The sequence below is a fragment of the Brevundimonas diminuta genome (assembly GCF_039673845.1).
GTDB classification, from domain to species: domain Bacteria; phylum Pseudomonadota; class Alphaproteobacteria; order Caulobacterales; family Caulobacteraceae; genus Brevundimonas; species Brevundimonas diminuta_E.
The window spans coordinates 171892-226969 of record NZ_JBDJMK010000006.1; the positions used below are offsets into that span (position 1 = coordinate 171892).

General features: G+C 67.7%; 58 protein-coding genes (2 of these 58 running past the window's edge). 17 read left to right on the forward strand and 41 right to left on the reverse strand.

Translation table 11 applies throughout. From position 1 onward, the window contains the following. The 18 genes from ABE454_RS08355 to ABE454_RS08440 all read right to left on the reverse strand — a co-directional run. Window positions 1-591, reverse strand: the 5' portion of a protein-coding gene (locus ABE454_RS08355; RefSeq protein ID WP_346530825.1) for a hypothetical protein. It extends 651 nt beyond the left edge of the window; 591 of the gene's 1242 nt are visible here — the first part of the coding sequence; its start codon is at window positions 589-591; the stop codon falls past the left edge of the window. A gap of 125 nt (window positions 592-716) precedes the next feature. Next, window positions 717-893: a CsbD family protein gene (locus ABE454_RS08360; protein ID WP_346530826.1), complete on the reverse strand. Its 177-nt coding sequence runs from the start codon at window positions 891-893 to the stop codon at window positions 717-719. A 62-nt stretch (window positions 894-955) separates the two neighbouring features. Continuing rightward, complete coding sequence (locus ABE454_RS08365) at window positions 956-1429, reverse strand: NUDIX domain-containing protein (protein WP_346530828.1); 474 nt, start codon at window positions 1427-1429, stop codon at window positions 956-958. A 49-nt stretch (window positions 1430-1478) separates the two neighbouring features. Further along, window positions 1479-2525: a histidine kinase dimerization/phosphoacceptor domain -containing protein gene (locus ABE454_RS08370; protein ID WP_346530829.1), complete on the reverse strand. Its 1047-nt coding sequence runs from the start codon at window positions 2523-2525 to the stop codon at window positions 1479-1481. Between the two features lies 1 nt (window position 2526). Continuing rightward, a complete protein-coding gene (locus ABE454_RS08375) occupies window positions 2527-2949 on the reverse strand; it encodes a response regulator (protein ID WP_346530830.1) in 423 nt (140 codons plus the stop codon). Continuing rightward, a complete protein-coding gene (locus ABE454_RS08380) occupies window positions 2946-4481 on the reverse strand; it encodes a sensor histidine kinase (protein WP_346530831.1) in 1536 nt (511 codons plus the stop codon). The genes ABE454_RS08375 and ABE454_RS08380 overlap by 4 nt, the downstream gene beginning before the upstream one ends. 54 nt (window positions 4482-4535) lie before the next feature. Beyond that, window positions 4536-6635, reverse strand: a complete 2100-nt coding sequence (flhA, locus tag ABE454_RS08385) for a flagellar biosynthesis protein FlhA (RefSeq protein WP_346530832.1) — start codon at window positions 6633-6635, stop codon at window positions 4536-4538. A 56-nt stretch (window positions 6636-6691) separates the two neighbouring features. Next, complete coding sequence (bla, locus tag ABE454_RS08390) at window positions 6692-7576, reverse strand: class A beta-lactamase (RefSeq protein ID WP_346530833.1); 885 nt, start codon at window positions 7574-7576, stop codon at window positions 6692-6694. A 4-nt stretch (window positions 7577-7580) separates the two neighbouring features. Next, window positions 7581-8990 carry a sigma-54-dependent transcriptional regulator FlbD gene (locus ABE454_RS08395; RefSeq protein WP_346530834.1) on the reverse strand — a complete coding sequence of 470 codons (1410 nt, stop codon included), beginning with the start codon at window positions 8988-8990 and terminating at the stop codon, window positions 7581-7583. Between the two features lie 41 nt (window positions 8991-9031). Continuing rightward, the gene (fliN, locus tag ABE454_RS08400; protein WP_346530835.1) at window positions 9032-9364 is read right to left on the reverse strand and encodes a flagellar motor switch protein FliN; all 333 of its coding nucleotides are present in this window, start codon (window positions 9362-9364) and stop codon (window positions 9032-9034) included. Then, entirely contained in the window at window positions 9364-10038 is a 675-nt protein-coding gene (locus tag ABE454_RS08405; protein ID WP_346530836.1) for a flagellar assembly protein FlbE, read from the reverse strand. Before ABE454_RS08405 ends, fliN begins: the two co-directional genes overlap by 1 nt. A 1-nt stretch (window position 10039) precedes the next feature. Next, the gene (gene fliG / locus ABE454_RS08410) at window positions 10040-11077 is read right to left on the reverse strand and encodes a flagellar motor switch protein FliG (RefSeq protein ID WP_346530837.1); all 1038 of its coding nucleotides are present in this window, start codon (window positions 11075-11077) and stop codon (window positions 10040-10042) included. Beyond that, the gene (gene fliF / locus ABE454_RS08415; RefSeq protein WP_346530838.1) at window positions 11077-12714 is read right to left on the reverse strand and encodes a flagellar basal-body MS-ring/collar protein FliF; all 1638 of its coding nucleotides are present in this window, start codon (window positions 12712-12714) and stop codon (window positions 11077-11079) included. The genes fliG and fliF overlap by 1 nt, the downstream gene beginning before the upstream one ends. 411 nt (window positions 12715-13125) lie before the next feature. Next, on the reverse strand, window positions 13126-14220 hold the full coding sequence (locus ABE454_RS08420; RefSeq protein ID WP_346530839.1) for a Glu/Leu/Phe/Val family dehydrogenase: 1095 nt from the start codon (window positions 14218-14220) through the stop codon (window positions 13126-13128). 148 nt (window positions 14221-14368) lie between these two features. Then, the gene (locus tag ABE454_RS08425) at window positions 14369-15487 is read right to left on the reverse strand and encodes an acyltransferase family protein (RefSeq protein ID WP_346530841.1); all 1119 of its coding nucleotides are present in this window, start codon (window positions 15485-15487) and stop codon (window positions 14369-14371) included. Window positions 15488-15546: 59 nt separating this feature from the next. Further along, window positions 15547-16554, reverse strand: coding sequence for an alpha/beta fold hydrolase (locus ABE454_RS08430; RefSeq protein WP_346530842.1), 1008 nt, complete (start codon window positions 16552-16554; stop codon window positions 15547-15549). 179 nt (window positions 16555-16733) lie between these two features. Beyond that, complete coding sequence (locus ABE454_RS08435; RefSeq protein ID WP_346530843.1) at window positions 16734-17339, reverse strand: uracil-DNA glycosylase family protein; 606 nt, start codon at window positions 17337-17339, stop codon at window positions 16734-16736. After that, entirely contained in the window at window positions 17323-17643 is a 321-nt protein-coding gene (locus ABE454_RS08440) for a DUF3253 domain-containing protein (protein WP_024354755.1), read from the reverse strand. The genes ABE454_RS08435 and ABE454_RS08440 overlap by 17 nt, the downstream gene beginning before the upstream one ends. A 47-nt stretch (window positions 17644-17690) precedes the next feature. Between ABE454_RS08440 and ABE454_RS08445 the strand changes: the two genes are divergently transcribed. Continuing rightward, the gene (locus ABE454_RS08445; RefSeq protein WP_346530845.1) at window positions 17691-18125 is read left to right on the forward strand and encodes a PaaI family thioesterase; all 435 of its coding nucleotides are present in this window, start codon (window positions 17691-17693) and stop codon (window positions 18123-18125) included. On the opposite strand, the gene ABE454_RS08450 is transcribed toward ABE454_RS08445, so the two are convergent. The 4 genes from ABE454_RS08450 to ABE454_RS08465 form a co-directional block, all read right to left on the reverse strand. Further along, entirely contained in the window at window positions 18109-18747 is a 639-nt protein-coding gene (locus ABE454_RS08450) for a YoaK family protein (RefSeq protein WP_346530846.1), read from the reverse strand. The genes ABE454_RS08445 and ABE454_RS08450 overlap by 17 nt on opposite strands. 7 nt (window positions 18748-18754) lie before the next feature. After that, window positions 18755-19372, reverse strand: a complete 618-nt coding sequence (locus ABE454_RS08455) for a glutathione S-transferase family protein (RefSeq protein ID WP_346530848.1) — start codon at window positions 19370-19372, stop codon at window positions 18755-18757. 34 nt (window positions 19373-19406) lie between these two features. Continuing rightward, window positions 19407-20678, reverse strand: coding sequence for a NupC/NupG family nucleoside CNT transporter (locus ABE454_RS08460; protein ID WP_346530850.1), 1272 nt, complete (start codon window positions 20676-20678; stop codon window positions 19407-19409). 340 nt (window positions 20679-21018) lie between these two features. Beyond that, the gene (locus tag ABE454_RS08465) at window positions 21019-21897 is read right to left on the reverse strand and encodes a branched-chain amino acid aminotransferase (RefSeq protein WP_346530852.1); all 879 of its coding nucleotides are present in this window, start codon (window positions 21895-21897) and stop codon (window positions 21019-21021) included. A gap of 88 nt (window positions 21898-21985) precedes the next feature. Between ABE454_RS08465 and ABE454_RS08470 the strand changes: the two genes are divergently transcribed. The 6 genes from ABE454_RS08470 (at window position 21986) to ABE454_RS08495 (ending at window position 27448) form a co-directional block, all read left to right on the forward strand. Next, entirely contained in the window at window positions 21986-22717 is a 732-nt protein-coding gene (locus ABE454_RS08470; RefSeq protein WP_346530913.1) for a response regulator transcription factor, read from the forward strand. A 189-nt stretch (window positions 22718-22906) separates the two neighbouring features. Beyond that, on the forward strand, window positions 22907-24265 hold the full coding sequence (locus tag ABE454_RS08475; protein WP_346530854.1) for an ATP-binding protein: 1359 nt from the start codon (window positions 22907-22909) through the stop codon (window positions 24263-24265). A gap of 62 nt (window positions 24266-24327) precedes the next feature. Next, window positions 24328-25107: an APH(3') family aminoglycoside O-phosphotransferase gene (locus tag ABE454_RS08480; RefSeq protein ID WP_346530855.1), complete on the forward strand. Its 780-nt coding sequence runs from the start codon at window positions 24328-24330 to the stop codon at window positions 25105-25107. A 106-nt stretch (window positions 25108-25213) separates the two neighbouring features. Further along, window positions 25214-26206 carry an OmpA family protein gene (locus tag ABE454_RS08485; protein WP_346530856.1) on the forward strand — a complete coding sequence of 331 codons (993 nt, stop codon included), beginning with the start codon at window positions 25214-25216 and terminating at the stop codon, window positions 26204-26206. Between the two features lie 104 nt (window positions 26207-26310). Then, window positions 26311-26901 (forward strand): GTP cyclohydrolase I FolE, encoded by a 591-nt coding sequence (gene folE, locus ABE454_RS08490; protein ID WP_346530857.1) that lies wholly within the window; start codon window positions 26311-26313, stop codon window positions 26899-26901. Between the two features lie 7 nt (window positions 26902-26908). Further along, a complete protein-coding gene (locus ABE454_RS08495; RefSeq protein ID WP_346530858.1) occupies window positions 26909-27448 on the forward strand; it encodes a GrpB family protein in 540 nt (179 codons plus the stop codon). Window positions 27449-27509: 61 nt separating this feature from the next. On the opposite strand, the gene ABE454_RS08500 is transcribed toward ABE454_RS08495, so the two are convergent. After that, window positions 27510-28400, reverse strand: coding sequence for a tetratricopeptide repeat protein (locus ABE454_RS08500; protein WP_346530859.1), 891 nt, complete (start codon window positions 28398-28400; stop codon window positions 27510-27512). Between the two features lie 126 nt (window positions 28401-28526). Here ABE454_RS08500 and ABE454_RS08505 point away from each other — a divergent pair, with 126 nt between their 5' ends. Further along, window positions 28527-29672 carry an acyltransferase family protein gene (locus ABE454_RS08505; protein WP_346530861.1) on the forward strand — a complete coding sequence of 382 codons (1146 nt, stop codon included), beginning with the start codon at window positions 28527-28529 and terminating at the stop codon, window positions 29670-29672. A gap of 86 nt (window positions 29673-29758) precedes the next feature. Here ABE454_RS08505 and ABE454_RS08510 read toward each other — a convergent pair whose 3' ends face one another. Both ABE454_RS08510 and ABE454_RS08515 read right to left on the reverse strand, forming a co-directional pair. Next, window positions 29759-29962: a cold-shock protein gene (locus ABE454_RS08510; RefSeq protein ID WP_087140970.1), complete on the reverse strand. Its 204-nt coding sequence runs from the start codon at window positions 29960-29962 to the stop codon at window positions 29759-29761. A gap of 406 nt (window positions 29963-30368) precedes the next feature. Continuing rightward, complete coding sequence (locus tag ABE454_RS08515) at window positions 30369-31520, reverse strand: serine hydrolase domain-containing protein (protein ID WP_346530862.1); 1152 nt, start codon at window positions 31518-31520, stop codon at window positions 30369-30371. A 95-nt stretch (window positions 31521-31615) separates the two neighbouring features. On the opposite strand from ABE454_RS08515, the gene ppk2 reads away from it, so the two are divergent. Further along, a complete protein-coding gene (gene ppk2 / locus ABE454_RS08520) occupies window positions 31616-32359 on the forward strand; it encodes a polyphosphate kinase 2 (RefSeq protein WP_346530863.1) in 744 nt (247 codons plus the stop codon). Here the strand turns inward: ppk2 and ABE454_RS08525 are convergent. After that, window positions 32332-33549 carry an acyltransferase family protein gene (locus ABE454_RS08525; protein ID WP_346530865.1) on the reverse strand — a complete coding sequence of 406 codons (1218 nt, stop codon included), beginning with the start codon at window positions 33547-33549 and terminating at the stop codon, window positions 32332-32334. The genes ppk2 and ABE454_RS08525 overlap by 28 nt on opposite strands. Window positions 33550-33723: 174 nt before the next feature. Between ABE454_RS08525 and ABE454_RS08530 the strand changes: the two genes are divergently transcribed. The 3 genes from ABE454_RS08530 to ABE454_RS08540 are packed head-to-tail and all read left to right on the forward strand — an operon-like array spanning window position 33724 to window position 36440. After that, window positions 33724-34545, forward strand: coding sequence for a LytTR family DNA-binding domain-containing protein (locus ABE454_RS08530; RefSeq protein WP_346530866.1), 822 nt, complete (start codon window positions 33724-33726; stop codon window positions 34543-34545). Beyond that, the gene (locus ABE454_RS08535) at window positions 34542-35561 is read left to right on the forward strand and encodes a UbiA family prenyltransferase (protein WP_346530867.1); all 1020 of its coding nucleotides are present in this window, start codon (window positions 34542-34544) and stop codon (window positions 35559-35561) included. Before ABE454_RS08530 ends, ABE454_RS08535 begins: the two co-directional genes overlap by 4 nt. Before the next feature lie 24 nt (window positions 35562-35585). Next, window positions 35586-36440 (forward strand): DUF3298 domain-containing protein, encoded by an 855-nt coding sequence (locus ABE454_RS08540; protein WP_346530868.1) that lies wholly within the window; start codon window positions 35586-35588, stop codon window positions 36438-36440. A 7-nt stretch (window positions 36441-36447) separates the two neighbouring features. On the opposite strand, the gene ABE454_RS08545 is transcribed toward ABE454_RS08540, so the two are convergent. The 3 genes from ABE454_RS08545 to ABE454_RS08555 form a co-directional block, all read right to left on the reverse strand. Continuing rightward, window positions 36448-37377, reverse strand: a complete 930-nt coding sequence (locus tag ABE454_RS08545; RefSeq protein ID WP_346530870.1) for an alpha/beta fold hydrolase — start codon at window positions 37375-37377, stop codon at window positions 36448-36450. A gap of 186 nt (window positions 37378-37563) precedes the next feature. Further along, window positions 37564-37761, reverse strand: a complete 198-nt coding sequence (locus tag ABE454_RS08550; protein ID WP_346530871.1) for a helix-turn-helix transcriptional regulator — start codon at window positions 37759-37761, stop codon at window positions 37564-37566. Continuing rightward, the gene (locus tag ABE454_RS08555) at window positions 37761-38168 is read right to left on the reverse strand and encodes a hypothetical protein (protein ID WP_346530872.1); all 408 of its coding nucleotides are present in this window, start codon (window positions 38166-38168) and stop codon (window positions 37761-37763) included. The genes ABE454_RS08550 and ABE454_RS08555 overlap by 1 nt, the downstream gene beginning before the upstream one ends. A 124-nt stretch (window positions 38169-38292) precedes the next feature. On the opposite strand from ABE454_RS08555, the gene ABE454_RS08560 reads away from it, so the two are divergent. Together ABE454_RS08560 and ABE454_RS08565 are read left to right on the forward strand one after the other, a co-directional pair. Beyond that, a complete protein-coding gene (locus ABE454_RS08560; protein WP_346530873.1) occupies window positions 38293-38871 on the forward strand; it encodes a hypothetical protein in 579 nt (192 codons plus the stop codon). Further along, on the forward strand, window positions 38858-39517 hold the full coding sequence (locus ABE454_RS08565) for a class I SAM-dependent methyltransferase (RefSeq protein WP_346530875.1): 660 nt from the start codon (window positions 38858-38860) through the stop codon (window positions 39515-39517). The genes ABE454_RS08560 and ABE454_RS08565 overlap by 14 nt, the downstream gene beginning before the upstream one ends. A gap of 59 nt (window positions 39518-39576) precedes the next feature. On the opposite strand, the gene ABE454_RS08570 is transcribed toward ABE454_RS08565, so the two are convergent. From ABE454_RS08570 to ABE454_RS08580, 3 genes are all read right to left on the reverse strand, one after another. Next, window positions 39577-40149, reverse strand: a complete 573-nt coding sequence (locus ABE454_RS08570) for an NADPH-dependent FMN reductase (RefSeq protein ID WP_346530876.1) — start codon at window positions 40147-40149, stop codon at window positions 39577-39579. Window positions 40150-40227: 78 nt separating this feature from the next. After that, window positions 40228-41538: a nicotinate phosphoribosyltransferase gene (locus tag ABE454_RS08575; RefSeq protein ID WP_346530877.1), complete on the reverse strand. Its 1311-nt coding sequence runs from the start codon at window positions 41536-41538 to the stop codon at window positions 40228-40230. Window positions 41539-41544: 6 nt separating this feature from the next. Beyond that, a complete protein-coding gene (locus ABE454_RS08580; protein ID WP_346530878.1) occupies window positions 41545-43410 on the reverse strand; it encodes a monovalent cation:proton antiporter-2 (CPA2) family protein in 1866 nt (621 codons plus the stop codon). Window positions 43411-43543: 133 nt separating this feature from the next. Here ABE454_RS08580 and ABE454_RS08585 point away from each other — a divergent pair, with 133 nt between their 5' ends. The 3 genes from ABE454_RS08585 (at window position 43544) to ABE454_RS08595 (ending at window position 47108) form a co-directional block, all read left to right on the forward strand. Continuing rightward, window positions 43544-43960: a CBS domain-containing protein gene (locus tag ABE454_RS08585; protein WP_346530880.1), complete on the forward strand. Its 417-nt coding sequence runs from the start codon at window positions 43544-43546 to the stop codon at window positions 43958-43960. Window positions 43961-44042: 82 nt separating this feature from the next. After that, window positions 44043-44612: a hypothetical protein gene (locus tag ABE454_RS08590; RefSeq protein ID WP_346530881.1), complete on the forward strand. Its 570-nt coding sequence runs from the start codon at window positions 44043-44045 to the stop codon at window positions 44610-44612. Window positions 44613-44705: 93 nt separating this feature from the next. Next, a complete protein-coding gene (locus tag ABE454_RS08595) occupies window positions 44706-47108 on the forward strand; it encodes a cache domain-containing sensor histidine kinase (RefSeq protein ID WP_346530883.1) in 2403 nt (800 codons plus the stop codon). Here ABE454_RS08595 and ABE454_RS08600 read toward each other — a convergent pair. The 9 genes from ABE454_RS08600 to ABE454_RS08640 all read right to left on the reverse strand — a co-directional run. Beyond that, a complete protein-coding gene (locus ABE454_RS08600; protein ID WP_346530884.1) occupies window positions 47090-47632 on the reverse strand; it encodes a periplasmic heavy metal sensor in 543 nt (180 codons plus the stop codon). The two genes, ABE454_RS08595 and ABE454_RS08600, sit on opposite strands and share 19 nt — an antisense overlap. Further along, window positions 47629-48057 carry a hypothetical protein gene (locus ABE454_RS08605; protein ID WP_346530886.1) on the reverse strand — a complete coding sequence of 143 codons (429 nt, stop codon included), beginning with the start codon at window positions 48055-48057 and terminating at the stop codon, window positions 47629-47631. The genes ABE454_RS08600 and ABE454_RS08605 overlap by 4 nt, the downstream gene beginning before the upstream one ends. Beyond that, window positions 48054-48677: an RNA polymerase sigma factor gene (locus ABE454_RS08610; RefSeq protein WP_346530888.1), complete on the reverse strand. Its 624-nt coding sequence runs from the start codon at window positions 48675-48677 to the stop codon at window positions 48054-48056. The genes ABE454_RS08605 and ABE454_RS08610 overlap by 4 nt, the downstream gene beginning before the upstream one ends. 62 nt (window positions 48678-48739) lie before the next feature. After that, complete coding sequence (locus tag ABE454_RS08615) at window positions 48740-49441, reverse strand: EF-hand domain-containing protein (RefSeq protein ID WP_346530889.1); 702 nt, start codon at window positions 49439-49441, stop codon at window positions 48740-48742. 67 nt (window positions 49442-49508) lie between these two features. Further along, a complete protein-coding gene (locus ABE454_RS08620; protein WP_346530891.1) occupies window positions 49509-52394 on the reverse strand; it encodes a bifunctional [glutamine synthetase] adenylyltransferase/[glutamine synthetase]-adenylyl-L-tyrosine phosphorylase in 2886 nt (961 codons plus the stop codon). Continuing rightward, entirely contained in the window at window positions 52391-53833 is a 1443-nt protein-coding gene (locus ABE454_RS08625) for a sensor histidine kinase (RefSeq protein WP_346530914.1), read from the reverse strand. Before ABE454_RS08625 ends, ABE454_RS08620 begins: the two co-directional genes overlap by 4 nt. Continuing rightward, window positions 53830-54222, reverse strand: a complete 393-nt coding sequence (locus ABE454_RS08630) for an endonuclease domain-containing protein (RefSeq protein WP_346530915.1) — start codon at window positions 54220-54222, stop codon at window positions 53830-53832. Before ABE454_RS08630 ends, ABE454_RS08625 begins: the two co-directional genes overlap by 4 nt. A 74-nt stretch (window positions 54223-54296) precedes the next feature. Continuing rightward, on the reverse strand, window positions 54297-54968 hold the full coding sequence (locus ABE454_RS08635) for a response regulator transcription factor (RefSeq protein ID WP_346530892.1): 672 nt from the start codon (window positions 54966-54968) through the stop codon (window positions 54297-54299). Between the two features lie 66 nt (window positions 54969-55034). Further along, window positions 55035-55078, reverse strand: partial view of a Do family serine endopeptidase gene (locus ABE454_RS08640; RefSeq protein WP_346530894.1) — the 3' portion only. The gene runs 1504 nt beyond the window's last position; 44 of the gene's 1548 nt are visible here — the last part of the coding sequence; its start codon lies beyond the right edge, outside the window — the gene reads right to left on this strand; the stop codon is at window positions 55035-55037.

The following is a 55078-nucleotide window of genomic DNA, read 5'->3' on the forward strand; positions in this document are numbered from 1 at the left end:
CTGATCAAAGCGCTCTTCATAGTCGGCAAAGCGGTAACCCAGACGGGCCGCTTCGCGCACCGTCTCGGCGAATACAGGATCGCGCGTATAGTAGCCGTATCCGGTCAGGAACGGCATGCCCTGACGGTAGCCGCTGATATTTATAAAAGGCACAGGCTGCGGCGGGATGAAGGCTTCGGCCGCGAACCACTCATAACCCAGCGGGCGTAACGCCCGGATAACCTGCGCCGCGAAAGCACGATGGGCCGATACATTGTGCGCCTCATTCAGAATAACGATGCGCGTCTTACCAGCCGCCTCGACAATGGCCTCAAGGGCGTCTTGCGCCTGGGCATGCTCCAGATCGGGACGGTTCAGTTCCACCCACGGAGGTCCCTCCTCCAACCCCACTGCCGTCGCCTCATCCCCTAGAAAGGCCGCGAACTGGCTTAACATCTGACGTGCTGCCGTATCGCCAGCCTCAGATCGAGCTTTCAAATCCAAATAGGCGGGAAGGTAGCGACCCTCGGTAAAAAACCTTTCTTCAGGAGAAAGCGTTTCCTGGGCATGCAACTCCGTTGCAGCAGAAAAGTAAGCGATGACGCCAGCCAACAACGATCGTAGCGCCACATTCCGCAACATCATACGACCAAGGCATCACATACGCCGTTATCTTGCAATATAGAAAAAGCCGCCGTTCCTGAAAAGAACGGCGGCCAGAAGCATCAGACAGATCCTTACTTGCCCTTCAGCGTATCCTTCAGGCCACCGAAGGCGTTCTGGGCCTTGCCTTCGACCTGATCGGCGCGGCCTTCGGCTTTCAGTTTTTCGTCGCCGGTCACCTTGCCGGCGGCTTCCTTGATCTTACCGCCGATGTTCTTGGCGGCGCCTTCGATGCGGTCATGATCAGCCATGAGGAGCTCCCTGTCTTGCGGGCCGCCGGGGCTGGCGGCCTCTCGGGGGAAACAACCCTTTTTTACGGACGAGGTTCCGAGGCTGCGGCGCTGCGTCCGCGCAGCCAGCGGGCCACCGCCCAGCTATGCGCCTCATGCCGCAGGCTGGCCAGGGCGCGCAGCGGCTCCAGCCAGACCAGTTCGTGATCGTCTTCCTGTTTGGTCGACAGATCCGATCCCGTGACGCTGACGATCCAGACGCCGCCGACGTTGTTCACCGGCGCGCCGTCGGACTTCTGGAAATACTGGCCCGCCTCGGTCAGGCGATCGACCGGCTGGACGATCAGACCCGTCTCCTCCCCGAACTCGCGGACCAGAGCCTGCTGTTCCGTCTCATCGGGATCAAGGGCGCCGCCGGGCAGATCGAAATAGGCCGCCCCGTCGCCGCGATCCACGCGCACGCAGGCGATGCGGCCCTCACGTTCGGCCAGACCGAAGACCGCGGGGCGATGCAGATAGTCGAGGCCGGGACGGGCCGTGCCGAACTGAAGCTTCATCCGCGAACATTAACCCTGCAGCGACGCCGGGCGAAAGCCAAAAGCGCGATCAGAGTTCAAACAACAGACAGGCGCGCACGCCCCGATGCGCCGGGTCCACCTCGATCGACGAACGCAGTCCGCCCGCCATCGCCGAGATGATCTTGGAACCCAGACCCGTGCCCTTGGGCGCGCCGTCGCCCATGCCGGGGCCATCATCCTCGACCGTCAGCTGGGCGCGGCGGCCGTCCTCGATCTGTTCGAGGATGACGCGGATCTCGCCCGCAGCGCCCGGCTCATAGGCGTATTTGACGGCGTTGGTGACCAGTTCCGTCACGATGACGCCCAGAGAGACGGCCTGATCGGTCGTCACCTCCAGCGGTTCGGCGCGCAGGTCCAGACGCGGGCCGCCGTCGTCAGGTCCGATCGACTTGCTGAGCTCCTCGACCAGACCGGCCAGGTATTCGTCCATCTGCACCCGCTCGACATTGGCCGAGGTGTAGAGACGCCGGTGAACATGGGCCACGGCCTCGATCCGCACCTGGGCCTCGCGCAGGGCGTCGCGCGCGCCCTCGTCGGCCAGTTGGCGCAGTTGCAGGGAGATGAAGCTGGACACCAGTTGCAGCGAGTTGCCGACGCGGTGGTTCACCTCGCGCAGCAGGGCTTCGGCCCGGTCGCGCGCCTGACGCACCTCTTCCAGCGCCTGTTCGTTCTCGCGCTCCAGCCGACGGCGCAGCAGGGCGTCCTCGGCGGCCGAGCGCAACAGGGCGGTGAAGTCCTCGGACACGTCCTTGATGACATAGTCGGCCGCCCCGGCGCGCAGGGCGGCGACGGCCACGCGGCCGTCCTGCGTGCCGGTGACATAGACCACCGGCGGCGGCGTCGGCAGGGCCAGGATGTCGGGCAGGACGTCCAGACCGTCGCGGCCGGGCATGTAGTGGTCCAGGGCGCAGACGTCGAACTGGCCCGTCTTCAGCGCCTCATAGCCGCTGTCGGCGTCAGGCGCGCAGGTGACCTCATAGCCGTGACGGCCGAGTTCTTTCTGGACCAGCCGGGACAGCCCCCGGTCGTCATCAATATAGAGCAGACGGATAGCGGCCCCCGATTGCGTCACCACGTCAGATCTCGGGCGCCTGCATCACGGATAAAAACAGACCCAGTTGGCGGATGGCGCCCGCGAACGCCTCATAATCCACGGGTTTGGTAATGTAGACGTTACACCCAAGGTCGTAACAGCGCTGAATTTCAACTTTATCGTCCGTCGTGGTCAAAACGACGACCGGGGCGCGGCGCAGGTTCTCGTCCGACTTGACCCGCTCCAGAATATCCGTGCCCGACATGTCCGGCAGATTGAGGTCCAGCAGGATCAGCAGCGGCCCGTCATGGCGCACCTCGTCGCTGAACAGATATTCCAGCGCCGGGTCACCGTGGTCGAAATGCACGATATCATTGGCGATATTCGCCCGCCGGATGTTCTTTTCAATGAGTTTGGCGTGGCCGTGATCGTCTTCGACCATGACGATCTTCACCGAGTGGCTCACAGGCGATCTCCTTGATAGTCACCCAGCATGGTCAGACGTTTCGGAAATTTCAAAACGAAAGTCGACCCCTCGCCAAGCTCCGATTCGACATCGATGGCCCCGCCAAGGCGCCGCACGATATTGCGCACAAAGGCCAGCCCCAGCCCCTCGCCCGGCTGGTCCTGTTTGCCTGAGCGGCGGAACAGTTCGAAAATCCGCTCATGGTCGCGGGGCGACACGCCGCGCCCGTTGTCGCTGATGCGGTATTCCAGCCAGCCGTCCGGCAGTTCCTGCCCCTGAATCTCGACGCGGATGGCGCGCCCCGCGTGCTGATATTTCACGGCGTTGTCGATCAGGTTGCCGAAAATCTGCTCAATGGCCAGACGGTCGCTTTCCAGCTGCGGCAGGTCGCCGATGATGATCTCGCCGTCTGTTTCTGCGACCTGATGGTGGACGGTGTCGGCGATGTTGCGGACCATGGCCGTGATGTTCAGCCATTCCGGCGCCAGCGCACGTCGCCCTTCGCGCGACAGGCGCAGGATGGCGTTGATCAGCCGGTCCATCTTGGCCGTGGAGGTGCGGATGAAGCCGACAGCCTCGGGCGCATCCTCGCGCACGGCGCGCATCGCCTCGGGGTCGACCAGACCGGGATGGGCCGCCTCGACCGCGACCAGCTGTTCATCCAGCTGACGGGCGACCTGCTCCAGCTCCGAGGTATAGCCCATGACGTTGACCAGCGGCGCGCGCAGGTCGTGGCTGACGATATAGGCGAAGCGCTGGATTTCCTCATTGGCGCGGGTCAGTTCGGCGGTGCGGTCGCGGACTTCGTTCTCCAGCCCGGCGTTGACGCGATCCAGCTCGAAGTGCGCCGCCTCGATCTCGGACACATAGCGCCGCACCAGCCAGACGCTGATCCCCGCCAGCACGAAAATCAGGATACCAGCCAGGGCGTTGACCGCCACCGTCACGGCCTGCGCCCACTCCGACTGACGGGTGCGTTCAGCCAGCCGCTTGGCCTCATTGGCGTCGATGGCCGCCAGTTCGACCCGCATGGCGTCCATCAGGGCCTTGCCCTTGCCGCTGCGGATCTGCGCCACCGCCTCGCCGATGCGGCCCGTCCGGGTCAGCTCGATGGTGTTGTCCATCAGCTTCAGCCGCTCATCGGCCATCGAGCGGACCTTGGCCACGCGGGCGCTGAAGCCGGGATCGTCGGCCGCCAGCTTCTCCAGACGTTCAATCACCACCGGCAGCCGGGCGACGGCGTTGTCGTGCACGCCCAGATATTCCGCCCGCGCCGTCAGCATGAAGCCGCGCTGGCCCGTCTCGGCGTCGGTCAGCAGCATCAGCATGTCCTTGGCCGCCAGACGGACCTGCTGACTGTGATCGACGGTGTCGTTGTAGTTTGAGGTCCGCTGGATCATCACCAGCGTCGCCGTATTGACCGCCAGCAGCAGCAGCAGCGCCAGCGCCAGCAGGGCGATGATCGAGCGACTGAGGGTCGGCGTGCGCAGGAAGGCGCCAAAGGTGCGCAGGGCCGGCCGGAAGCGTTTCATATCCCGAACCTTATTCGCCGCCGGAGCCGTGTCCAGCCTTTACCGCACGATGGCCTAGACGGAGCCGACGGTCCGCAGCCGCGCCTTGGGATGAATCTCATTCTGGCTCATCACCACCGTCTGACCCCGGAAGCGTTCGATGATGGAGCGCACATAGGGGCGCACCTGCGGCCCGGTCAGCAGGACAGGGTTCTCGCCCGTCATGGCCGCGCGCTCGAACACGTCGCGGACGGCGCGGATGAAGTCCTGAAGCTTGCTGGGCGCCATGGCCAGCTGCTTGTCCTCGCCCGGCCCGACCAGACTGTCGGCGAAGGCCTGCTCCCACTCGGGCGACAGGGTGACGATGGGCAGGGCGCCGTCGTCGGCCCGGTGCTGCCAGCACAGCTGACGCGCCAGACGGCTGCGGACGTGTTCGACCAGGGTGGAGACGCTGGTGGTGTGCGGCGCCGCCTCGGCCAGACCTTCGAGGATGGCGGGCAGGTCGCGGATCGACACCTTCTCGCGCAGCAGGGCCTGCAGGACGCGCTGAAGCGTCGTCACGGTGACGACCGAGGGGATCAGTTCCTCGACCAGCTTCTGCTCCTCGCCCTTCAACTCCTTCAACAGCTTCTGCACCTCAGCGTAGGAGAGCAGCTCGGCCATATTCTCCTTGAGGATTTCGGTCAGGTGCGTGGTCAGCACTGTCGAGGGGTCGACGATGGTGTAGCCGCGGAAGGTCGCCTCTTCGCGCAGGCTTTCATCGATCCAGGTCGCAGGCAGGCCGAAGGCGGGCTCGCGCGTATGCTCGCCGGGCAGTTCGACCTGACGCCCCGCCGGGTCCATCGCCATCAGGGAGCCGAGGCGCACCTCGCCCGCCCCGGCGTCCATCTCCTTGATGCGGATGGCGTAGCCTTGATTGGACAGGCGCATGTTGTCGAGAATGCGCACGCTGGGCATGACGAAGCCGTACTCCTGGGCCAGCGAGCGGCGCAGGGCGCGGATCTGGTCCGTCAGGCGGCGCCCTTCCAGATCATTGATCAGGGCCAGCAGGGCATAGCCCAGTTCGATCTTGACCTCATCGATGGTCAGGGCGGTGGAGATCGGCTCCTCGACATCCTCCTTGGGCTTGAGGTCGACCGGCTCGGCGGGCGGGGGCTTCAGCCGGTCGCGGCCCAGCTTCCACGCCATGAAGCCCGTTCCCAGCGCCAGCGCCGCAAAGGGCAGCAGCGGCATCCCCGGGATCAGGCCGATCAGCCCCGCCGTGCCGGACACCACGCCCAGCGACACCGGATTGCTGGCCAGCTGGGCGGCGAAGGCCTTGTCGGCCGAGCCCTCGACGCCCGCCTTGGTCACAAGGAAGCCCGCCGCCACCGAGACGATGATGGCCGGAATCTGCGTCACCAGACCGTCGCCGACCGTCAGCTGGATATAGGTGTTGGCCGCATCGCCGACCGGCATTCCATGCTGCAGCACCCCGATCAGCAGGCCGCCGATGACGTTGATGAAGGTGATGATCAGGCCCGCGACCGCATCGCCGCGCACGAATTTCGAGGCGCCGTCCATGGCGCCGAAGAAGGTCGATTCCTGCTCCAGCTCCTTGCGGCGCAGCTTGGCCTGATCCTCGTTGATCAGCCCGGCCGACAGGTCGGCGTCGATGGCCATCTGCTTGCCCGGCATGGAGTCCAGGGTGAAGCGGGCCGACACCTCGGCGATGCGGGTCGCGCCCTTGGTGATGACGACGAAGTTCACCACCAGCAGGATGGCGAAGATGATGACGCCGATGATGAAGTTGCCCCCCATCATCAGCTCGCCGAAGGCCTGAATGATCTTACCCGCGCTGTCGTGGCCTTCCTGACCATTGCTGAGGATCAGCCGCGTCGAGGCCAGGTTCAGCCCCAGCCGGTACAGGGTCGAGACCAGCAGCACCGTGGGGAAGATGGCGAAGTCCAGCGGCCGCTTCATCATCACGGCCGTCATCAGGATCAGCACGCTGGACACCAGCGAGATCGCCAGCAGCAGATCCAGAAGCATCTTCGGGATCGGCAGGATCAACAGCATGATGACGCCGATGACGCCGACCGCCATGCCGACCTCGCCGCGCATCAGCCAGCCGAGCGCGTCACGCCCCGTGGGGCGCGCCATGCCGTCCTTCATCAGGGTCGGCGCGTCAGCCATGACGACGTGCGAAGGTCATGTCGCCTGATGACAGGATTCGCCAGATCTCATCCATGTCAGCCATGCCCCAGCGCCCTAAGCGCCTGCCGGGTCGCATCGGCGATGACCGCCTCGCGCTGGGCGTCGGTCGAATCCTTCGTGGCGTGGAAATAGACCGCGATGACGATGGGCTCGCCGTCGGTCGGATACAGCACGCCGATGTCATTCACCGAACCGTCGCCGCCCGTGCCGGTCTTGTGCGCGACCGTCCAGCCGGAAGGAACGCCCGCCTTCAGGCGCGCCTGCCCCGTCGGCGACGCCACCATCCATTCCAGAAGCAACCGCTTGAAAGCCGACTCGAGCGGCGAGGCCTCCGACAGGATCAGCCGCTCGATATTGCGGGCCGACTGATCCGGGGTGATCGTATCCTTGTCGCCATCGGGGCGGTTCAGTTCCGGCTCCAGCCGGTCAACGCGGGTGCTGTCGTCGCCGATGCCGCGATAGAAGGCGCGCAAAGACTCCAGCCCCCCCATTTCGCGGATCAGGATGTTGGCGGCGGGGTTGTCGCTGACCTCAACCGCGCCCTTCATCAGTTGCTCGATGGTCAGGGTCGAACCCACAGCAGGCTGCGTCAACGGCGCATGGGCGATCATGTCGGCCTGCATCACCGGAATCGCCCGGTCCAGCCGCTCCTGCCCCGCCTGAACGCGCAACAGGGTGGCGGCGGCCAGATACATCTTGAAGGTCGAGCAATAGACGAACCGCTCGTCCCCGCGCCAGTCGGCGCGCTTGCCTTGCGTCAGGACCGAGACGCCCAGACGCCCGCCATGACGGGCCTCCAGCGCCGACAGATCGAGGTCCAGAACGACGGGTTCCGCCGCCGCAGGCTCAGTCCCACGCGCGCACGCGCCCAGCGCCAGCGCGCCCGCGCCGATCAGCAGGGTGCGACGGTCGGCGCGCATCGGATCAAACCGCCGCGCCGTAGGCGGCGGCCACGCCCGACTGGGGCGCCGGGATCGGCGTGCCTGCGTCGGCGTATTCGTTCAGCTTGTTGCGCAGGGTGCGGATGGAGATGCCCAGAATGGTCGCCGCATGGGTGCGGTTGCCCAGACAGTGGCTGAGCGTGTCCAGGATCAGGGTCTTCTCCATCTCGGCGACCGTCTGGCCGACGAAGCTACGGGTCACGGCGTCGGCGGCCTGCGCCGCCTGACCGGCCACGCCCGCGTCATAGGCCGGGGCGGCAGCCGTCGCGGCGCCGTCTCCACCCAGCAGAGGACGGCCGTCTGGCAGGCGGATGGCGTCGACGTCGATCTCGGTCCCCGCCGCCAGCAGGACGGCGCGGTGCATGGCGTTTTCCAGCTCGCGCACGTTGCCGGGCCAGCGGTGGGCGACCAGGGCGCGTCTGGCGTCGACGCCGATGGCGCGCGGCGGCACGCCGTTGGCGGCGGCGTATTTCTTGACGAAGTGATCGGCCAGCACGGCGATGTCGCCGGGGCGTTCGCGCAAGGAAGGCAGACGCAGGTTCACCACGTTCAGGCGATACAGCAGGTCTTCGCGGAACGTCCCCTCGGCCACGGCCTTGGCCAGATCGCGGTTCGAGGTGGCGATGATGCGGATGTTGACCGGCACAGGCTTGGCGCCGCCGACGCGGTCGATCACCCGTTCCTGAATGGCGCGCAGCAGCTTGGCCTGAAGCCGGGCGTCCATCTCGCTGATTTCGTCCAGCAGAAGGGTGCCGCCGTCGGCCTCCTCGAACTTGCCGATCCGACGCGCCACGGCGCCGGTGAAGGCGCCCTTCTCATGGCCGAACAGTTCGGATTCCAGAAGATTGTCGGGAATGGCGGCGCAGTTGACGCTGATGAAGGCCTTGTCCGCGCGGCGCGAGTGGGTGTGCAGATAGCGCGCCATCACCTCCTTACCCACGCCGCTTTCGCCGGTGATCAGGATGGAAGCTTCCGAACGCGCCACCTGATCGGCCAGCTGGATGACGTGCTTCATCGCCGGATCGGCCGAGATCATCGGCCGTTCGTCATCGGCCACGGCGGACAGGACGGCGGCGATCAGATCCGCCTCGGGCGGCAGGGGGATGAACTCCTTGGCCCCGGCGCGGATGGCGTCGGCCGCCTCGCGGGCGTCGGCGTCGACGCCGCAGGCCACGACCGGCACATGGATGCGCTCGGCGTCGTTGGCGGCGATCAGGGCGGCGATGTCGATGCGGTAATCGACCATCAGCAGGTCGGCGCCCTGCCCCCGGCGCAGTTGCTCGGTCGCCTGATCGGCGCGCTCGACGTGCTGGACCTTGGCGCCGTGCGCCATGGCCATCTTTACCGCCGTCGCCAGCTGGCCGCTTAGTCGGCCCACCACCAGAAGACGCATCGCCCTACTCCTTCAGATCCTGTCCGTGACGGGGCGGCCGATCAGGCGCCCGTGTCCTCGGTCTTGATGATTTCCGTCATGGTGACGCCCAGCCGATCCTCGACAACCACGACCTCGCCGCGCGCCACCAGCCGGTTGTTGACGAAGATGTCGATCGCCTCGCCGACCTTGCGGTCCAGTTCGAGCACCGAGCCCTTGTTCAGTTTCAGCAGCTGGGCGACCGACATATGCGCCTTGCCCAGCACGGCCGAGATGTTGACCGGCACGTCGAAGACCGGCGCCAGATCGACAGCGGACTTCTCGCCGCCGTCATCGGCCAGGTTCAGAGCCGTGGACTCGCCGAATTCCTCAAGCGATAGATCGTCGGTGGCCATCAGAAGCCCCTCCTGTCATGAGCGCCGCCTGCAGGGGGCGGCTCGGCATGGCCCGCTTCTGCGGCCAGTGCGGCGTCGAGGGCGGCGGCCACGCGGCCCTCCGCCTCGGCCGGATCGAATTCAGCCCGCCCGTCGGCCCATTCCAGCGCAAAGGCGGCGGCGGGCAGATGCGGCTCATCCCGGAACACCACCAGACCGGAAAAGCCGGACTGGGCGCACAGGGCCTCGATCTGGGCGCGGCCGTCCTCATCCAGGCCGGAGGCGCGGACCAGAAGGCGCGGCGTGGCGTCCATCTCCTGCGCCAGCGCCTCGATGGCGGCCTCCAGCGGGCGGCGCGGGAAACGCTCAAAGGCGGCCGAGCCGATCACCCTCCCGGCGGCCAGCGCCAGTTCAGCGGATTCGCGACGGTGCGCCTCGGCCACATCGCGCAGGGCGGTCGCCGCCTGCGACACCGTCTGCGCCACGATGGACAGGGCCTCGGCGCGCAGGGCCTCGACCTCGTTCAGCGCCTGCTGCCGGGCCTCCAGACGCGCCTGCGCGACCAGAGCCTCGACCTCGGCCGGTGCGAACGAGCGCTTGGTCGGCTGCCAGCTGGAGGCGCGCAGCACGGCGCCGTCGGCCCCGAACTCGGTGTCGAAGGCGAAGGGGACGGCGTTGGAGGTCTGTGCGGTCATGTCAGTAGATCAACTCGTCGTCGCCGCCCTGTCCGGCCAGCATGATGTCGCCGCGCGCCGCCAGATCCTTGGCCACCTGCACCATGGCCATCTGGGCGCTGTCGACGTCCTTGAGGCGGACAGGCCCCATGGAATCCATGTCTTCGCGCATGATCTTCGAAGCGCGCTCGGACATGTTGGAGAAGAACATCTCCCGCAGCGGATCGGACGCCCCCTTCAGCGCCAGCGCCAGCTGATCCTTCTCGACCGCGCGCAGCAGGGTCTGCACCCCGCCCGGGTCCAGACGCGACAGGTCCTCGAACACGAACATCAGGGCGCGGATGCGTTCGGCCGCATCGCGGTTGCGTTCCTCCAACGCGCCGATGAATCGGGCCTCGGTCTGGCGGTCGAAGCTGTTGAAGATGTCGGCCATCAGTTCGTGCGAGTCGCGCTTGGACGTGCGCGCCAGATTGGACATGAACTCGCTGCGCAGGGTCTGTTCGATCTTGTCGAGGATGTCGCGCTGGACCGGCTCCATCCGCAGCATCCGCTGGACGCATTCCAACGCGAAGTCTTCCGGCAGGGCCGTCAGCACGCGCGAGGCGTGGTCCGGCTTGATCTTCGACAGGACCACCGCGACCGTCTGCGGGTATTCGTTCTTCAGATAGTTGGCGAGGACGGCCTCATTCACATTGCCGAGCTTGTCCCACATGGTGCGCCCGGCCGGGCCGCGGATTTCCTCCATCAGGGCGTCGACGCGGTCGCCCGGCATGAAGGAGGCCAGCAGACGCTGCGTCTGCTCATACGACCCCATCAGCGAGCCGGACCCGCCGATGCCGGAAACGAACTCAACCAGCACCTCTTCGACCACGGCGGCGGTGACCGTGCCCAGCCCCGCCATGGCCTGAGAGACTTCCTTGATCTCTTCGTCGTCCAGTTGCTGCCACAGGGCGGTGTGCTCTTCGCCCAGAGACAGCAGAACGACGGCGGCCTTTTCAGGCCCCGTCAGCTTGCGCGCGTCATCGACCGCCGCGCTTTTTGAAACCAGCCGCGCCGCCATCAGGTTTCATGCATCCAGGCGCGCAGGATCGCCGTGGATTCCTCTGGGTGGCTGTCGACGAAATCGGCGACCTTCTTGATCGAGGACGCCTTCACCTGCCCCTCGATGCGGGCGATGTCGATGCGCTGCTCCATGTCGCTGGGACCGGGCAGCATGGGCGCGCCGCCCGGCAGGGTTCCGCCGACGATCTGGGTGTCCAGCGCCGTGACCGGAATGCCGTTCGCCCCGGCCAGAGCCGAAACGCCGCCCTGCCCCGTCGCCGCCTTCAGCAACGGACGCACGACGAAGAAGATCAGCAGCAGGCCCGTGACCAGCAGCACCAGCAGCTCAACCCCGCGCATGATGTCGTTCTTGTCGAAGGCGAACAGGGAGGATCCCTTCTCCTCGCCCGGCGCCGCCGAGGGCTCGCGGTTGAAGCGGACGTTGACGACCTCCAGCTTGTCGCCGCGCGCCTCGTCGATGCCGACAGCGGCGGCGACCAGGGCCTTGATCTGCTGCACTTCCTCTTCGGTGCGGGCGGCGTAGGCGGGCTCGCCCTTGCCGTCGGCGGCCGGGGTGTATTTGCCGTCGACCGCGACCGAGACGGACAGCTTCCGGACCTCGCCCGGCTCCTTCACCGTCGTCGTCGTGGTGTTGGAGATTTCGTAGTTGGTCGTCTCGGTGTTCTCGGCGCGGGTCGAGCCGAGCGGCGTGGCGTTCGGCGCCTCGCCGCCGGGAATGTTGTTCGTTGCGGTGACGCCGCCGTCCTGCTGGCCGGTCGTGTCCTGCGACTGGCTGCCGTTGGTCGAGGTCGAGCGCACGACCTGACCGTCCGGGTCGAACTTCTGCTCTTGCGTCGTCGAACGGCTGTGGTCGATGTCGGCCGTCACCTGCACCCGCGCGGCGCCCGCGCCGACAACGCCCTCGACGATGTCCTTGATGCGGGCCTGCATCTGGGCCTCGGTCGAGGCCTTGGCCGCCTCGGCGGTGGCCGAGGTGAAGCCCGTCTCTTCCGAACCCGCCGCCAGGGTGCGGTTGGCCTGATCCGTCACCGTGACCTTGTCCGGCTTCAGGTTCGGCACGGACGAGGCGACGACGTTGCGGATGGCCCGCACCTGATCCGCCGTCAGGTCGCGGCCCGACAGACCCACCACCACGGCGGCGGTCGGGTCGATGGCGGCCGCCTGAAACATCTCACGACGCGGCATGGTGATGTGGACGCGGGCCGAGGAAATGCCGCGCATCGACATGATGGTGCGCGCCAGCTCGCCCTGCAGGGCGCGCTGTTCGTTCAGGTTCTGCTGAAACTCGGTCTGGCCCAGCACCGACTGGTTGTCGAAGATTTCGTAGCCGACGCTGCCCGAGGTCACGAGCCCCTTGCCCGCCAGCATCAGGCGCGCCGTGCCGACCTCGTCGCGGCTGACGAAGATGGTCGAGCCGTCGCCCTTGGAGGAATATTTAATGCCCGCCTGATTCAGGGCGGCGCTGATCTCGGACGCCTCGCGCAGGTCGAGATTGGAGTAAAGCAGGGCGTCCGGCGCATGGCCCACGCGCAGCATGACGGCGACCAGAACGGCCGCCACGCCCGCGGCGACGCCCAGAATGGCGGCCAGGCGTCCGATGCCGAACTTCTTCAAAGCTTCCGCGAAGCCGCCCACGCCATGCCCCTGCACACACGGGCCGAAGCGACCCGCTAGGCAGAAACTGCCGCCTGCATGGTAAATGCGGCGTTAAGAGGCGTTAAAGAGATAGGAATCCGCAGCCCCTCTCCCGATGGGAGAGGGCTTGAGCGCACGAGAGCGCAGCGATCGTTCTGGCGCAAAGGGGTGAGGGTTCGCGATCGATGAGTTCGCGCGACGGCTGACGCCGACTGACGGGACAAGCCCCTCACCCTTTCACCTTAACCAATCGCCTTCGGCTCTTGGAGGCTCAAGCCCTCTCCCGCCGGGAGAAGGAAGGCAAATGCGCAAAAGAAAAAGGGGCTGCGGGACCATCACGCCCCGCACCCCCTTCGGCGCCCCCGGCGCCCGCCCGCCGTCCGAAGACGGCAGGCTATCTTGTCGAAGGTCTTAGACCTTCTGGGCCTCGGCCTTCTTGTCGGCGGCGGCCTTGATGCGGGCCTCGGCGATGGCGTCGGCGATCAGGTGGGTCGGCTTGTTCTCGGACACCGAACGCTCGAGGATTTCCTCGAAGGTTTCCATCAGGCGCGACAGCTTGCCTTCGACCCACGAGGCGTCATAGGCGCCGCCGGTCTGACGGGCGTTCATTTCCGAGGCGACGTTGATGATGCCGCCGCCGTTGATGACGTAGTCCGGCGAATACAGGATGCCGCGCTTGAACAGCGCGTCGCCGATGTCCGGGGTGGCCAGCTGGTTGTTGGCGGCGCCGCACACGGCCTTGACCTTCAGGCGATCCAGCGTCTGCGGGTTCAGCGTCGCGCCCAGGGCGCACGGGGCGTAGATGTCGGCGGCGACGTCATAGATGGCGTCCGGGGCGACGATCTCGGCGCCGGTCTTGGCGGCCACGGCTTCCAGGTTGGCCTGGTTGACGTCGGTGATGATCAGCTTGGCGCCGGCCTTGTGCAGCTTCTCGGCCAGATAGGCGCCGACGTGGCCCACGCCCTGCAGGGCGACGGTCAGTCCGGTCATGTCGTCCTGTTTGAACAGGCGGCGCGCGACGACCAGGTTCGAGCGGAACACGCCCTCAGCCGTGACCGGGCTGGGATCGCCCGAGGCTTCCGGGCCGTCCTTCAGGCCCAGGACGTATTCGGTGACCTTGCGCGCTTCGGCGATGTCCTCGACCGAGGTGCCGACGTCTTCGGCGGCGTAATAATGACCGCCCAGACCGTTCAGATAGCGGCCAAAGGCGTGGAACAGTTCGGGCGACTTCTGGGTGCGGCTGTCACCGATGATGACCGACTTGCCGCCGCCCATCTCCAGATCGGCGATGGCGTTCTTGTAGCTCATGCCCTTGGACAGGCGCAGCACGTCTTCCAGCGCCTCGGCCGAGGAAGCGTAGTTCCACATGCGGGTGCCGCCGACGGCCGGGCCGCGTGCGGTCGAGTGCACTGCAACAATAGCCTTCAGGCCGGTTTTCTCGTCAAAGAAGGCGTGAACGCCTTCATGGTTCGCGAAAGAGGGAGATTCAAACAGCGTCGTGCCCATGACAGGCCTTTCCTGGGTATTTTTTGTGCGCATGGACATACGCGCCCCTCGCCGAAACGGCAAGCACGTCCATACATCGGCGCCCGGCTTCAGCGCCCCCTGCGGATTTCGCCCGTCATTTCCGTTATTTCTGCGAACGAAGGCGCCGTCAGCTCCAGGCCGTCAGCGCCGGCTTCGCCCTCTCAAAGCGCGCCATGACCCACCGCCGCGCCGGCGTCTCGAACAGCTTCCAGCACAGCCAACTGGCGACCAGCATCCCCGCCAGCCAGATCACGCCGATCAGAGGCGACGGCTCCAGGAACGGGATTCGCTTCAGCACCACGCTGGTCGCTTCCAGCAGGGAGCCATGCAGCAGATAGATGGAATAGGACGCGCCACCCAGCACCACGCCCGGCCCTACGCTGAGAATGCGCGGCGCCGACACGGCCGTCATCCACACGACCGCCGGGAAGACGACGGCCAGCAACAGCAACTCGACGCCCAGCACGGTGAAGCGCCGATCCAGCACGACATAGGCCGCCACGACCATGACCAGCGCCAGCGCGCCCAGCGCCATCATCGGATGCGCCACCCCCTGCCCCTGCGACCGCGCCAGGAAACCGCGCGCCACCATCATGCCCAGGCAGAAACCGGTCAGCGCGCGCAGCCCCCCGATATGGAAGTTGGCCAGTTGCCAACCGCCGTCCACCGACCCCATCGGCCAGGTCGCCGCCGCCAGAGCGACCAGCGCAGCCGCCCCGACGACGGGCAGGAACTTCAGGCCCGCCTTCGCCCAGACGACGAAGACGAGCGACATCACCATTTCCCAGAAAATCGACCAGCCCAGATCGACATAGGGGAACAACACCCCCGCATCATGCAGCCCAGTCGTATTCAACATCGCCGGTATCATCAGCAGGCCGCTGATCAACGCATAGATCGACGTCCCCAGCTCTGCGCCCAGATTGCCGTTCGCGGCCAGCCACAGGGTCGTCAGGGCGAATCCCATCAGCGTCGCCAGTACATAGAGGGGATAGAGCCGCGCCACGCGCCTGAGCATAAAGCCCCGGGCATCCATCGGCCGCTGGGCGCCGGGCAGCAGCAAATGGGCATAGCGATAATAAAGAACAAAGCCGCTCAACACGAAGAAGAAGTCGACCGCCACATAGGCGTGCGGCGCCAGGGCGCTGAGCCCGAACAACGGCGTGGCGTGCATCAGGCAGACGGACAGGGCGGCCAGCCCTCGCAGACTGTCAAGCGCGGGCAGATGAGGACGAGAGACGTTCATCCGCATCGCCTACGACAATCGCGGTTATCATATGTTCAATATTGGAGCAGCTTCGCCATTCAATGCGGTTCGCCGCCCGCCTGCAGGCTTGGCAGCACCGGCGGCGCACCTGAAGGCAGAGGGCGCGATGGATCGCGCAGCCACGATTCCACATCGGCGAACATGACCTCGGCCTGAAGGTCGCGGTTCAGGATGTGCCAGCCGTGGGCGTAGTAGCCGGTCGTCAGGTTCGGCCGCTCGCCGGCCTGCTCCAGCGCGCGGCGCATGGGGGCTTTAGTGATGATCTGGTCGTTGGCACCGTACAGCAGCAGCGTCGGCTTTTCGACATGGCCCAGACGCCGCGTCGCCGTCTCCATCAGATCGACCAGCCCATAGAGGGAATCAAACCGCGTCGACAGGATCGACAGCGGGTCGCGGCCGTTGCGGATCAACTCCAGAGTATTGTCCGAGGCGCGGATGTTGCGCACGGCGAACGACGGCGGCTCGACTACCTTGGCGCCCATCAGGCGCGCTGCGGCCCACAGGCCCGTGCGGTTGAAGACGCTCTGGCTGGACCAGCCCCAGACGCCCGGCGCCAGCAGCACCACGCGATCGGCGTCCGGCGGCGTGTCAGAGCCGAAGGCGGCGATGGCGGACGAGCCGCCCATGCTTTCGCCCGCCACCACGATCAGGGCGCCCGGCCTTTGCGCGCGGACAAGAGCGACGATGGTGCGCAGGTCTTCGCTGGTCAGGCTTTCAGCGGCGAACTCGCCTCGGTGCGGCGCAAGGCCGAAGCCGCGCTGGTCATAGGCCCAGGTCTCGATGCCGCGCTGCGCCCACCACGGCCCGGCGAAGCGGAAGGAGGCGTAGTGGTCGTTGAACCCGTGCAGGGCGATAATGACAGCCCACGGCGCCTGATCTTCCGGGCTCCAGCGCAGATAGGGCAGCCGCGCCCCGTCCTGCACCACAAAGGCGCCGCGTCCCAGGGTTCCTTCCTCGATACGCGGGCCAGCAAAGCCTGCAGGCGGCGTCAGCGGCAGCTGGACGTGCGGCGTGGCGCAGGCGGACAGGGCGAGGGAAAGAAGCACGGCGCACCATCGTCGTCCTTCTCCCCTTGTGGGAGAAGGTGGATCGCGAAGCGAGACGGATGAGGGGTCGGTCGACGGCGCCCTCGCCATCAACCGCTTGAGACGCTGATAGAGCCCCCTCATCCGAGCGCCTCCGGCGCCCACCTTCTCCCACAAGGGGAGAAGGAAAGATCGATGTGTCACGCCAGCATCTCCTTCACCCGCCGCCGAAGGTAGGGCAGAATCTCCGCCTCGAACCACGGATTTTTCTTCAGCCACGCCGTATTGCGCCACGACGGGTGCGGCAGCGGCAGGACAGCGGGCGCATAGTCTCGCCAGGCACGGACCGTCTCGGTCATGTTCGCTTTGGCCGCCGCGCCCAGCGCCCACGTCTGCGCATAACCGCCGACCAGCAGGGTCAGTTCGACATTCGGCAGTTCAGCCAGCAGGCGCGGCCGCCACAGCTCGGCGCAACGGCGCGGCGGCGGATAGTCGCCGCCCTTCGGATCGGTGCCGGGAAAACAGAAGGCCTGCGCCGCGACGCCAAGGCGCGGATCGCCGTAGAAGGTCGCCTCGTCCACGCCCATCCAGTCGCGCAGGCGAACCCCGGACGGGTCGGTGAACGGCAGGCCGCTTTCATGCACCCGACGCCCCGGCGCCTGACCGCAGATCAGCAGGCGCGTTTCAGGCGCGACCATGACCACCGGGCGCGGCGTGTGCGGCAACTGCCCCAGACACGCCCGGCAGGCGCGGATTTCGGTCAGGACCTCGTCCAGACCGTTGTCCGGTTCAGTCGAAATCGTCATCCGACGCTTCGACCGGCGGCAGGGCCGCAAGCGCGGCGGCCGTCTCGGCCTCGGTCGGCAGCCGCAGGCGGATCACGCCGCGGAAGTTGTTGGGATCGACGACCTTGCCCTTCTTGGTGATGGTCAGCCGGCCCTGACGCATCAGGCCCAGCGCGGTCGCCTTCACCTTGGGCAGCATGCGTTGCCACTGCTCGGGCTGCAGTTCCTTGGCCACATCGGCCGGTTCGATGCTCTTGCCGCCGACGTTCTTGGGGTCGGCCTTGGCCAATTTTTCGAAAATGGCCGCTTCGATTGGATCGCTCATAGGGGCTATATGCTGCACTGCAGGATCGGAAAGAAGGCAAAACCGACATGGCCGAGATAATCACCGTCACCGAAGGCGAGTTCGCCGGTTGGCAGACCTATAATCTGCGCGACACCTTCGACGTGGTGGTCGGCCCCTTCTATGGCAAGCCCGACCCCGACGGCCATATGCGCTGCGCCTTCCGCGCCGAGCAGAAGCACATGAACTCGGGCGGGCGGATGCACGGCGGCTGTCTGATGACCTTCGCCGACATCGCCATGTTCCAGATCGCCTATCAAGAGATGGAAGGCGCCTCGGGCGTGACGGTCCAGCTGGATTCGGCCTTCATCGACGGCGCCTATGTCGGCGAACTGATCGAGGCGACCGGTCAGGTCACCAAGGCGGGCAAGAGCCTGATCTTCGTGCGCGGCCAGATCACCACGGGCGAGCGCATCCTGATGACCTTCTCGGGCGTGATCCGCAAGTTCACCCGGCGCGACTGATCCGCGTCGCCAGCGCCAGCATCAGCGCGAACCCTGCGGCGGGCCACAGGGCGATCAGCCCCAGCCCCTGATAGACCAGTGCGCCCAGAACGGCCCCGCCGCACAACCCCGCCCACAGCACCAGATAGGGGCGGAAGTCGAAGGGATCGCCGCCGCGCACGGCCGCCGCCAGGGCGTGTCCCGTCTTGACCAGGGTTCCGGTCATATAGGTCAGGCTGACCCCGACCTCGCCGTCGCGCAGGAAGACCGAGTTCTCGACCGCCATGGCCAGAACCATCAGGCCGATGGCCAGCGGCGCCGCGCCTGCGCCCGCCGCTGCGGCCGCGCCGGCCAGCAGCACCGCCTCCAGCGCCAGCACGCGACTGCGCGAACGCGGCCCCTGCGCGCCCGCGATCAGGGCGCCGATCATGGCCCCCACGACGAACAGGATCAGTATGGCCGCGACCTCAAGGGCCGCGCCCCAACGCCCCTCGGCCAGACTGACCGCCATGCGCGTAGTGTTGCCGCTCATGAAGGAGACGAACACCCCGCCCAGATGCAGGAAGCCCAGACTGTCGACATAGCCCGCCAGCCCCGCCAGCAGCAGGGCCAGCCACCGATCCGATCCGCTCAGCGTGCGCAAGGCCGGATCACATTCCCGCCGCCGCCGCCGGGCGGGCGCGGCACGTCTCCAGCCAGCGGGCCAGATGCGTCAGTTCCTCGGGCGGGCGGTATTTGACCAGCCGGGCGAAATCCAGCCCCACGGCCCCGACGATGTCGGCGATGGTGAAGCGGTCGGCGGCGATGAACTCATGATCCGCAAGATGCCGGTCCAGCGTCTTCATGAAGCGTTCGGCGCCCAGACGGTTATACTCGGCGACCTGCGGCTGGGGCGCCTCCAGCGCCGCCAGCGCCGGATGGGTGAAGCGCACGTTCAGCATCATCGGATTGGCCAGATACATCTCGCACCGCCGCATCCACATCTCGATGATCGCCTGCTCCTTCGGATCGCGCCCGAACAGGTTCGGCTCGGGATGGAGGGCCTCCAGATAGCGGCAGATGGCGATGGATTCCGTCAGGCAGGTCCCGTCGTCCAGTTCCAGCGCCGGGACGTGCGGCACGCCGAACTTGTCGCGATAGGCCGGGGTGCGGTGCTCGCCCGCCAGCAGTTCGATCTCGACCCGCTCAACGTCAGCCACGCCCTTCTCGGCCATGACCCAGCGGACACGGCGTGGATTGGGCGCGCGGCGGCTTTCATAGAGCTTCATCAGAGGGTCCCTTCGGCTGCCCTCCGAAACGCTACTAGGCGAAGACGGCGGCGGGCAAGGCCCCGACGATGCAGGCCGTCATCAGGGTGGCGAGGAAGCCCGCCAGCAGCGCCTTCCACACCAGACCCAGCACCTCTTCGCGCCGCTCGGGCATCAGCACCGACAGGCCGGTGACGGTGATGCCGACCGAGCCGATATTGGCGAAACCGCATAGCGCATAGGTCATCAGCATCCGGGTGCGCTCGCTCATGTCGGCGACCGGGACCTTGCCCAGCTCGATGAAGGCGACGAACTCGGTCAGGGTCAGTTTGACCCCCAGCAGCCAGCCGGCCTTCTGGGCGTCGGCCCATTCCACGCCGGTCAGCCAGGCCACCGGCGCGAACAGCCAGCCCAGAATGCGCTCGACCGTCAGCGGATCTCCGGCGACGACAAAACCGCCCAGAATAATGTTGGCCAGCGCTACCAGGGCCACGAAGACGATCAGCACGGCCGAGATGTTCAGCACCACCATCAGGCCGTCGGACGTGCCCTTGACGATGGCATCGACGGCGCTGTCGTATTTCAGGGCCGAGTTGTAGTCGGCAACCGCCCCGCCCTCGCCGGGCTTTTCAGGGATGATGACGCGGGCCAGCATCACGCCCGCGGGCGCCGAAACGATCGAGGCCACCAGAACGTGGCCCGCCGCATTGCTGAGCACCGGCGACAGGATGGTCGCATAGGCCACCATGGTCGAACCGGCCACCGTCGCCAGACCCACCACCATCATCAGGAAGACTTCCGACCGGGTCAGCTTGTCCAGATAGGCGCGGATGACGATGGGGCTCTCGATCATGCCCAGAAAGATGTTGGCCGCCACCGCCAGCGCCGAGGCGCCGCCCAGCCCCATCGTCTTCTGGAACACGAAGCCGAAGCCCAAAGTGATCCACTTCAGGATCTTCCAGTGCCACAACAGGGCCGACAGGGCCGAGATCACCAGGATCAGCGGCAGCACATTGAAGGCGAAGGTGAACAGCGCCCCTTCATTGGCGACGGCGTAGGGCTGATCCCCGCCCGCCAGGTAGCCGAAGACGAAGCGCGTCCCCTGTTCGGTCGCCGCCTCCAGTCCGCTGACCGCATTATTGACGGCGTCCAGCACCACTTGCGACCCCGGAATGGCGAAGGTCGCCAGCACCAGACCGGCCTGCACCAGCACCGCCCCGATCGCCAGTCGCCAAGGAAAGGCGCGCCGGTTCTCGGAGATCGCCCAGCAGACGGCGACGATGACGACCAGACCGAACAGGCTCTGGAGGTTCAGGAGACTGAACATGGGAAAGGCGGCTCCGCGACCGGCGCTATGGGAGCCGGTTTCTCAAATGCGCATCAACGACAGCAGGACGCCGCTGGCAAGAGGGATAGGGAAAACTGCGAGACACTTCCCTCTCCCGATGGGAGAGGGCTTGAGCCTCCAAGAGCGAAGCGATTGGAACAGGCGAAAGGGTGAGGGTCCGCGGCTGAAGTCGGCGGAAAGCCGTCGCGTTACGGCTGACGCCGACTGAAACCCTAACCCCTCACCCTTTGGCTGCTACGCGCCGCCCTTCGGGTCGCGCCAGAACGACGGCTGCGCCGCCGTGCGCTCAAGCCCTCTCCCACCGGGAGAGGGACGCTGATCACAGCTGGCCGCGAACCAGCTTGCCGTAGTCTTCCATGAAGCCCAGCGACAGCGCGCCCGGCGTGAAGCGGTAATCGCCCACCTGCCCCACCGGCGTGATCTCTGCCGCCGACCCGGTCAGGAAGCATTCGGAGAAGTCGGCCAGTTCTTCCGGCAGGATGTCGCGCACCACGACCTCGGTCCCGCGCGCGGCAGCCATCTCGATGATGGTCTGGCGCGTGATGCCGTCCAGGATGTGATCGACACGCGGCGTATGCAGGACGCCGTCCTTGACGAAGAAGACGTTGGCGCCGGTCGCCTCGGCCACATAGCCGCGCCAGTCCAGCATCAGGGCGTCGGCGAAGCCGCGCTTCTCCGCCGCCGTCTTGGACATGGTGCAGATCATGTAGAGCCCGCCCGCCTTGGCCGTCGACGGCGCCGTGGCCGGGTCGGGGCGGCGCCATTTGGCCCACTCCAGCGCGATGCCCTTCTTCTTGACCTCGGGGTCGAAATAGCTGGGCCAGTCCCAGGCGGCGATGGCCATGTGGACCTTGCTGCCCTTGGCCGAAACGCTGAGATGCTCCGCGCCCAGATAGGCCACCGGGCGGATGTAGCACTCGGTCAGGCCGTTGCGCGCGCAGGTTTCCTTGCAGGCTGCGTCGATCTCGGCCACGCTATAGGGTATCTCGAAGTCGAGCAGTTCGGCCGAGCGCTTCAGGCGCTGGCTGTGAGCTGTCAGCTTGAAGATTTCACCGCCATACATACGCTCACCCTCGAATACCGACGAGCCGTAGTGAAGGCCATGGGTCAGAACGTGCGTTTTTGCTTCCCTCCAGGGAACAAATTCCCCGTCAAACCAGATCCAGCCGTCACGATCGTCGAAAGGAACGAAGGCCATTGAATAACGTCTCCCGCGCTAAGTATTCGGTTAGACGCCTGTCGCGCGCCATCGTCAACGCCGCATTGCGAGGAGAATCGCTATGAGCATGGTCGACCCTCGCCCCAACAGCCGTTCCGGCCCCATCGCCCCCGCCGGCAGCGGGCGGCATATTCTGGTCGTCGACGACGATGACCGCATCCGCGAACTGCTCAAGGAGTTCCTGTCTCGCGAGGGCTATCGCGTCACCGGCGCGGCCCACGCGGGCGCCGCGCGCCGCATGGTCGAACTGATCGAGTTCGACCTGATCGTGCTGGACGTCATGATGCCGGGCGAAAGCGGCTTCGACCTGACCACCTGGATCCGCAGTCAGGCGGCCCTGTCCAAGACGCCCGTGCTGCTGCTGACGGCCAAGGGCGACCCGGACGACCGGATCGAGGGCCTGTCGCGCGGCGCCGACGACTATATGTCCAAGCCCTTCGACCCGCGCGAACTGGCGCTGCGGATCGAGGCCATCCTGCGCCGCACCGGCGGCAAGCTGATGACGCCGAAGGAAATCCGCATGGGCTCGGCCGTGTTCGACATGGAGCGGCTGGAGCTGACCCGCGACGGCGCCCTGCAGCGCCTGACCGAGGCCGAGGCCCAATTGCTCAAGACGCTGGCCACCCACGCCCACTCCCCGGTCGAGCGCATGACCCTGTCGCCGGATACGGCCGACATCACCGGCCGTGCCGTGGACGTTCAGGTCACCCGCCTGCGCCGCAAGCTGGAGGACGACCCCAAGAACCCGCGCTATCTCCAGACGGTGCGCGGCATCGGCTATATGCTGGCGCCGGACTGACGACGCAGTGCGCGCTCTATTTCCGTCATCCCCGGGCTTGTCCCGGGGATCCATAGACTCAGACGGCGGCCACTGTGCGCTGTCGTCAACGGCGGCGTTTATGGATGGCCGGGACAAGCCCGGCCATGACGGGATCGGGAGAAGAACGACCATGACGCAGGCCATGGTCACGATCGACAGGACGCCCCCATGCGGCTGATGCCGTTCAACGTCTGGACGCGCTGGATCAAGCGCCGGGTGCCGACCTCCCTGTGGGGGCGCTCGCTGCTGATCATCGTCCTGCCGGTGCTGATCATGCAGGCGGCGGTGACCTGGGCCTTCTTCGACGCCCACTGGCAGGCGGTGACCGCGCGCCTGTCCGAGGGCCTGGCGGGCGATGTGGCCTGGGCCGCCGAGAGCTATCGCGATGATCCGACCCCCGCGAACATGGCCCTGATCGCCGAACGCGCCGAGCGCTCGATGCAGTTGTCCATCGCCTTCCAGCCCGCCGCCGAACTGCCGGACGAAGAACGGCGCGGCGCCCTTGGTCTGGTCGACCGGACGATGGAGAAGGCCCTCGCCTCACGGCTGGATCAGCCCTTCTGGTTCGACACCACCCGCTACCCCGCCTATGTCGACATTCGCGTGCAGGAGGCGGGCGGCGTCCTGCGCATCATCGCCCCGCGTGAGCGCGCCGTGGCGACCCAGGCCCACATCTTCGTCCTGTGGCTGATGATCGCCACCGTACTGCTGCTGGCCGTGGCGGTGCTGTTCATCCGCAATCAGGTCCGCGCCATCGAACGTCTGGCCCACGCCGCCGAAGCCTTCGGCCGGGGCGAGAGCGTGCCGCGCTTCAAGCCGCACGGCGCGCGCGAGGTGCGGGCCGCCGCCAGCGCCTTTCTGGACATGCGCTCGCGCATCCAGCGCCATATCGACCAGCGCACGGCCCTGCTGGCCTCGGTCAGCCACGACCTGCGCACGCCCCTGACCCGTCTGCGCCTCGAACTGGCCCTGGCCCCGCCCTTCAAGCGCGCCGAGGCGATGAAGGGCGATCTGGACGAGATGGAGCACATGATCGACGAATACCTGGCCTTCGCGCGCGGCGAAGCCGGGGAAGCCGCCCAGACCATCTCCGTCCCCGAAATGCTGCGCCGCGCCGCCGCCGACGCCCGCCGCTCCGGCGCGGCGGCCGAGGTCGAAGCCCCCGACGACCTGAACATGCTGGCCCGCCCGCTGGCCTTCCGCCGGGCGATCAACAATCTGGTCGGCAACGCCGCCTCGCACGGCGAACAGGTGCGCCTGAGCGCCCGCCCCCTGCCCTCGGGCGGGCTGGAGATCACGGTCGAGGACGACGGCCCCGGCATCCCCGACGACATGCACGAAGAAGCCTTCCGCCCCTTCTCGCGCCTCGACGCCTCTCGCAATCAGAACCGCAAGGGGGTGGGTCTGGGCCTGGCCGTCGCCCGCGACGTGGCCCGCAGCCACGGCGGCGACATCACCCTTGGCCGCAGCGACCTGGGCGGCCTGAAAGCCTCCATCCGCCTGCCTGCAGAGCGCCGCGCTCTTTAAATCGGCATGACACCTAAGGTGAAGCCCTGCCTTATGCCTTCTATTGCGCTTGAGCAGGAACCATGATGACGCCCGACCTGCCTGCTCCCCTCGCCGCCTTGCTGGAGGGGTATGGCGTCAGTCCCGACGACGTCGGCCGCTCTGGCGCTACGGTCCTGTTGCTGGATCATCCTCAGCGGCCGCCGCTGGTGCTGAAGCTGGAGGACCGCTCGCCGCTGGAAGAGCTGCCGCAGGAGACCCAGCGGATGCGCTGGCTGCGCGCGCAGGGGCAGCCTTGTCCCGAGGTTGTGGCGACCCATCAGGACGAGCGCTGCAACGCCCTGTTGATGAGCCGCGCCGCCGGGCGTGACCTGTCCGTGCTCGGTCCCGATCAGCCGCTGCGCTGCGTCGAGCATCTGGCCGACGCCCTGCGTCGCCTGCACGCCCTGCCGGTCGAGGCCTGCCCCTTTGATCAGAGTCTCGACGTCCTATTGGCCAGGGCGGCCGCGCGCATCGCCGCCGACGCGGTCGATCTGGAAGACTTCTATGAGAACCGCTCAGACCAGACGCCGCAGCAGCTGCTCGACCTGCTGCACAGCAACCCGCCCGCGACAGAGGATAAGGTCGTGACCCACGGCGACGCCTGCTTTCCCAACTTCATCGTCGAGGGCGACGACCTGACGGCCTTCATCGATCTGGGCCGATTGGGCGTGGCGGACCGGCATCAGGATCTGGCCCTGGCCGCGCGCAGCATCGAGATGAACCTGGGCGGCCAGTGGCTGGCGGCCTTCCATGCGCGCTATGGGCTGGAGCCGGACCCGGCCAGGCTCGAATTCTATCGCTTGATGGACGAGTTTTTCTGAGCAGGCGCCCTTTCCACGGCCCCGCTTCACGCGATTGACAAGAGCCGCAACTAGACGGACGGCTGCACGCTTTCCTCCCTCGACTTCACGCCCTGAAGGATGATCCATGAAACCGTTCCTGCGCCTCGCCTCCGTCCTGACGATCGCGACCTCGGCCTTGCTGGTCGCCGCGTGCGAGAACAAGGAGTCGGAGCAGGCTGAGGCGACAGCTCCGGCCGAGGGCGCCCCGGCCGCCGCAACCGGACCGTTCGACGTGAGCAGCGTGGCGCTGTCCAGCGCCAATCTGGGCGACTTCCCCTATCTGCGCCTGCCCGAGGGCTACAAGCTGCAGAACAGCGAGACGCACGACTTCGCCGACTTCCCCTTCTGGAGCGGCGCGCGTTTCGAGATGGTCGAGGGCCGTGTCCACCAGACCCAGATCACCAACGACAGCGGCAAGAGCTTCTCGCGGCTGGAGCTGCTGCGGAACATGGAGCACGCCCTAAAGGAAGCGGGCGCCGTGCGCATCTTCGACGGCCAGATTCCCAATGAGGCCGCCCACGCCCTGCCCGAGGCCGTGCAGATGGCGGCGCTGAACGGCATCGGCGACATCTATAACAACCCGTCGCAGACCTGGATCATCCGTCAGGCCGACCGCACCGTCTGGGTCCACCTGTATGTCGGCAGCGAGTCCGGCTCTCTGGCCGTGGCCGAGGTCAAGGCGCTGGCCCCGACCGCCGGTCTGCTGCCTGCCAGTGAACTGGCGAAAAAGATCGCCGCCGACGGCCGCGTCGCCGTGCCAGTCGAGTTCGCGCTGGACAAGGCCGACATTCTGGACGCCTCGCGGCCCCAGATCGACGCCGTAGCCCAGCTGCTGAAGGACGACGCCGCCCTGCGCCTGTCCGTCGAGGGCCACACCGACAACACCGGCGCCCCGGCCCGCAACCGCCCCCTGTCCGAGGAACGCGCCCGCGCCGTGGTCGCCGCCCTGACGCAGCAGGGGATCGACGCCAAGCGGCTGGAGGCCAAAGGCTTCGGCGCCGACAAGCCCGTCGCCGACAACGCCAGCGACGAAGGCCGCGCCCGCAACCGCCGCGTCGAGCTGGTCCGCCTGTCTTGATAAGCGAACTGGCCTGATCAGCAGACTGTCCTGATCCGGAAAGAGATTGTTTTAAAACCATCCGGCCGGTTCCAGAACCGGCGCGGGGGAGGTATGCAGCCTGTATGAGCGACCAGACCCCCTCCTCCCCCGCCGTCTCCCAGGAAGAAGCCGAAGCCGCCGTCCGCACCCTGATCCGCTGGGCCGGCGACAATCCTGACCGCGAAGGCCTGATCGAAACGCCCAAGCGCGTGACCAAATCCTATCGCGAGCTGTTCCAGGGCTATGAGGTCGAGCCGCGCGACTATCTGGAAAAGACCTTCGAAGAGGTCGGCGGCTATGACGAGCTGGTGGTTCTGAAAGACATCCGCTTCGTCAGCTTCTGCGAACACCATATGCTGCCGGTGGTGGGCAAGGCGCACGTCGGCTATCTGCCGACCGACCGGGTGGTGGGCATCTCCAAGCTGGCGCGGGTGGTGCGCGGCTATGCCCGCCGCCTGCAGATTCAGGAAAAGATGACGTCCGAGATCGCCAACGCCATTCAGGACGTGCTGCGTCCGCTCGGCGTCGGCGTGGTCATCGAGGCCGAGCACAGCTGCATGACCATGCGGGGCGTCGACGTGCCCGGCGCCAGCCTGTCGACCAGCTGCCTGCTGGGCACCGTCCGCGAAGATCCGCGCACGCGTGAGGAATTCCTGCGCCTCGTCCGGAGTTGAAGCCTTCATGCCCCCGCCCTTCCGGGTCGAACTGACGCCGCACGATCCGGCGTGGGCGGAACAGGCGGAACGTGAAGCCGCGCGTCTGCATCAGGCCTTCGGCCCGGCGCTGAAGGCGGTTCACCACATCGGATCGACCGCCATCCCCGGCATCGCAGCCAAGCCGGTTCTGGACCTGATGCCGGTGGCGGGCGACCTGTCGGATCTGGACCGCCATCGCGCCGCCATCGAGGCGCTGGGCTATGAGTGGTGGGGCGAATACGGCCTGCCGGGCCGCCGCTATATGACGCTTTCCGATCCCGCGACCGGGCGCCGGGTGGCGCAGGTCCACGCCTATGCCGAAGGCTCGCCCGAGATCAGGCGGCATCTGGCCTTCCGCGACTATCTGCGCGCGCGCCCCGAGATCGCTGCGGCCTATGACGCCGAAAAGGCGCGCTGCCGCGCCGTCCATCCGGACGATTCCCACGCCTATGGCGACTGCAAGTCCGACTGGGTCCAGACCATCGAGGCCGACGCCCTGAAGTGGGCCGAGGCGAACCCGACCTGATCTAACTGAACCGCCAGCCTGCTTCACGCCCCGATGAAGAGGCCCTGAGATTCCAGCCGCGTCAGGGATGTTCGGATTTTGCCGGATCGCCCGTCGCCCGACTGCCTGGCGCCGGAACCACGATGACCGGCCGCACCGGCGGCTGGCCCGCTTCCAGCCCGTCGATATAGGCGAGCTGCGCCTTGGCGCTACGGTCTTCCGAATCCAGCTTCAACGCCTCTTCATAGGCTGTACGGGCTTCCGGCAGGCGGTTCAGCTCGATCAGGCTGAAGCCCCGGCTGCGATGCAAAGGACCGGCGTTCAGTGCGGTGCGGATCGACTCCATCGCCAAGGCGTCGGTCGCGAAGGCCAGCGCCTCTTCATTGCGCCCGGCCGCCTGCAATGCAGACGCCTTTTCCTTGATCAGCGCCCAGTCGTCAGGCTGAAGCGCCAGTCCCTGATCCAGCACGGCGATCGCCTCGTCCAGCCGGCGTCGTTCGACCGCTTCGCTGCCCAACATAAGGGCGATCAGCGGATAGACGTTGGGCTGCTGGCGTATGGTTAGGCCTGATGCGCCCTCGGCCTGCGCGCCAGCCTGCAGCATCATCGCCACCACCACGCCCTCGGCGCTGTCGAGAGTGCGGACGATCCAGTCGTTCGCGGCCCGCTTTTCGAGATAGGGATAGGCCTTCGGCGCCCGCGCCATCGCGCGCCGCAACGCAGGAAGATGACGGTCCAGCCCGGCATAGCCCCGCGCCTGCAGGTCCCGCATCGCCCGTTCCAGCAGGTCGAAATCCCGCCTTTCCCGCCCGGACAGATCGCCGCCGACGATGTTTACGGTCACGGCGGCTTGAGCCTTTTCAGGCGCAGAAGCGGCAGAAGTCGGGCGGGCGGCGGCTTCGCCCGGCGCCGCCAGCATCAGGGCCATCGCCAACGCCGTCGCTGCGCCCAGCCCTGCACAGGATGTCTTCATGGCCGCACTCCCTGACGCCATCACGTCCAGCCTACACCCTCATTACGCCTTCATACCAGCAAGGGTTGTCTTGATCCCGCTGGCGGCCCCGATCCTGCATGAGCTTCCCTGAACGGAGAGGTTCTGATGCTTCAAGCCGTAATATCGTCCCGGAATGAGCCGCCGCCGATCACGCGGGGCGGCTGGCTGGATGCGTTGCGCTTCATCGTGGCGGCCCTGATCATCCTGCATCACTTCCAGATGTCGGCGCCGATCCCCCTCGCGGAATCCGTGCACCCGGTGTTCGAGCGCGGCGGCTTTCTGCTGACCAACTTCTTCCTGATCGACAGCGGCTATGTGCTGATGCGCGTCTATGGCCGGGCCGTCGGGTCGGGCCGGATGTCGAAGACCGACTTCTTCCTGAAGCGCGCCCTGCGGGTGTTTCCGGCGCATCTGATCGTGCTGGGCCTGCTGGTCATGCTGGTGCTGCTGGCCACGGCGGCGGGGATGCCGCCCAACCATCCGGAGTGGTTCGCCTGGGACCAGTTGCCCGCGCAGGCCGCGCTGGTTCAGGCGTTCGGCGTGCATGGCGGCATCGGCTGGAACGCGCCAACGTGGTCGATCTCGGCCCTGCTGGGCTGTTATCTGGTCTTTCCGTGGGTGCTGAGGGGCCTCAGCCGGATCGGGCCGTGGACGGCGCTGGTGCTGGTCGTGGTCGGCTATCTGGCGGCCAATGAACTGAGCTGGGCCATACTGAAATATCCCGTCTATCAGATGCCGCTGAACCTGGGCATCTGGCGCGCCCTGCCGCTGTTCGTGCTGGGGATGGGACTGGCCTGGTTCGCGCAGGGGGTCTGGATCCATCCGCGCCTGGCCGGATGGGCGGGCGTGCTGGCCGCCGTCGCCCTGGGCGTGGTGCAGTTGTTCGACAAACACGCCCTGATCTCCCTGACGCTTATCAGCGTCATCATTCTGGCGGCGGGGGCGACGCCGGGACGCAAACCCTCGAAGCTGGTCGAGCAGGCGGCGATGGTGTCCTTCTCCATGTTCATCTCGAACGAGGTGGTGCGCATCGCCTGGTTCGGCGGCGCCGACGCCCTGGCGAACCGGCTGGCGCTGGCCGAGATCTGGCGCTGGGGCCTGTGGGGTCTGGGCGTGCTGGCGGCCTTCGTCTTCGCCTTCGGCCTGCACTATCTGATCGATCAGCCGATCCAGAACCGCATCCGCGCCCGCCTGAAGGCGCGCGGCCGCGGCGCCAGCGTCAGCCAGCCCGTCGTCTCGCTGGAAGGCTAAGGCCGCCACGCGGCAGCCAAGAAAAAAGACGCGCAGGTCGCCCCGCGCGTCTTCATCTTTTGACGAACCTGAAGGTCCGTCAGGCCTTAGAGGAGCTTGAGGTCCACGGCCGAGGTCTTGCCGCGCTGGGATTCCAGCTCGTATTCGACCTTGGCGTTGTCATCGAGACCCACCAGACCCGCCTTTTGCACAGCGGTGATGTGGACGAAAACGTCCGCGCCGCCCGTGTCGGGTTGAATGAAGCCGAAGCCCTTTGTGGGGTTGAACCACTTGACCGTGCCGGTCGCCATATTGCGTCTCCGTAAACGCGCTTTTCCAGGCGGACGTCCTAGCAGGAGCGTCCGTCAGTCCATCTGGACAAGCTCGTTCAGGCGAAGGAGCAAGACGCGGGTTTGGACCCCACGCGAAATCCGGACTGCAGCGATGTTGTCACCCGCCTATCCACAGCGGTCAACTGTAAAGCGAATGCGAACCCCGCGTCTTTACAGTTAATTTGACGCCTGCGCCCTCTGGCCGCAGCCCGCCTGTACGACCTATCGGCGATTTAGCGTCCGGCATCTCTCGACGAACAACATCCGATCTCCAGCGAGACAACAGGATTCACCGTGGAAACACCGAAGAAACCCTGCATTTCCGGCGCCACAGACGACATAGCGCGCGATTCAGGCCGAATTTCTCCTTTCCACCGCCACAATCTCACAGCGCGCCCAGGGCGTTCATGACCATGGCCTGACAGGCCGGGGCGCCGCGCGCCGCCTCGTTCGACAGGCTGAAAAGGGCCCGGCCCCCTGCCGGATCGACCAAAGCCATGGCGTGCCACAGGGTGTTGGAGCCTTCGTGCGCCGCCACCGGCCCTGCGGCCCACGGCTGCGGCGGCAGCACGATCCAGCCGAAAGCGTAGGACCGCCCCTCGCCCGCCGTCATCAGATGCTGAGCGGTGCCCGGCCTCAGCCAGCCGCCGCCCCCGGTCAGAAAGACCTGCAGAAAACGCCCATAGTCGGCGGCGGTCATATGCACCGTTCCGGCCGGTCCCAGCGCCTGCGGATTATCGGAACCGGGGTCGGCCGGGTCGATGGCGACGGCGTCCGCCTCGCCCGCGCGGCGATGGCCCCAGGCGTTGGCGCCGCCGCCGACCGCCGTCACAGGCGCGCCGAAACCGGCCGAGGACAGGCCCAGCGGCGTGAACACCTCGGCCCGCATCGCCTCTTCCCACGGGACGCCGGTGATCGCCTCGATCGCCGCGCCCGCCAGCACATAGTTGGCGTTGCCATAGGCGAAGTCGCCGCGCGGGCCCGGCGGCGGCGCGGCCAGAATACGCTCGACGATGGTGCGGCGCTGATCGCGCAGAGAATTCGGATCGGCGCGCGCGGTCAACAACCACGCCAGCCCCATGACCGCTTCGTCCTTCAACCCCGCCGTGTGCGTCATGAAGTCGTCCAGCGTCGCGCCGTCCCAACCCGCGTCGATGTTCAGGCCGGGAAAGGCCTCGGCCAGCGGCATGGCCCAGCGCGCCCGCCCCTGCTCGACCAGACGGGCGAACAGGGCCGCCGTCATCGCCTTGGTGTTGGAGCCCAGATGCCAGCGGTCTTCTACGCCGACCGGGTCGTCCTGTCCGGCGCGGCGCACGCCCCGCGCGCCCGACCACGCCAGCCCGTCCGCCCCCACCACGGCGCCCGCCAGCGCGACCGGCCGGACCGCATCGAACGCAGCGTCCAGCGCCTTGTCGAAAGGCCTGCCAGAAGGTCCAGCAGAAGCCCCCGCCGCCTGCGTCTTCGTCTGCGCCGTGGCCAGAGACGGCAGGGCCGAGGCCGCAGCGGCGGCGATCATCAGTTGGCGACGATGGATCATGGGGCGGCTCCTTTTGCCGTCAGACTGAACGCACGGGCTGGCGACGCCAGTGAATTCATCGCAAGGTCGCCCGATCGCGACACAAGGACACGCCGATGGCCAAGGACGACTACGCCGACACTTTGGAAGCCCTGCAGATCCAGATGGTCGAGACCCAGGCATGGGCCATCGAACAGGGGCTGAAGGTCGTCATCGTCTTTGAAGGCCGCGACGCCGCCGGCAAGGACGGCGCGATCAAGCGGATGACCGAACACATGGCCCCGCGCCAGACCCGCGTCATCGCCCTGCCCAAGCCGACCGACCGCGAGTCGACCCAGTGGTTCTTCCAGCGCTACATCGCCCACCTCCCTGCGGCGGGCGAGATCGTGATCTTCAACCGCTCCTGGTACAATCGCGCGGGCGTGGAGTCCGTCATGGGCTTCTGCACGCCACAGGAACACGCCCAGTTCCTGAATGACGTGCCGCATTTCGAGCGGGCGCTGGTGCAGTCGGGCATCATCCTGATCAAGCTGTGGCTGGACATCAGCCGCGACGAACAGGGCCGCCGTCTGGACGAGCGGATGGAGCATCCGCTGAAGCGCTTCAAGGTCTCGGCCCTGGACGCAGAGGCGCAGGCGCGCTGGAGCGACTATTCCGCCGCCCGCGATGAAATGCTGGCCCTCACCCACTCCGAACACGCGCCGTGGACCGTGGTGGCGACCGACAAGAAGAAGGTCGCTCGCGTCAACATCCTGCGCCATGTCCTGCACCGTCTGGACTGGCCCGGCCTCGAGGCCCGTCAGCCGGACCCCGAGGTCGTCTTCCCCGGCGATCAGGCCGAGGGGCGGCTGGCGAAATGATCTGAGCGCGCCGCCGTCCTGGACCGGACGCCCAGCAGCAGGCCCAGCGGTCCCAGACGGCGCGCGATCTCATAGGCGGCCCAGCAGCCGCCGAAGGTGACGGCGATCAGTAAGGCCGCTTCCAGCCCCTGCGGCAGGCCCAGCTTCGACAGGCGCCAGGCTGCGACCACCGTGATCGTCTGATGCACGATGTAGAAGCAGAAGACGCCGCCCGTCAGATAGCGCAGCTGCGGCCCGCCCCGGTTCAGATAACGCGCGCCATAGCCCAGCACGGCGGCGATGAAGGCCCACTGGTCGATGGCGTAGACCAGCCGCATCACGGCCCGCAGCATCTCGGGCGGCGCGCCGCCGTCGCGATAGGTCCAGCTATAGGCCGCCCACCCCGCCCAGGCGCACAGGGCCAGCACCAGCGCCGGTTGACGCAGCCGCTGATAGGCCTCCTTCAGCAATGCCGAGCGCACGCTGAGAAAGCCGAACAGGAAGGCGCTGAACGACACCGCGTGATTATACCAGTCGTCGGTCAGGGCGTGGGTCGTCGGGAAGATCCGCGCCAGCGTCCAGCGCAGCACGAACAGCCACAGCACCGGCCAGATCAGCAGGCCCCAACCCTTCAGGGCCCGCTCCAGCCCGGACTGGATCGCGGGCAGCATCCCCCGCCCGAACGTCAGCAGACCGGCCAGCACCAGACTGTAGACGAACAGATAGGCCACGAACCACATATGGTTCCACGTCGGCGTGGTCAGACAGCCGTCGGCGTCGCACCAGCCGCCGGTCCCCGCCGCATACTTCAGCCAGAAGTCGGCCAGCCACGGCGAACGCGCCGGATCGACAACGCCCAGCCCCTGCGCCGCCTCGACCACTTCGTAATAGGACTGGGGCGGCACGATCACGAACATGGCGAACAGCAGCGGCGGCAGCAGACGCCAGGTGCGCGATCCGGCGAAACGGCGCGCGGCGCCCTTCCCCTCGCGCTCGAAACGCTCGAACAGGAAACGGGTCGCGGCGCCCGAAACCAGAAACAACAGGGTCAGCCGCCAGGGGTTGGTCAACTGCATCACCGGCTCCAGCCACGCAACCGGCCGGGGGCTGTTCACATGCCAGTCCCAGGGCACATAGAACATGCCGACGTGATAGAGGATCAGCAGCATGAAGGCCCCGACCCGGATCCAGTCCAGATCATGGCGGCGCATGGCGGCGGAGGGTTCTGGTGCGAGGGGTTCTGAGGACATGGGCGACCTGACATGACGGAAACGACGCCATCGGCCGTGCCTCCGCCGCCCCGCGTCCGGCAAGGCGCAGGGGCCGTCCGGTCGGGTCCGGGGGCCGGATCGCCATCGGCGGGGACGAGCGGCGCGCCAGTCGGGATGAACGGGGCGGACCGCCGCGACCTGCTGGCCGGGGGTTCGATCCTGCTGGCTGTCACCGTGGCGTTTCTGGTGGTCAACGCCCTGACCGTGATGTCCGACTGGCCGGACCTGCGCCCCTGGGCGCCGTGGCTGTGGGAGGGGTCCAGCGCACTGGCGCTGATGCTGTTGATCTGGCTGCCGTGGATGACGGCGGGCGCGGCGCCGTCATCGCTGCTGCAGGAAGGCTGGCGGGCGCGGGGGCGGTTTGCGGCCCTGCATCTGGGCGCCGCCTGTCTGTTCAGCCTGCTGCACGTCGTCATGATGGTGTCGATGCGGCACGGGGTCTACGCCCTGCTGGGCGAGGTCTATGACTATGGCCCGCCCGTCGAGAAGTTCATCTATGAACTGCGCAAGGATGTGCTGAGTTACGCCCTGTTCGTCGGCGTCTTCTGGGGCGCGCGCAATCTGCGTCAGGCGCGCGAGACGCCGCTGCGACCCGTCAGCTTCGACATCCGCGACGGAGGGCGGCTGATCCGGGCGCCGGTGGACGACATTCTGGCTGCGACCTCTGCGGGCAACTATGTCGAGTTTGTTCTGGCCGACGGGCGCAGGCCCCTGATGCGCGTCACCCTGTCGGCGGTCGAGGGCGAACTGGCGCGCTTCGGCTTCGTGCGGACGCACCGGGGATGGCTGGTCAACGCTGCGCGGATGACCGGCCTGCGGCCCGAAGGGTCAGGCGACTGGACGGTGGAGTTGGGCGCTCTGGAGGCGCCGCTGTCGCGCCGTTACGCCGAGGCGCTGGACCGGCTGCGGACGCAGGGGTTAAGACCGCCGTCATGAACACAGCCCCGCTTCCCGACGCCGCCGGCCAGAACTGGGTCGACCGCCATGCGCCCCAGCGGCTGAAGCCGTGGCTGAAGCTGGGCCGCTTCGACCGGCCGATCGGGACGTGGCTGCTGCTGCTGCCCGGCTGGCAGGGGATCATGCTGGCGCTGAACCAGTATGACCGGCCGTTCGGCGGCTATGAGCTGTGGCTGGTCGTCGGCTTCGCCATAGGCGCGGCCCTGATGCGCGGGGCGGGCTGTGCGGTGAACGACATCGTCGACCGCGACTTCGACGCCCAGGTGGCCCGCACGGCCCTGCGCCCCATTCCGGCGGGCCAGATCAGCGTGAAGCAGGCCTGGGCCTTTGTCGGCGGCCTGTCGCTGGTCAGCCTGTGCATCCTGCTGACGATGAACCTGATGTCGGTGCTGCTGGGCGCCCTGTCGCTGGGGCTGGTGGCGGCCTATCCCTTCATGAAACGCATCACCTGGTGGCCGCAGGCGTGGCTGGGCCTGACCTTCAACTGGGGCGCCCTGCTGGGGTTTGCGGCGGCGACGGGGGGGCTGTTCGCCCTGGGCTGGCTCTATGTGCTGCAGGTCAAGATCAGCGGCGACAGCTACTGGATGGCGGAAAATCTGGACCGGATGGGCCATCTGGCCCTGTCGGCGGGGCTGCTCTATGCGGGCGGGATTTTCTGGACGCTGGGCTATGACACCATCTACGCCCTTCAGGACATTGAGGACGACGTCATGGCCGGGGTGAAGTCCTCAGCGCGGGCGCTGGGCGGCAAGGTCAAGGAAGGCGTGGCTGTCTTTTACACCTTGGCCGTGGCGCTGGCGGGCGCGGCAGGCTACGTCGCCGGTCTGGGGCCGGTCTTCTATGTCGGTCTGGCGCTCTACGCCCTGCATTTCGTCTGGCAGGTGCGGCGGTTGAGGCCGGATGACGGAGCCTTGTCCCTGCGTCTTTTTAAATCAAATCGCGATGCGGGATTGATCCTTCTGGCCGCCATCGCGTTCAACGGCCTAGCTTTCTGATCGAACCGCCCAAAGGAGCCCGGCATGAACTCTTCGCGCCACGTCCGCACCCTTGTCGTCACCGTCGCCGCCGCGGCGATGCTGAGCGCCGGCCTCAGCGCCTGCCAGCGCAAGGACAAGAAGGAGACGCCGCCGGCGCCGCCCGCCTCGGCCCACGCCATCGAAGGCCCGCTGAAATATGACAGCGCCACCCCCTACGCCAAGGTCAGCCTGACCCTGCCCGAGGCGGTGCTGTCCTATCCGAACCTCTATACGCCGCTGTATCGTGACGAGGTGGCCAAGCTGAAGGAATACACCGAGGGCGCCCAGGCCGACCGCACCGAAGCGGGCTCGCCCGAGGGAATGCCCCCGTACGAGAAGACCGTCGTCTATAATGCGCCCATCGAAACAGGTCGTCTGTTCAGCCTGATGCGGGTCGACTACGACTATTCAGGCGGCGCCCACGGAAATACGGTCGCCACCGGCCTGCTGTGGGACAAGGCCGAGGGCCGTCGCATCGCCGCCTCGGACCTGTTCGGCGAAAAGGCCGACAAGACCAATCTGGAGCGCGCCCTGTGTCAGGCGGTGAACACCGCCAAGACCAAGCGCCCGGGCGCCGAGCCCGTCTCGACCACCAGCGACACCTGGAGTTGCCCCAAGTTGAAGGACGTGGCCGTGACGGTGGCGCCGGGCACCGTTCCGGGCAAGGCGGGCGGCCTGACCTTCCTGATCGACGCCTATGCGGTCGGCCCCTACGTCGAGGGTCCCTATTATCTGACCCTGCCGCTGTCGGCCTTCCAGAGCGCGCTGTCGCCTGAATATGCGGGCGAGTTCGCGGGCGAACCGGCCAAGGCCGGCGACGTCACCGAAGACCTGCGACTGAAGGCGCCCGCCGCCTGATCCACGCTCAGTCTTCGCCCTTCAGAAAGGCGTCGATCAGGGCGTCCAGCCGTTCCGGCTGATCGATCATGATGAAATGCCGGGCGTCATCGACGCGCTTCAGCGTCACGCCCGGCAAGGCGGCGTATTCGCGGCTCCAAATGGCGTCGGCCAGGGCGGCGGGCGCCCCGCCGTTCGCGTCCGCGGCGTAGACGGCCCAGACCGGCGTGGTCATGGCCGCCAGTCCGGGGCGCGCATCGGTCGTCATCACCTCACTGATGGCGGACGCCATCGCCTGACGGTCCGAGGCCATCGACCAGTCGACCATGGCGCTGCGTCCGGCCTCGTCGCGCATCATGCCCACCGCCGTCTGCTGCTGCTGGACACGGAAGGTCGCCTCGTCCGTGCTCAGAATGGCGGCGGCGGCCTGATCGGCGAAGGGCTGGGCCGTCAGCGGCGTGACCTGCGGGCCGAACATGGCGCTGAAGAAGGGCAGGCTGTCCACGCTCATCAAGCGCCCGACCGCATCAGGATGTTGTTGCGCCAACAAAAGACCGCTGAGCCCGCCCATGGAATGGCCGATGACGGCAGGCCGGTTGAGCGTCGCCGCATAGCGGGCCAACTCGTCGACGACCGGCTGAATGAAGGCGCCGTCCCCGTGCGCCCATGGCTCGCCGGCGAAACCCGCCAGTTGAACCAGATGAACGCGATGCGAGGCCGACAGGCGTTGTGCCAACGGCCGCCAGACTTCGCGCGAAGAGGCGAAGCCGGGGATCAGGATCACGTCCGGCCCCTGCCCGACCGCCTCGACCGACAGCCGGTCGGAGACGAAGACGGGCGACTGGACTTGGGAAGGGTCGGCGCTGGCGTCAGCCGCGACGCCAGCGGCGCTGAGCCCAACGGCGGCGGCCAGGATGAAGGCGCGCAGGGTCCTGACGGGAGCGGAGATCTTGATCATGACGTTTCCTTTTTGGACAGGCCCTCTCTCTCCTGCCGTCATCCTCGGACTTGATCCGAGGATCAGGTTGTCCGCCTGCGCGCCTCCAGCGACCTGACGCGCTCAGCGGGGCTCGATCCTCGGATCAAGTCCGAGGATGACGAGGAAAGAGAGATGATGGTTGTCAGGTTCTCCTGACTTTATGCGTCAGGCGTGGGGGTTGTCGAAGATGTCCTCGACCGGGCGCTGGAACAGGGCGGCGATGCGATAGGCCAGGTCCAGCGAGGGATCGTGCTTTTCCGTCTCCAGCGCATTGATCGCCTGACGCGAGACGCCCAGCGCCTGCCCCAACTGTTCCTGCGTCAGGTCGCGCTCGACGCGCAGCAGCTTCAGCCGGTTCTTCATCAGTTCGACGACCGGACAAAGGGCGAGAGCACGCCGAACGCCGCCCAGAACAGCGGATAGATCAGCCAGGCGGGCAGATGCGGCGCCCCGGCGAACGTCTCGCCGAAGCCCCAGAAGGTCGCGGCCGCCATGGCCAGTCCGGCGGCGATGATGAACTGCTTGGCCGTGACCATGCGGACGAACTCGTCGCTTTCGCGCATCAGGGCCAGCGTCGCCCAGATCTGACCGATCACCGGCGCAGAGACCGCCGCCGCCAGCACCCACCCCGCCGGACGGCCCACGACCCCGTCAAAGGCGTCCGTGGTCATCATCGCCACGCAGATCGCCACATAGGGCGCCATGAAGGCGAAGGTGCGCAGGACATAGCGACGCCCCGCCGGGGTCTGGGATCGGGACAGGGTCATCATGCGGGAAGCTCCTCGGCTCATGTAAGGAGAACCTTACATCAATCTGAAGTCATGTAAACCTGACTTTTTATCAGCCTATCCTGACTTTCTTGCCAGCGGTCGCGACGGCCCCTAGCTTGGGGTCATGCGCAGCCTTTCCGCCCTCGCCACCGCCTTGATGATGGCCGCCGTTCCCCTGACGGCGGCGACGGCCGCGCCTGTCCCGGCGCAGCAGCCGACGCAGGACGTAAGGGGCGCGCGCGATCATCCGGACCTGCCGCGTCTGGACGGGGCGCGCATCCGCGCCTGGCGTCAGCTGTCGGTGGCCGAGATCACCCTGCCGACCGGCGCCGTCAGCGACAGCGCCGCCCCCGCCAGCGCCCTGCGGCTGCAGGGACAGATCAACCATCTGGACTACGCCGTCCGCCCCGCCATTCCGCCCGGCGACATGGCCCGCCACTATGAAGAAGCCCTGCGCGAGGGCGGCTATGAGACGGTCTTTGCCTGCACCGGCATTTCGCGCTGCGGCGGAGGCATGGGGGCGCTGATCCTGCTCAGCGACCAGACCGCGCCGGCGGGCTTCGCCGACGGGGTCTTCACCGATCAGCTGCGGGTGATCGTGGCGCGCAAGGGCTCGACCTGGGTGCTGCTGCACATGACGCGCGGGCCGGATCGGTCGCTGGTCTATCAGGCCGTCATCGAGGGCGCCCGTGAGCTCGACTAGACGCATCGTCGACCCCGCCCGCTTCATCCGCGACAACACCCGCCTTCAGCCCGTCTCGCACACGCCGGAAATCGTCCTGTGGCTGGCCGATGAGGTCACGCCCATCTGGCGGCTGACGGAGGAAGAACTGGGCGAAATGGGTCTGCCGCCGCCGTTCTGGGCCTTCGCCTGGGCAGGCGGGCAGGCGCTCGCGCGCTGGCTGCTGGACCATCCGCAGGCGGTTCAGGGGCGGCGCGTTCTGGACCTCGCCTCCGGATCGGGACTGGTGGGGATCGCCGCGATGAAGGCGGGCGCGACCTCGGTGCTGGCCGCCGACATCGACCCATTCTGCGCCGCCGCCGTGGCCGCGAACGCTGAGGCCAATGGCGTCGAGATCGCCTTCACCGCTGACAATCTGCTGGAGACGCCGCCGCAGGCGTTCGACCTGATCTGCGCCGGGGACGTCTTCTATGAAGGACCGATGGCGCAGGCGATGCTGGCGTGGCTGCAACAGGCGCGGGCGGCGGGTTCAAGCGTGCTGGTCGGCGATCCGGGGCGGACCTATTTTCCGAAGTCAGGGCTCGATCTGTTGGCCGAATACAGCGTGCCCACGACGCGCGAGCTGGAAGATCAGGAGGTCAAGCGCACGCGGGTCTGGGCGCTGTAGACCCGCGCCGCGCCCGGCGTGATGGCCGAGCGAAACGCGGGGGCGAGCAGAAAGCCCCCTCACGCCTCGCGCGGCAGGGTCGTCAGGACATGCGCCATGTGCTGGTGGAAGGCTTCCATATAGTCGCGCAGGAACTGCTCCGTGCCGGGGACGCTGACGTTGCCGTCGTCGTCGATCAGGTCCGGCTTCATCTGGATATGGGCCTCGACCGCATTCATCTGCGGTGCGTTCAGGAAACCGAGGACAGGACGCAGCGCCTGCTGGCCGACCGCCGTGCCGATGGCGCCGGTGGATGCGCCGATCACCGCCGTCGGCTTGTTCCTGAAGACATTGGCGCCATAGGGACGGCTGGCCCAGTCCAGCGCATTCTTCAGCCCGCCGGGGATGGAGCGGTTGTATTCCGGCGTCACGATCAGGATGGCGTCGGCCTGTTTGATCGCCGCCTTGAAGTCCTTGGCGACCGTCGGAAAATCCTTGTCGTAATCATAGGAATACAGCGGCAGTTCGGCGAAGCTGATCTCGCTCATCTTCAGCTTTTCCGGGGCCAGCTTGACCAGCGCCTTGGCCAGTTTGCGGTTGATCGAGCCCTTGGCCAGGCTGCCGATGATGTAGCCGACGTTATAGGTGGTCATGACGGATGCCCCGCGCGGTGAAGACGGCCTGCGCCGTCGCTGTGGACCCAATGTGCAACCAAGCTTGGCGGTTCCATATCAGACGCGAACCGCCTGACGCCCCCTGCCCGCCTCGCCGAAGACGCGCAGATAGCGTTCGATCTCGGCGCGGTCGCCGGTGGCCTTTTCGACGTTGTCCGACAGCTTGACCGCCGAGCGGCCCGCCGCCTGCGTCACCTTGCACACCAGCGACAGGGGCAGCAGTTCGGGCGCCTCGACCGGCGCGCAGTCGCGGAAGTCGTTGGTCAGATTGGTGCCCCAGCCGAAGCTGGTGCGCACCCGGCCCTTGAAGTGGGCGTGGGCCGCCTCGATGCCGTCCACGTCCAGCCCGTCGGCCAGGACCAGCAGGCGCTCGCGCGGGTCGCGGCCCTTGGACGCCCACCACTTCATGATGATCTCGCCGCCCTCGATCGGCGGGGAGGAATCGGGACGGAACCCCTTCCAGTCGGCCAGCCAGTCAGGCGCGTCATTCAGGAAGGCTTCGGTGCCGAAGGCGTCCGGCAGGGCGATCAGCAGATTGCCGTCATAGGCCGCGCGCCATTCCTCCAGCACGCGATAGGGCGCCGCGCGCAGGGCCGCCTCATCCTCGCCCGCCATGGCGGCCAGCACCATGGGCAGTTCGTGGCCGTTGGTGCCGATGGCCTCAAGGTCGTTGTTCATGGCCAGCAGCACATTTGAGGTGCCGATGAAGGCGCCGCCCAGCCCCTCCTTCAGCGCCTCGACGCACCAGCCCTGCCACAGGAAGCCGTGGCGGCGGCGCGTGCCGAAGTCAGACAGGGCCAGCGGCTCAAGCTGTCTCAGCCGCTCGATCTTGCTCCACAGCCGCGTCTTGGCGCGCGAATAGAGGATGTCCAGCTCGAACCGGCCCATGCGGCGCAGGGCGCGGCGGCTGCGCAGTTCGTTCAGGATCGACAGGGCGGGGATTTCCCACAGCGTCGTCTCGGCCCAGCTTCCCGAGAACTCCAGCCGATACTGGCCGTCAGCGCCGCGCGACAGGTCGTATTCCGGCAGGCGATACTCAGCCAGCCATGCCAGAAAGTCCGGGCTGAAGATCTGTTTCACCCCATAAAAGGTGTTGCCGCCCAGCCAGATCAGTTCGCGATTGGTGAAGCGCAGGGACCGGGCGTGGTCCAGCTGGGCGCGCAGTTCGGCCTCGTCCACCTCATCGGCCAGCCGCACCGACGTCGTGCGGTTGATGACCGAGAAGGTCACCGGCACGTCGCGGAACCGGCGCCAGATCAGTTGCAGCATCAGCAGCTTGTAGAAGTCGGTGTCCAGCAGGCTGCGGACGATGGGGTCCAGACGCCAGCCGTGGTCATAGGCCCGCTTGGCCAGATCAATGCTCGCCATACCTGCTCAGTCCGCCTTTCGTTCCGCCGGTTCGATGACCGCTTCGGCCGGGGCCTCGTCCTCATTGACCAGACGCCCCTCGCGGTGCGGCTTGATATAGGGAGTCGGCCTGGGCGTCGGCATATTGCCCCGCATCATCGCCCGCCCGGCGCCCAGGCCCCCGGTGACTTCCAGATCCAGCCGCGCCTCGTCGCGGCGGCGGACATCGGCGATGACCTCAAGGGCTTCGTCCTGTGGCAGACCCAGTTCCTCCAGCACCGCCTGACCGAACCTGAGGGCGGATTCGAACGTCTCGCGCACCTGATAATCCACGCCCGACTGGATCAGCCGCAGCGAATGCCCCCGGTCGAAAGCGCGCACCAGCAGCTTCACGCCCGGAAACTCGGACTTGACCAGTTGGACGATGCGGTCGGCCGTCTCGGGCCTGTCGACGCAGACCAGCACCGCCTCGGCCCGCCCTGCGCCCGAGGCCCTGAGCGTGTCCAGCCGCGTGCCGTCGCCGTAATAGACCTTGAAGCCGAAATTGCCCGCCGCCTGGATCATCTCCACGTCGTTCTCGATAATCGACACGTCCACGTCGCGCGCCAGCAGCGGCTGCGACACCACCTGCGCGAAGCGACCGAAGCCGATGATCAGCACCTGTCCGCGCAGACCGTCGGCGGCGTCGACGCCCTCGGCCTCTTCAGGCGACAGACCCGCCTCTTTCGGCAGGAACCGCTTCAGCGCCAGCGTGGTCAGCGGCGTCAGCGCCATCGACAGGATGACGATGGCCGTCAGGGCCGCCTCGGCCTGCCCGCCGATCACGCCTGCGCTGGCTGCGGCGCTATAGAGGACGAAGGCGAACTCGCCGCCCTGGGCGAACAGGGCCGCCCGCTCGACCGCCTCATGATGGCGCGCCCGGAACAGGCGGGCGACGACATAGATGACCAGCGCCTTGACCGCCATGAAGGCCGCCAGCCCGGCGATGACGATGCACCAGTCGCTGACGACCACGCCGATATCCAGCGCCATGCCCACCGACAGGAAGAACAGGCCCAGCAGGATGGCGCGAAACGGCTCCACATCCGCCTCCAGCTGATGCCGGAAGGTCGAGTCGGACAGCAGCACCCCGGCCAGAAAGGCGCCCATGGCCATCGACAGGCCGACCTCGTCCATGATCCACGCCGTGCCCGCCACCACCAGCAGGGCGGCGGCCGTCATCACCTCGCGCCCGCCGTTGCGGGCCAGAAAACGGAATACAGGATTGATGGCGTAGACCCCGACCGCCAGCACCCCCGCCAACGCCGCCAGCGCCAGACCGATCGAGCGCCACAGCGGCGCCTCGCTCTCGGCCGCATGGCCCATCGACGCCCCCAGCAGGGCGACGATGGCCAGCAGGGGCACAATGGCCAGATCCTCGAACAACAGGATGCTGACCGCCCTCTGGCCGCCGGGCGTGGGCAGGTCGCCGCGCTCTTCCAGCATCTGCACGATGACGGCGGTCGAGGACATGACGAAGCCCATCGCCCCGACAAAGGCCACCGGGGCCGACACGCCCGCCGCCATGGCCGCGCCGGTCAGGGCCAGCCCGGCCAGCCCGACCTGCGCCGCGCCCAGCCCGAAGATTTCGCTGCGCATCCCCCACAGGCGCTTGGGCCGCATCTCCAGCCCGATCAAAAACAGGAAGATGACCACGCCGAACTCGGCGACGTGAAGGATGGTCTGCGGCTCGCGAAACAGGGCCAGACCGAACGGGCCGATGGCGACGCCCGCCGCCAGATAGCCCAGCACAGACCCCAGCCCCAGTTTGCGGAAGACGGGCACAGCCACCACCCCCGCCGCCAACAGGGCCGCCACATGGCCCAGATCCAGTCCCGTCGCCGCTTCAGCCATCGCTCACCCTTGTCCTGTTCTATCGATAGTGGGGACGAAACGGCCCGATGGCGAGGGGCGCCGCCGGAACCCGCCGGGCCGCACAGGGGTTCACCTGCCAGTCGATCGCCGAAATCCCATCAGGAAAGCCCCCATGAAAATCCGTGAAGTGATGACCCGCGACGTTCAGGTCGCCCGCCCTGAAGACACTCTGCAGAACGTCGCTGGCCGAATGGCGGCGGGCGATTTCGGCTTCATCCCTGTGGCCGACGGCGAGCGGCTGATCGGCGCCCTGACCGATCGGGACATCGTGGTGCGGGCCGTCGCCTCGGGCGCAGGGCCGGAGGCGCGGGTGCAGGACGTGCTGTCGCGCGACGCCCTGATCGTGCGCGCCGACGACGATCTGAAGGTCGCGCTGGACCTGATGGCCTCGCGACAGGTGCGCCGCCTGCCGGTGGTGGACAAGGATGGCCGTCTGGTCGGCGTCGTCTCGCTGGGCGACCTGTCGACGCGGGTCAAGGAACGCTATGCCGGCGAGGCGCTGGAAGAGATTTCCCGCCCGCAGGGTTAAGCGCCGCTAACCATGTCGCGGAACCCGGCGATAACGGCCGGGCGCGCATCATCCCCTTCTTTCATCGGGGGAATGATCAGGAATGGCGCGCGCCCAGTTCCAGAAAGGCCAGAAGGTCTGGGTCGAGAGCGTCGGCGTCTGGGCCGAGGTTGAAAAGGTCATGCCGGTCTGGGCCAAGGGCTTCGACGAGCCGGTTCGCATCACCTACGACGTCGGTCTGGGCCGTGAGTTTGCGGCGGGCGAGTTGCAGGCCTCGTCCCATGACGTCGTCGCCAGCGCCATGGACAACTGGCGCGTCCTGCGCGCGCGCAACAAGTGGCAGGACCTTGCCGACTGCGCCCATCACCCCTTCCCCGGCACCTATCCGGTCGTCGTCACCGACAAGGCCGACTGGGGCGGCTGGCGCACGCCCGGCGCCGAATATGACCGCGATCCCCAGCGGGTCGAGTTTCAGGCCCGGCTGATCGCCGCTGCGCCCGATCTGATGGATCTGGCCCGCGCCCTGACGGACGCCGTCGCCGAAGCGCCCGACGACGCCCCGCCCGAAACGCGCCGTCTGGCCGCGCGGGCGCAGGCCGTCCTGCGCCGCATCACCGAAATCGCCGCCCCGCCCCCGGACCGCGCCCAGGAAAACGGCGCGCCCGAGGTCTGATTTTCCCGCCCTGCGGCGCCGGTGGCGCCCCCTCTCGACGGAACCCGCGACGCAGCCTAGATTCCTTGACGAAGCGTTACAGGAGGATCGCCCTTGCGGGGCACAGAGCGCCGCAGTTACGGGCCGGGCCGGCGGGCCACGGACCAGCAGGCCACGCGCGCCGCGCCCTGGTTCCGCATCCTCGCGTTCGCCGTCGTCCTGGCGCTGGGCGCCTGCGTCCTGTTTCTGTCGCGCGAGAACGGCCGCCCCGGCCGTGAGGCCGAAGCCGCCCGCCATGAAGCCCTGACGCTTGAGGCCCGACTGGCCGCCGCACAGATCCAGACCCGCGCCGCCCGCGCCGAGGCCGCGCTGGACGCCGCCGCCCGCGCCCTGGCCCAGAACGTCCGGCCGGTTCAGGCGCTGGACAGCGCCCGTCAGTCCGACCCGGAGGCCGCACTGTCGATCGCCGACGCCGAGGGCCGGGTGCTGGCCGCCCGCGGCGAGGCGCCGGGCGCCGCCAAGGGCGCCAAGGACGGGCTTTCGATCAGCGGCGACGACCTGATCGTGCGCCGCACGGCACCGGGCGGGCAGATCCTGACAGCGCGCGCTCCCCTGCCCGCGCTCAAGCCGACGGTGAAGGCCGCCGATCTCAGCGTCATGCCCTCCCGTCAAGCGCCCGCCGCGCCGCGTCAGGCCGCCAAGGGGCCGGACGGCCGCCCCCGCATCGCCGCCGTTGCGCCGGTGGGCGACACCGGCCTGTCGGTCGTCGCCGCCCTGCCGCAGGACGATTCCTTCGCCGCCTGGCTGGACGACGCCTGGGTTCTGGCCGCGCCGCTGGTGCTGGTCGCGTTGATGCTGGCGGTGCTGGCGGTCCAGAACTGGCGACAAATGCGGGCCAGCCGCCGCTGGGCCGACACCGAGCGGCGCTTTCGCGTCGCCGTCGAGGCCGCCCGCTGCGGCGTGTGGGAATGGGATCTGGTCAAGGGTCAGGCGACCCTGTCCGACTATATGGCCGCCCTGCTGGAGGTCGAGAACGGCGCCGTCCTGACCACACAGGCCATGATCGAACGGGTCCACCCGCGCTATCGCCAGACCCTGATCCAGGCGCTGGACGTGGCCATGGCCACCGGCGTGTTCGAGGCGGCCTTCCCCGTCCCCCTCAGCAGCGGCGGCGTCCGCTGGATCGATGCGCGCGGCCAGTCGCGCCAGCCACGCCGCGAGGGCGGCTATGACAGTCTGATGGGCGTGGCGCTGGACATCACCGAGGCCCGCCGCACCAAGGCCCAGGCCCAGGCCGCCGAAAGCCGCCTGCGCGACGCCATCGAAAGCGTGTCCGACGCCTTCGTCCTGTTCGACCGGCGCGGACGGCTGATCCTGTGGAATCAGGGGTTCAAGGACGCCTTCGCCTTCCCCGAGGGCGTCGTGCGGCTGGGCGCCCAGAAGGAAGAGTTGAACCGCATCGCCGCCGGGGCGATCAAGGCCGATCACCCCTCGGCCGGGGCGCGCGCCGGCGTGCGCGAGGTCGAACTGAAGGACGGCCGCTGGCTGCAGATGGCTGAACGCTCGACCGGCGACGGCGGCACGGTGGTGATCTGCGCCGACATCACCATCATCCGCCTGCAGGAGGCCGAGCGTCGCCGCGCCGCCGACGAACTGCGCATCATGGTGACGGAACTGGAGTCCAGCCGCGAGAATCTGGCCCTGCTGGCGCGCAAATATGAAGTCGCCATGACCCGGGCCGAGGCCGCCAATCAGGCCAAGTCCGAATTCCTGGCCAATATGAGCCACGAACTGCGCACCCCGCTGAACGCCATCAACGGTTTCTCCGAAATCATGGCGTCAGAGATGTTCGGCCCGCTGGGCGACCCCCGCTACAAGGGATACGCCGCCGACATCCACGGCTCGGGCCAGCATCTGCTCAGCCTGATCAACGACATCCTCGACATGGCCAAGATCGAGGCGGGCAAGCTGACCCTGCATTACGAACCGATGGCGCTGGACATCCTGTGCGCCGAGGCGGTGCGGCTGATGCGGGGCAAGGCGCAGGAATCCCACCTCAGACTGACGCTGGACTGCCCCGAGGACCTGCACATCGAGGCCGATCAGCGCGGACTGAAACAGGTGCTGCTGAACCTGATCTCCAACGCCGTGAAGTTCACGCCCGAAGGCGGCGCCGTCGCCGTCAGGGTCGCGCCGCGCGATGCGGACACGGTGCGCGTCTCGGTCATGGACACCGGCATCGGCATCGCCGCCAAGGATCTTGAGCGGCTGGCCCGCCCCTTCGAACAGGTCGAGGGCCAGCATTCCAAGTCGACGCAGGGCACCGGCCTGGGCCTGGCCCTGACCAAGTCGCTGATCGAACTGCACGGCGGCGACATGACCATCGAAAGCGAGCCGGGACGCGGCACCATCGTCTGGTTCGACCTGCCGATCCGCGCGCCAGAGGGCGCCATGGGGCCGTCAGGCGCCCCGGCCCGTCGCGTTCAGGCCCAGCCGATTCAGTCGCGCGCGGCCTGATCCGGTTTCGCTTCGGCGTCCTTCGATCCTGACGCCTCATGCCCGTCGTGCGTCCCCTCGCGCGGGGGGCGGGGCGAGCGGTGGCGCGACAGGATGGCGGCCATGGCGGCGCGGTCGGCGGGGCTCAGGCGGCTGAGCATCTCGACTGCGCCGGATTCCAGCCGCGCCCGTCCGCGCATTTCCGACGCGCGCGAGCGTTCCAGCAGGGCCGCCACCGTCACCGCGTCGAACTGATCCGATCGCGTCAGTTCAATGGCCTCGCGCCGCGTGGAGCGGGCCTCTTCAAAGTCGGGCCGGGCTTCCAGCGCCGTGGCGCGCAGCTCGCGGCGGATCTGGTCGCGCACCTCAGGCGGGCGACTTTCGACCACCGACCAGACGCCCTCGCTGCGGCCCGGCTGGCGGGCGGCCTCGGCCGCCTGCTCGGCCCGTTTGGCCAGCACCCAGGCGGTGCCTCCGCCGACCACGGCGAAGATGTTCAGGGCGACCGACGCCGCCAGGGCGATCTTCAGGCCACGTGCGTTCATCCGCCCAGCACCTCTGTATCGTCCGCCGCCGACAGGGCCGCCTGATACAGCACCGTGTCGGCGCGGATATCCGCCGTCATCTGCGCGTTCAGCACCACGCCGAACGCCACCCCCGCACAGGCCGCCGCCGCCCAGCCCGCGCCCGACAGCCACGTCAGCACGCCGAAGCCGCCGCGCCGACGGCGCCCCAGACCAGCGCTGGCCGCCGCCGCGATCACCTGTTCGCGCAGGGCGTGGGAAGCGACCGCGCGCGGCGCGGCGTCCAGCAGGGCGTCCAGACCGTCCGCCTGCGCCAACAGGGCCGAGGCCGCCGCATCGGACGCCGCCAGCGCCCGTGCGGCCTCTCGCTCATCCTGCGGCCAGCGGCGCAGGTCGCCGCCATAGGCGTCCGCCAGATATTCAAAGCGTTCCCGCGTCATGGTCATGATCGGCTCCCCCGCATTTGTCCGTCCCCGCGCTCTGCAGCGCCTTTTCGCCCATCCGGCCGCGCGATCGTATGCGGCGCGATGTCCGCCAGGGCGATTCTCAGGGCGCGGCGGCCCCGCGACAGCAGGCTTTCCAGCGCCTCGACGCTGATCTCCATCAGGGCGGCGGCTTCGATATTGCCCAGTTCCTGATAGTGGCAAAGGACGATGGCCTCGCGCTGCCGTTCCGGCAGGCGCGACAGGGCCGCCTGGACCTGGGCGCCCGTCTCGGCGGCCAGCAGGCCCCGGTCCGGCGCCGGGCCGTCGTCGATACGTTCGGGAAAGACGTCGGTCGCGATCTCGCGCCGCCGCCGCAGACGGTCGTAACAGAGGTTCAGCCCCACCCGGTGCAGCCAGGTGTCGAAGCGCGCCTGGCCGGGGGTCCAGCGCGGCGCCTGCCTCCAGGCTCTGAGCATCGCTTCCTGGGCCACGTCTTCAGCCTCCGCCGCATCGCCCAGCATACGCTGGGCGAGCGTCAACATGCGCGGCAGCTTGCGCGCCACCATGGCCTGAACGGCCGCGGGGTCGCCTTCGCCTACACGGCGCACCAGATCCTCGTCGGGGTCGACGGTCGTCGCCAATCCAGCCTCTCTGGCTCAATCCGGAAAGGGCGGGCGAACGCGCCGCCTTCCCCGACATCACCCTACTCCGAAGCGGGCGCCGAAGGCGACGCCTCCGGTGCGCGCCCTTGACGCGAGGGTTGAGCGCGCTGTTCGCGCTTCTGGCGCATCTCGGCCCGGTTGGCCTGCATGGCGGCCCGGCGCTCGTCCTGCGTCAGCACGCCGTCGCCGTTGGCGTCCATTCTGGCGAAGGCTTCTTCAGCCCGGCGTTCGACATCGGCGATGACGATGGGGAAACGGCTTTCGCCGCCCGCCCGCGTCGCGCGCGATCCCCGCTCGCCGCCAGCAGAGCCGCGGTCTTCACCGCGGGCCATGCCTTTGGCGCCGCCTCCATGGCCGCTCCCATGACCGCCCCAGCGTCGGGGGCCGCCCATGCCTTCGCCGCGTTCGCCGCGCGCGTTGCCCGCCGCGAACTCTTCACGGCTGAGGACGCCGTCCTTGTTCGTGTCCAGCCGGTCGAAACGGGCGGCCTGTCGTTCGGCCCGGCGCGTCTGGGCGTAGGCGCGCATTTCCTCGGTCGTCACCTGACCATCATTGTTGGCGTCCGCCGCGCGCAGGCGCTCGACGCGGCGCTGAACGAAGTCCGCCTTGCTGACCGGCTCGGCCATGCGGGCGTGGTGCGGGCGCGCGTCCGGCGCTGCAGCGGTCTGTCCCTGAGCCGCAGCGCCCCCGCTGACGGCCATGATCAGGGCAAGAGCGGCGACGCCGCTGAATGTCTTTTTCATCTCGATGTTCTCCATCTGGCCCGAAGGCCGCGAAGCATCCCTGTCGAGATATGAAACGGCGGTCGGATCAGATTCCGTCGCGCGTCGTCGGCAAAGCCGCCTCAAAGGCCTGACGCGCCCGCTGTCGCAGGTCGATGAGGCGCGACTTCAGCGTGTCGAAATCAGGCGCCCCGGCCGTGCGCGCCAGCCGCATGCGAAAGCCGGACGGCTCCTGATCCGGGTCGCCCGCGCCCTCGAACGCGCAGGCCATCAGCTGGCCCAGTTGCTGGTGCGTGCGCCAGCTGTCGGCCAGCACCGGATCGTCCGCCAGCGCGCCCAGCGTCGAGGTCGCCAGCGGCGCCCCCGCCTGCGCCGCCGTCAGCTGCCGATACTGGGCCACGAACTCGGCGTCGACCTGGGCGCCCGGCGTCAGCTTCAGATCCCAGAAGCCCTTGGGCCGCCGCTCGCGATCCATCAGGTCGCGCATGGCCCGCACGTCTTCGGCGATGTCGACGCCCGGCCGCGGGCGCCGCAGGGCCGCCTCCAGCGCCTCCGCCACACGCGCGCCGAAGGCCTCATCGCTGGCCCAGACCACCCGCGCGCGCGTCAGGGCCATGAACTCCCAGGTGTCGGCCTCCTGCGCATAATAGGCGTCCATCCCCTCCAGCCGCACGGATACCGGCCCCTTGGAGCCGGTGGGCCGCAGCCGCATATCGACCTCATACAGCCCGCCCTCGGCGGTGTGGGCCGACAGGGCGGCGATGAACCGCTGGGTGAAGCGACCGTAAAAGGTCTCGGCGCTCCAGCCGCGCCCGGCGGACACAGCCTCGGGCGGCGCCGCATAGACGGTCATCAGGTCCAGGTCCGAGCCCGCCGACATCTCGCGCGAGCCGGTCTTGCCCAGGGCGACCACGGCGACGGCGCCGTCGAAGGCGCCGCCCATCCGCTCGGCCTCCTTCAGCGCAGCGGGCGCCAGGGCGCGCATACAGGCGTCGGCCAGGGCGGTGTTGGCGCGGCCCGCCTCCTCCGGCCCGGCGCGGCCGGTGATGGTGTGCATGCCGATGCGGAAGACCTGTTCGCGGTGCTGGCGGCGCACCACATTCATCGCGTCCTCGAAGTCCGTGGCGGCGGCGGCCTCGGCCAGAAGCAGGGCCACAATGCCCGAATCCTCGTCCAGCTCAGTCAGGAAGCGGGCGTCCAGCACCCCGTCCAGCGCCTGCGGCCGCCGCCCCAGCATCCGCGCCAGCCGTGGCGCGAAGGCCATCACCTCGACCACCAGTTCGAACAGCTTGGGCTGGTTCAGGAACAGGGCCTGCACCTGCACCCCGGCGCTGAGGCCTGAGAAGAAGACGGCGAACCGGCGGAAGGCCGCATCCGGCGCCCCGGTCCTGGCCACCGCCGTCAGCAGTTGCGGCGCCAGCCGGGTGAACAGTTCGCGCCCCCGCGCCGTGCGCGTCGCCTGAATGCGGCCGTGGTGCCAGCTGCGGATCGTGTCGGACACGCTGGCGGGCTCGGAAAAGCCCATGCGGGCCAGCGTCTCCAGCGTGCCGGGGTCGTTCTCCACCCCCGTAAAAACGAGGCTGCCATAGGGCGAGGACAGGTCTTCGCCGCCCTCGAACAGTTCGCCATAGCGGGCGTTGACCCGCACCAGCAGGCGCTCGATCCCGGCGTCGAAGGCAGCCAGATCGCCCTGCCCGGCCAGAGCCGCCACATCGGCGCGGCGCTCGGGATCGACGGGCAGGATGTGCGTCTGCTCGTCCGCCAGCATCTGCGCCCGATGCTCCAGGGCGCGCAACTCGACATAGGCGGCGCGTAGTTCGTCACGCGCCTCGGTCGTCACATGACCCGCCCTGGTCAGGGCGTCCAGCGCCTCCAGCGTGCGCGGCGAGCGCAGGGCCCGATTGCGACCGCCCAGAATCAGCTGCTGCGTCTGGACGTAGAATTCGATCTCGCGGATGCCGCCCCGGCCCAGTTTCAGATTGGCGCCCGCCGCCTCCAAGCCTTCGCCGGTTTTATGGACGTGGATCTGTTTCTTGATCGACTGGATGTCCAGAACCGCCTGATAATCCAGACTGCGGCGCCAGATGTAGGGGACCAACGCATTCAGGAAATCGGCGCCCTCGGCCGCATCGCCGGCGCAGACGCGGGCCTTGATGAAGGCCGCCCGCTCCCAGTTCTGGCCGACGGATTCATAGTAGGCCAACGCCATCGGCGCTGCGACCACAGGCGGGGTCGAGGACGGGTCGGGCCGCAGCCGCAGATCAACGCGGAAGACATATCCGTCCGCCGTCCGCTCGGCCAGCAGGGCCGTCAGCCCCTGCGCCAGACGGTTGACGAAGCCCTGCATCTCCACGCCCTCGGACAGGGCGGTTTCCAGCGTTTCCGGCTCATAGAACAGCGACAGGTCGATGTCCGAGGAATAGTTCAGCTCGAACGCCCCGCCCTTGCCCATGGCCAGAACAAACAGGCCCGGCACCGGCCCGCGCGGATCGTCAGGCTCCGAGATCAGCCGCCCGCGCCTGCGCCAGTCGTCGGCCAGTATTCTCAATGCCGCCCGCGCCGCCGCATCGGCGAACCGCGACAGGGCGCCCGTCACCTGATCCAGATCCCAGACCCCGCCCAGATCGCACAGGGCCGTCAGCAGATGCAGTTCCGCCTTCAGATGACGCAGCGGCGCCTTGGCCTCGTCCGGCGCCGCGGTCAGAGCATCCGTCGCCGCCAGAATATCCGCCAGACGCGCCTCGGGATCGCTGTCCAGCGTCAGCCGCAGCCGGTCCGGCCAGCGCCGCGCCAGCCCAGCCAGATAGGGCGAGGCGGCGAAAACCGGCTCCAGCGCCGACCATGCCGCATCCAGCGTCGCGCGCCAGCCGTCGGCGTCCGCCGCCTCGATCAGCTGTTCATGCAGGCGCCCCGCCGCCTGCGCGTCGCGCACGGGGCCGCACGGCTGCAACCGCATCGCCAGAACGTCGCTCACACTTCGGTCCCTGCCTCTGGCGCCCGCGTCGCGGCGGGCAGGATCAGGGCCACGCGCAGGCCCGGCCCGCGCCCGTCATAGACCCCCGGCCCTTCGTCCAGCTGGACGCGCCCGCCATGCGCCTCGGCCACCGCCGTGACCAGCGACAGACCAAGGCCCGAACCCGGCTCGGTGCGGCTGTTGTCCAGACGGACGAAGCGTTGCAGCACCCGCTCGCGATCTTCATCCGGCACGCCGGGTCCGTTGTCGGTGACGGAAAACTCCACATCGCCGGACGAGCGTCGCCGCGCGCGGAACATCACCGCCCCGCCCTCGGGCGTATATTTGATGGCGTTGTCGATCAGATTGGCCAGCGCCTGGGCCAGGAAGGGCTGGTTGCCCTCGATCATCAGCCCCTTCTGGATTTCGGCGGCGAACTCCAGCCCCTTGTCCTCGCCCGCCGGTTCGTAAAGCTCGGCCATGTCAGAGGCCAGATCGGCGGCGTCGAACACCTTGGGATCCGGCGCCCCGCCCGCCTGCAATCGGGCGATGGCCAGAACGGTGTTGAAGGTTTTCAGCAGGGCGTCCGCCTCGTCCAGCGCCACGCCCAGAGCATCGACGCCCGAGGTCCGCCCTGCCTCGGCGTCGATCAGGGCGACCTCCATCTTGGCCTTCATCCGGTTCAGCGGCGTGCGCAGGTCGTGGGCGATGGCGTCGCCCGCGTGGCGGATCGAGGCCATGGAGCCTTCCAGCCGGTCCAGCATCCCGTTCAGACCCTCGCCCAGTTCGTCCAGTTCGTCGCCGGAATGGCGGACCGGCACGCGGGCCTTCAGGTCGCCTTCCTGCACCGCCGTCACCACGCGGTTCAGCCCCGCCATGGCCTGTTCGACGCCCCGGCTGATCCACAGGCCGCCGCCGACGCCCAGCACCAGCACCATGACCATGGCGCCCCACAGGGCCTGCGTCAGGCGCGACAGATAGGCCTCGATGTCGCCGATGTCCTCGCCCACGAACAGGTGTTCGCCGCCGGACAGGGTCATCTCCACCCCGATGGCGCCGCGACGACGCACGCGGCCGTCTTCATCCGTGTCGGTCAGGCGGAAATTCTCCCAGCGCGCGGTCGAGGGCGGCGCGTCGGCTCTTGGGGGGTCAATGGGCGATTCCGACACATTGCCGGTGATGACCGAACGGTCCGGCGCCATCAGCAGATACAGATACGGCCCGCCCTTCAGCGTGCGCTCGACCAGCAGCTGGTTCAGGGCGTCGCGGCCGCGGGTGCGATAAACGGCGGTCAGGCTCTCAACCTCGCCCTTGACGCTGGCCTCGGCCCGCGCCCGCGCCTCGGACGCCGAAGCGAAATAGACATAGGCCAGCACCGCGCTGGCCGTCGCCACGAACAGCGCCAGAAACAGCAGCGTCAGCCGGAAGGGCGTCCGGCGGAAAAGCGAGGGGAGTTTCAGCTTTCTCCCTCCCCTTCATGGGGAGGGTGGTCGCGCAGCGACCGGGTGGGGCGGGCCTCAAGCGCGCCCATGACCCCCGCCATTACGCCGTCCAGATCGTCGCGAACGGCGGCGTTGTCGAACCTCAGCGTCGTGAACCCTTCGCCAGCCAGCACGGCGTCTCTCACCCTGTCCCTGTTCGCCTGCGCCTCCAGCGTATGGGTGACGCCGTCGACCTCTATGACCACGCAGCGGTCGAAACAGACGAAGTCCAGATAATAGCCTCGAAACGGCACCTGCCGCCGAAAATGAAAGCCTTGCGCGCGCAGCAGTTTCAACTGCGCCCACAGACGCGCCTCGGGCGGCGTCAGCGCCTTTCGCATGGCGCGGGCTCTGGCGATGACCGCCATGGTGTTCAAGCCCTCCCCACCCGGTCGCTGCGCGACCACCCTCCCCATGAAGGGGAGGGAGAAAGATTGTGCGTCTACGCCTCCAGCCGATATCCCGCGCCGCGAACCGTCTGCAGCATGGCCCGGTCGAAGCCCTTGTCGATCTTGGAGCGCAGGCGGCTGATGTGCACGTCGATGACGTTGGTCTGGGGGTCGAAGTGGTATTCCCAGACCTTCTCCAGCAGCATCGTGCGCGTCACCGACTGGCCCGCGTGGCGCATCAAGAACTCCAGAAGCTGGAACTCGCGCGGCTGCAGGTCGATCTCCTGACCGTCGCGGTGGACGCTGCGGGCGATCAGGTTCATCTCAAGATCGCCGACCTTGAGCACGGTCTGCACCCCGCCCGTCTCGCGACGGCGCGACAGGGCCTCGACCCGCGCGACCAGTTCGGCCAGGGCGTAGGGCTTGACCAGATAGTCGTCGGCGCCCGCCTTCAGACCCGTGACGCGGTCCTCGACCTCGCCCAGAGCCGACAGGAACAGCACCGGCGTCTGGTCGCCGCCCTTGCGGATCGTCTCGACCATGCCGACGCCGTCCAGACGCGGCATCATGCGGTCCACGACATAGACGTCATAGCCGCCCTTCTGCGACTCCAGCAGGCCGAAGGCGCCGTCCACGGCGTGAGTGACCTCATGCCCGGCCTCGGTCAGGCCGCGCACCATGGCGGTCGCGGCCTCGGCGTCGTCCTCAACCACCAGAATACGCATGGGCCTCTCCAGATAAAGATTCGGCGGCGATGTTAGCGCATCGCCGCCGATCCTGTGAGTTACGCCTTATTCAGACTTGGCGAAGGGCAGGACCACCGAGGAGTTGGTCC

Excerpts from the sequence above, each read along its gene's own strand:
- ABE454_RS08360 (WP_346530826.1), bottom strand. The coding sequence starts at position 893 with ATGGCTGATCATGACCGCATCGAAGGCGCCGCCAAGAACATCGGCGGT.
- ABE454_RS08365 (WP_346530828.1), bottom strand. The coding sequence starts at position 1,429 with ATGAAGCTTCAGTTCGGCACGGCCCGTCCCGGCCTCGACTATCTGCAT.
- ABE454_RS08380 (WP_346530831.1), bottom strand. The coding sequence starts at position 4,481 with ATGAAACGCTTCCGGCCGGCCCTGCGCACCTTTGGCGCCTTCCTGCGC.
- flhA (WP_346530832.1), bottom strand. The coding sequence starts at position 6,635 with ATGGCTGACGCGCCGACCCTGATGAAGGACGGCATGGCGCGCCCCACG.
- bla (WP_346530833.1), bottom strand. The coding sequence starts at position 7,576 with ATGCGCGCCGACCGTCGCACCCTGCTGATCGGCGCGGGCGCGCTGGCG.
- ABE454_RS08395 (WP_346530834.1), bottom strand. The coding sequence starts at position 8,990 with ATGCGTCTTCTGGTGGTGGGCCGACTAAGCGGCCAGCTGGCGACGGCG.
- fliN (WP_346530835.1), bottom strand. The coding sequence starts at position 9,364 with ATGGCCACCGACGATCTATCGCTTGAGGAATTCGGCGAGTCCACGGCT.
- ABE454_RS08405 (WP_346530836.1), bottom strand. The coding sequence starts at position 10,038 with ATGACCGCACAGACCTCCAACGCCGTCCCCTTCGCCTTCGACACCGAG.
- fliG (WP_346530837.1), bottom strand. The coding sequence starts at position 11,077 with ATGGCGGCGCGGCTGGTTTCAAAAAGCGCGGCGGTCGATGACGCGCGC.
- ABE454_RS08420 (WP_346530839.1), bottom strand. The coding sequence starts at position 14,220 with ATGGGCACGACGCTGTTTGAATCTCCCTCTTTCGCGAACCATGAAGGC.
- ABE454_RS08425 (WP_346530841.1), bottom strand. The coding sequence starts at position 15,487 with ATGAACGTCTCTCGTCCTCATCTGCCCGCGCTTGACAGTCTGCGAGGG.
- ABE454_RS08435 (WP_346530843.1), bottom strand. The coding sequence starts at position 17,339 with ATGACGATTTCGACTGAACCGGACAACGGTCTGGACGAGGTCCTGACC.
- ABE454_RS08440 (WP_024354755.1), bottom strand. The coding sequence starts at position 17,643 with ATGAGCGATCCAATCGAAGCGGCCATTTTCGAAAAATTGGCCAAGGCC.
- ABE454_RS08445 (WP_346530845.1), top strand. The coding sequence starts at position 17,691 with ATGGCCGAGATAATCACCGTCACCGAAGGCGAGTTCGCCGGTTGGCAG.
- ABE454_RS08455 (WP_346530848.1), bottom strand. The coding sequence starts at position 19,372 with ATGAAGCTCTATGAAAGCCGCCGCGCGCCCAATCCACGCCGTGTCCGC.
- ABE454_RS08460 (WP_346530850.1), bottom strand. The coding sequence starts at position 20,678 with ATGTTCAGTCTCCTGAACCTCCAGAGCCTGTTCGGTCTGGTCGTCATC.
- ABE454_RS08465 (WP_346530852.1), bottom strand. The coding sequence starts at position 21,897 with ATGGCCTTCGTTCCTTTCGACGATCGTGACGGCTGGATCTGGTTTGAC.
- ABE454_RS08470 (WP_346530913.1), top strand. The coding sequence starts at position 21,986 with ATGGTCGACCCTCGCCCCAACAGCCGTTCCGGCCCCATCGCCCCCGCC.
- ABE454_RS08475 (WP_346530854.1), top strand. The coding sequence starts at position 22,907 with ATGCGGCTGATGCCGTTCAACGTCTGGACGCGCTGGATCAAGCGCCGG.
- ABE454_RS08480 (WP_346530855.1), top strand. The coding sequence starts at position 24,328 with ATGATGACGCCCGACCTGCCTGCTCCCCTCGCCGCCTTGCTGGAGGGG.
- ABE454_RS08485 (WP_346530856.1), top strand. The coding sequence starts at position 25,214 with ATGAAACCGTTCCTGCGCCTCGCCTCCGTCCTGACGATCGCGACCTCG.
- folE (WP_346530857.1), top strand. The coding sequence starts at position 26,311 with ATGAGCGACCAGACCCCCTCCTCCCCCGCCGTCTCCCAGGAAGAAGCC.
- ABE454_RS08495 (WP_346530858.1), top strand. The coding sequence starts at position 26,909 with ATGCCCCCGCCCTTCCGGGTCGAACTGACGCCGCACGATCCGGCGTGG.
- ABE454_RS08500 (WP_346530859.1), bottom strand. The coding sequence starts at position 28,400 with ATGAAGACATCCTGTGCAGGGCTGGGCGCAGCGACGGCGTTGGCGATG.
- ABE454_RS08505 (WP_346530861.1), top strand. The coding sequence starts at position 28,527 with ATGCTTCAAGCCGTAATATCGTCCCGGAATGAGCCGCCGCCGATCACG.
- ABE454_RS08510 (WP_087140970.1), bottom strand. The coding sequence starts at position 29,962 with ATGGCGACCGGCACGGTCAAGTGGTTCAACCCCACAAAGGGCTTCGGC.
- ABE454_RS08515 (WP_346530862.1), bottom strand. The coding sequence starts at position 31,520 with ATGATCCATCGTCGCCAACTGATGATCGCCGCCGCTGCGGCCTCGGCC.
- ppk2 (WP_346530863.1), top strand. The coding sequence starts at position 31,616 with ATGGCCAAGGACGACTACGCCGACACTTTGGAAGCCCTGCAGATCCAG.
- ABE454_RS08525 (WP_346530865.1), bottom strand. The coding sequence starts at position 33,549 with ATGCGCCGCCATGATCTGGACTGGATCCGGGTCGGGGCCTTCATGCTG.
- ABE454_RS08530 (WP_346530866.1), top strand. The coding sequence starts at position 33,724 with ATGAACGGGGCGGACCGCCGCGACCTGCTGGCCGGGGGTTCGATCCTG.
- ABE454_RS08535 (WP_346530867.1), top strand. The coding sequence starts at position 34,542 with ATGAACACAGCCCCGCTTCCCGACGCCGCCGGCCAGAACTGGGTCGAC.
- ABE454_RS08540 (WP_346530868.1), top strand. The coding sequence starts at position 35,586 with ATGAACTCTTCGCGCCACGTCCGCACCCTTGTCGTCACCGTCGCCGCC.
- ABE454_RS08545 (WP_346530870.1), bottom strand. The coding sequence starts at position 37,377 with ATGATCAAGATCTCCGCTCCCGTCAGGACCCTGCGCGCCTTCATCCTG.
- ABE454_RS08550 (WP_346530871.1), bottom strand. The coding sequence starts at position 37,761 with ATGAAGAACCGGCTGAAGCTGCTGCGCGTCGAGCGCGACCTGACGCAG.
- ABE454_RS08555 (WP_346530872.1), bottom strand. The coding sequence starts at position 38,168 with ATGATGACCCTGTCCCGATCCCAGACCCCGGCGGGGCGTCGCTATGTC.
- ABE454_RS08560 (WP_346530873.1), top strand. The coding sequence starts at position 38,293 with ATGCGCAGCCTTTCCGCCCTCGCCACCGCCTTGATGATGGCCGCCGTT.
- ABE454_RS08570 (WP_346530876.1), bottom strand. The coding sequence starts at position 40,149 with ATGACCACCTATAACGTCGGCTACATCATCGGCAGCCTGGCCAAGGGC.
- ABE454_RS08575 (WP_346530877.1), bottom strand. The coding sequence starts at position 41,538 with ATGGCGAGCATTGATCTGGCCAAGCGGGCCTATGACCACGGCTGGCGT.
- ABE454_RS08580 (WP_346530878.1), bottom strand. The coding sequence starts at position 43,410 with ATGGCTGAAGCGGCGACGGGACTGGATCTGGGCCATGTGGCGGCCCTG.
- ABE454_RS08585 (WP_346530880.1), top strand. The coding sequence starts at position 43,544 with ATGAAAATCCGTGAAGTGATGACCCGCGACGTTCAGGTCGCCCGCCCT.
- ABE454_RS08590 (WP_346530881.1), top strand. The coding sequence starts at position 44,043 with ATGGCGCGCGCCCAGTTCCAGAAAGGCCAGAAGGTCTGGGTCGAGAGC.
- ABE454_RS08600 (WP_346530884.1), bottom strand. The coding sequence starts at position 47,632 with ATGAACGCACGTGGCCTGAAGATCGCCCTGGCGGCGTCGGTCGCCCTG.
- ABE454_RS08605 (WP_346530886.1), bottom strand. The coding sequence starts at position 48,057 with ATGACCATGACGCGGGAACGCTTTGAATATCTGGCGGACGCCTATGGC.
- ABE454_RS08615 (WP_346530889.1), bottom strand. The coding sequence starts at position 49,441 with ATGAAAAAGACATTCAGCGGCGTCGCCGCTCTTGCCCTGATCATGGCC.
- ABE454_RS08630 (WP_346530915.1), bottom strand. The coding sequence starts at position 54,222 with ATGGCGGTCATCGCCAGAGCCCGCGCCATGCGAAAGGCGCTGACGCCG.
- ABE454_RS08635 (WP_346530892.1), bottom strand. The coding sequence starts at position 54,968 with ATGCGTATTCTGGTGGTTGAGGACGACGCCGAGGCCGCGACCGCCATG.